Raw genomic sequence first — 57,671 nt, forward strand, 5'->3', positions numbered from 1 at the left:
GAGTATTTTGCGTTTATTTTACTTTATTTTCTTAATGCTTTGATAACATACCTTTTACGGTTTGTTGTTTTTTGTTGTTTACCATCTCTGCTTGGTTCTTTATGTGTGTTTGCTCGGTTTTACCCTTGTTTTTCTAGGGTTTACTGGGTTTCTCGCTAAGGCGCAAAGTTGCATTTACCGTCTTTAATATGGTGTTTCTGTTGTCTTTTACCTCCCCTAGCCCTGATAGTAGCGGAAATCCTTGGCCTTTTTCCTTTAAAAAGGACAAGATTGAAGCAGATAGCAGGAAATAGCTCCTGAAAAAGCTTCTCCTATATAGTACAGCCAATATCGCTCCTATATATAAGGTCATAAAAAAAGCGGCTACTATATATAGTAGCCGCTTATAGATAACTTAATCTAGCAATGTGTTTATTCTATAATAAGTTTTTGAGTTGATGCATTACCATCTTGCTCTACTTTTATAATATAAACTCCTGTTGGTAGACTATTAACATTCAGTTCTTTGTTTTCTGTTTCTATTGTGAAAACAATTTTCCCTGACATATCTGATATTCTGATATTCTTTTTGCTCGTAGACGTTGTTTGTACATATACTTTACCGTCTTTAACTGGATTTGGATAAATTACAAATCCGTCGATTGCATTTGTAGGCACTCCCAGAGCACAAACTGTACTTGATACGTTTATTGTACGCGTAACAACAGTTTCATTTAGCAATGCATCTTTTACTGTATAGGTCAAGATATATTGTCCTGGTGTATTTACATCGACTGTTCCTGTAACTATTACTCCTGGAGTAATATCTACATTTAGATTGTCTAATGCTGTAAAACCAGCTTCTACATAAGGACATCCTTTATCTAGAGAAACTACTGTGTTTCCTAAAAGTGTAATTGTTGGTTTCGCTTTTTCGATTGTTACTATCCAATTCTCGATTACTCCGTTTTGAGCTGTTACATTATATATAACTGGTAAAACATAATTTAATGTTGTTACTCCGCTATTTTGGAAATAAGTTCCGATACGTAATGTAGCAAAATCGGATATTTGGAAAACTGGAACTAATGCGCTTAAATTGGCATTATTATTAACGAAAACTTTTACCGTTTTTAGTACTGGGTCTATTACACTTGTCCCTATTTGGTTTGCTACTGAATATGCAATAATATTTGCATCGGGATTGTTTGCATTTAAAGTAACTGTGTAGTTTGTTTTTGAAAGTTTATTCTCTGAAACTACTGAAACCAAAAAGCTATTTGTATAGTCTGAAACAACTGCTTTTGAATTTAATTGTTTTACTCCGTCTATATATAACTCTGCTCCTGTTGAAACTGAAAAATCTGCAATTAAATTAGACACATCTGTTCCAAAAGACAACGTTTTTGTTGCATTACTTCCTACGATATCTGTATTTATTTCTTGAGCTAATCCTAGATTGGATGCTGTTTTGAAATCATATGAAAGCAATTTGCTTTCGTTGCTTAAACCTGTAAGTACTTTTATAATATAAGTTTCGGTGATTCCTGTATTAAAACCTACTCCTTCGACAGTTAAAGTAACTGGGTTTGTATAATCATTTGGGGTAATACCACTTACTTGTGTGACTCCGTTTACTTTTGCAATACTTTTCATTCCTATAGAAAGATTAGCAACTGCAGCTGTTATATCTGCCCCATCATTTAATAAAATAGTATAGGTTTTATTTCCTTCATCATAAGAAGAGGATAATTGATTTACAAAATCTAATTTTTGTAATAAAACCGGAACATTCCAGAATTTACCTTCTCCTAGCCCATTTGTATCGGCATTTGTTACTACTGCTGTATTATCAGCTGAGGCAACATCGAAAACAAACTGCTTGTCTCCCTCTGTAAATGAATAATATGCTAGTAGTCCTGGTTCATCAACTCCATATTTTGTCATCGTATTTGCACTGATTGTTGCCTGATTACGAACTCCTGACCAAATACGTATTTCGTCAATATTTCCGTTTAGTCCACGAGCTAAGCCTGCATTATTACCAAAGTAAGCCGCAGCAGTTGCATTCGAAGAAGCGGCATTTGCTGTACCCGTACTTGTATAAGGAACTGAAACCCCATCTATATAAACTGTATAAACATTGCCAGCGCTTACTGTAAAAGCGATATGATGCCAAGTTTTTTGTTTTATAGAATTTAAGCCTGTGTTTATAACATACGAACCAGTTGGCGTAGTAATAGAAAGCACTAAACTATTTTCTTTGTAAATAGACAAACTACTATTATTATGTATAAAAGCCAACACTGTACTCTTATCTATAACTCTTCCGAAAACTGATGGTTGTTTCTGATTAATCCAAGCCTCGAATGTATAATTGTTAGTAAGATTTAAAGCTGGGGTAATATCTGTTTTTACAAAATCATTTACTCCATCAAAAGTCCCCGTAACATTTGTAATAAAATTTGCAACATGCGAAAGTGTTACTGATTTTGAATCATTTGTAACATCTGTATCTCCTGCTAATTTTGTATACACCTCGATTGTATAATCTCCAGGAGCTCCTAAATTAGCTTTTGTTGCAAATGAAAAATTAACAGTTCCTCCTGCAGCAATAGGCCCTACTACATTTTCAACCACTTCGTTTGCCCCATTTATCTTGTACGCTACTGGGAAGTTTGAAATTGGAGCTGTCGAATAATTACGAAGTGAAGCCGTAACTGAAACTGGTGCATTACCTGGTTTAGTTGGAGCAACAACTCTTTCGACACTTGCATCGGCAGCTGTAAATGGTAATACGTTAATCGTATATTCTTCTACCTCAAAATCTGATCTTGAACTTGTAAGTCCATCAAATGTTGGCCCAAGATTTACATTAAAATATTCGTTAGGCGAACGATACATGTGTACAATACGCATTAGTTTTTCGCCTGCTGTTGTACCTACTGGAATGGTCAAACCTCCTGTTAAAGTAGAAAAGTTTCTGAAATAATGTGTACTTGTTGTAGATGGAATCGCTGGCGATGTAGACGAAACCTCTGTATTTACCCAAAAATTACCTGCATAAAACTCATCTGTTAAATTACCATCTCCATTTAAATCTATTACCATCATAGTAAATACTCCTACCGAACTGGTTTGATTACGAGTTATAGGGGTTTCAGTTTTAGTAATTGTTACTTCTGGCTGATAAGTAAACCCTGTATATACTGGGATTTTTATGTTCTTGAAATCCGAGTATGCTGTGGTACCTGAAGTATTAATAACGTCATTCCATTTTAGTTTAGATATTGCATATCCATCTGTATTAGTATGAACTGGTAAGTCATTTTTATTAGATACAATTTTTTCGATTACATCATTAGCACTATTATCATCTGCAAGATCGACACCACTTTTAATTTTATATTCAGCATCAACAATAGACAAATCTGCTTTGGTAACAAATGTGAAGCTTACAGTTGCATATGGTGCAATAGCAGGAACTGTCTCCGTAACTTTTGCTCCTCCATTTACCTGGTAAAACACAGGATAGTTTGTTAATGCAACAGGTCCTAAATTATTAACTCTAATAGTTATATCATGCGTGTTTGATTTTTTACCAATTAGTTCTGGCGATACTATAGAAACTATACCTGCATCATTTACAAGTGGTTTAGCAACACAGGAGATATTTGCAACCCATCCTGCTTCTGTTACTCCTCCATCTGAAATAAACCTAAAAGTTAATTCTCCGCCTACTGCTGTAGATGTTAATGATGGTGGTAAAGTATTCCCTGTAAATGTCCCTATTAATGTACCTGCATTGACTACTGTTCCATTATAAACATATAAATAATCGTAATCAGCCTCAACATCAAAAGCTTCAAAATCTACTTTAATACTGCTACCCAATGTAGCTGGTCTAAAAATGATTGTTTGAGTAAGGTTATCTGCATAATTTCCGTAGCGTGTCCCGCTATCTGTAAATGCCGCTGAACAGGTCGTTACACTAGCAGCTGACCCCATTGCTATATCAGAACCTGTATTATTAACATTTTTTGTTATTGTATTATTATCTAGAACCGCATCACCTGGATAATTTACATTAGCTACTACTGTATACACTCCTGGTACAGAAAAATTTGCTTTTTGAGTAAAATCATATGTCACCTCACTCAATGGACCAACTGGACCTGCAATTGTCTCTACAACTGCTGCTGCGTTATTAATTTTATACGAAACTGGAATGTTACTAACGGCTACTGGAGAGTTATTGAAAACCTTTACTTGTACTGTTTCTGTAGCAGTAAATCCTGTGTTTGGTGTAAATGAACTTAACGCCAGATCTGTTGCTGTAGCTTCAAAAATTTCAACATTATCTATATAGGTTGCACTATATACATTTCCACTATTTGTTGCTACAAAATCATTATCGCTTACTGTTTCAAAAGCTACACTAAATGTAGTTCCTGCATAAGCTGATAGGTCATAAGTTAATTCTTTATCACTATAAGAAGGAGATTCTCCATATACACCTTGATTTTCATGGCTCAATACTGGAATTCCATTTACCGTAACTCTAAAAAGATTTTTATCAACCCCAGCCAGAGTTACATTTGCCCATTCTAAAAAGAATTTCAGTCTTAATGCTTTTCCTGCTAAACTGGTTGCATCGATATCGCAAAAGGTAACTTTTTTGATATAATCTGGATTATTAGTAAATGCCACATTGTTTTTTGGGCTTGTTACCCAAGGAGCCAAAGCAGTACCTGCTGATCCAGCCATTTTTACTCCATCTAAAAACTGAGCATTTACATACTCATATTTTACCTCTCCTGTTCTTCCTTTAGAAAAAACATAATTTGTTGCTTTTCTATTATTAAAGTCTTCAGCGAATGGTAAACTAGCAGCGTTTAAAACTGGTTGAGAAACTGGTTCTACGTTTACTGCATGAACTCTTTCGGAAACAATTCCTGTTGCAATATCTACAGTACGAACTGAAAACCAGTTATCCTCTCCTACCGTAACATTTGCAAATGTATATGTAGGATCTGTAACTGTAGCTACAACATCAAACTTGTAACCATTCATTTTTAATACCTCATATTTTGCTCCTGCAATAGGGTCCCAATCCATTTTATAAGAAGAAGTACCACATACTGCTGGTGCAATAACTAGATTTTTAGGTTCGGCTATAATATTAAAAACCTCTTTGGAAGCATCGGTTTTTGTACCTGCACTAATTCTTATTTTAGAATTAGCAACTATTGCCGCTGGAACTTTCCATGCAAAATTTCTTGCTGCCGATGGAACATCTGCTGCAATTATAGAATAATTTGCTCCTCCATCAACAGAATATTCTATTGTAAAGTTTTTTGGTTCTCCTTCATAATCCCAACGAATATATTCTGTAGATTCTGTATTGAATTTTTCACCACCTATTGGGTAGGTAAGAATCAACTCTGGAGCTACATAATCATATACTACTGAAAACTGCTGACTAGCAAAAGGAACCATTTTACCAGTAACAATAATTTTATAGGTTCCTGGAGCTGGATTGTCCAAGGTTACTTGCTCAATATTATTCATATTATCAACTCCTCTTGTTGCATTTGTATTTGGCGTTGTTGGATTTAGTATCCATGGTAAAGTAGTTATACCATCTTTTACAATTTTAATATCTAAATCATTAATCTGAATAGAACTAGAACCTGGTGTAGTTCCTATATCTGAATAAGCTAACATCACTTTTAATTTAACTAATCCTGCTGGAACTACAATATCTTTTTCATAAGTTGCTCCGTTAGCGACAGATGCTGTATAGAACATATTTTTATCAATAACCTTAACTGCTCTTAATCCGTTAAGATTACCAAATCCATATTTATAGTCTGGACCTGGATTACCAACATCTTTAGCTGTGTTTGCAACCAAAGCTTTCATTAAGGATGCCAATGGTCTTGTACCATTAATGTTTTTATATCTCTCATAAAGTAAAGCTACTGTACCTGTTGTTCCTGGTGTTGCCATTGAGGTTCCGCTCATAACCTGATACGAATTGCTGTAATCTAACGAATACACATCGGTACCTACTGCAGCAATTTGTGGTACTAAACGTCCATCGATTGTAGGACCGAAACTACTATAACTACTAATTATATCATTAGGGTCATTTGCAGCTACATGTAATGCGTTTTTTGAATTTTTTGTAGATGTATTAAATCCTCCTGGATATGCTGTTTGCGCATTTCCGTTAGAATAAATATTTAAAAGATAAGGATATGTTACTGTAACGTCATCATCTCCACGATCTCCATTATTATATCTGTTCGTATTAAACCCCGAAGTAAGGTTTATACCATAAGAATTTGATGTAATCTCTATATCATCCTGCTGAACAGATAATGCTCTTTCTTGATAATTAGCTAACCCATTAGACTGGGTGTTAAAATTCCATCCATACATTTTTACCTCTGGAGCCATTCCTTTTGCTCTTGGATCTAATAAACCTGCTCCTCCAATAGTTCCCGAAACATGCTCACCGTGTGATGAATTGGATTCGTATTCCTTAATCGTTACTCTACCTGTATGATCTTTATGATTTTCAAGATTTCCATCCCAAACACCTACTTTAACTCCTTTCCCTGTTAATCCGTATCCTAATCCTGCAATACTTGAACCTAAAACATTTGCTTTATGCGAAGTTACACCTGGACGGTTATCACTCTCTACAGGAGCAGGAACTAATTCGATATTCTGAACCCAATTGAATTTTGCTATTTCTTCTAATTTGTCTTTGGTAACTTCCAAATAAACTTCATTAAAAGATGGATCATTTTTAACGCTTTTTACAAACTGACTTGCTAAATCTTGCGAAATTATCTTGCTATCAACTCCTTTAAAATAACTCACCACTACTTTTATATTATTGCCCTCTTGAGCATAATCCGGTATAGCATTATCAACAATCATCGGATCTAATTTATATTTTGGATCAACTGTAATCACTGTTCTTATATTATCCGAAACATTACCTTTAGTATAAAATTCCGAATCGATTGCAGCATAATAAGCGTTATTCGATAAATAACGAAGTAACGTTATTCCTTGATTTTGTAACTTTTGCTGTTCTTCTATCGATGGTATTTGTTTAAATTGTAACAAAGAATACTCCGTTCGGGAACTTTGTTTACTAGTAGTTCTTTTAAGTTCTTTAACTTGTTGTTTAAAATTAGCAGTTGTAGATACCTTATTTCCATTTATAGAAATAGAGAAATCATCTTGAGGTATGCTTTGTGACCATGCAATAATCACAAGAAACATCATAATTAGGGTAAGTAATTTTTTCTTCATTAATTATAGGTTGTTGGTTAATAAACGGTTAATATGTACTCATTAAAGAGTAAACCTACAAATTAAACCTTAAATAACAAGTTACAACTACAAATATTTTGTTAAATAAAACACTTATCTGTAATTTAATTCAGAAAATTATAACAAAATAGCGGCTTTGCCCCATTAATAAATAAACCTAAAAAAAAGTAAACCTAAAAAATATGTAAGTAAAATCCTTTAAAATAACACAACCTACTAAAACACAATAAAAAGTAAAAAATTAACCACAAAAAAAGCCCCACCATATAAATCTGGTAGGGCTAATATAATTTGATGTTCAAAAAAAAATCTATTTTACCGCTTTTAATTCTCTCACCTTTTCTTCCCAGTGATTACTAAGGTCATCATAATTGACTGGATGGGCTGGTGGCTGATATTGCAATCTACCCGACTCAAAGGCACGAACAAGGATTGTTTCTATTAAATAATCTTCATTTACATCATATGGTGCATACTCTGTCTTTAAACTTATATCAAAAACATTGGCGGTAGTATTTGCCCAAAATGCTTTCCAGCCACTTTTTAATGTTTTAACCAACTCGTAAGTTGTCGTTCCTGTTTGACGATGAATGAGCTTAACTAATATTTGCCCCTGTTTTCGGGATAATTTCTTAAGCTTTCCTTCAAATTCATTATTAAGATAGTCCTCAACTATTTTAAAATATTTCTTTTTTTCTCTATTTGTAGATAAACGTGCCATTCCTTTATTAAGGGCAAGTAATCTATCTGATGCCAATCTTGCAAAAGGATATGTTTTATAAACTCTGTTTTGCAGAATAAGAAATTGTTTCTGAGCCTCGGGATCGAGTTTTTCCTTTGAAATAATAATCTCAGGTAATTGGATTGTATCACTTAAAATGGAATCTTTTTCAGTCAATACATACCCCATTTGTTGGTTATTATTTTTGTCGATTTGGGCATGACCAACAAAAGACACTAAAAGAAAGCAGAATAAATAGGTTTTAAACTTCATTGAGATATTAATTTAAATGTAAAATTATACATTATATATACAAGTGTAATACCAAATTTATAAATTAGCAAAAAAATATTTTTATGAGTACAAAATCAATCTTAAATGATACTTCGATTGCTTTTTTAGAAAGCTACCTAAATAACGCTTCACCTACTGGTTATGAAAGCAGCGGACAAAAAATTTGGATGGATTATTTAAAACCTTATGTTGATACATTTATCACTGATACCTATGGGACTGCAGTGGGAGTTATAAACCCTGATGCTCCATATAAAGTTGTTATAGAGGGTCATGCCGACGAAATTTCATGGTATGTAAATTATATTACTGATGACGGATTAATATATGTGATAAGAAATGGTGGTTCGGATCACCAGATTGCTCCATCAAAAAGAGTAAATATTCATACTAAAAACGGAATTGTAAAAGGTGTGTTTGGTTGGCCCGCAATTCATACCCGACTTAGAGACAAAGAAGAAACTCCTAAAATAAGTAATATTTTCATTGATTTAGGATGTGAGACCAAAGAACAAGTAGAAAAAATGGGCGTTCACGTAGGTTGTGTAATAACATATCCTGATGAGTTTATGATCTTAAACGAAAATAAATTTGTTTGCCGTGCGATCGATAACCGAATGGGAGGCTTTATGATTGCCGAAGTAGCTCGCTTGTTACATGAAAACAAAGTAAAATTACCTTTTGGATTGTATATTACAAACTCAGTTCAGGAAGAAGTAGGTTTACGTGGTGCCGAAATGATTACCAAAACAATCAAACCTAATGTTGCAATTGTAACAGATGTATGTCATGATTCGACAACACCAATGATTGAAAAGAAAATAGAAGGAGATACAAAAATAGGTTTAGGGCCAGTTATTACTTATGCTCCAGCTGTACAAAATAATTTACGTGAATTGATTATTGATGCTGCCGAGGCAAATAAAATTCCGTTTCAGCGTTTAGCGTCATCTCGTGTTACTGGTACAGATACCGATGCATTTGCTTATAGCAATGGCGGTGTGGCATCGGCATTAATTTCTCTTCCTTTGCGATACATGCATACTACAGTAGAAATGGTTCATCGTGATGATGTCGAAAATGTCATAAAACTGATTTATGAATCATTATTAAAAATTGAAAACGAAGAAACTTTTTCTTATTTCAAATAAAAAATGTTTAAAACGTTAATTCGGTTGTTATGTTTGCCAAATTAAACGAACAACCGAATTAACAAATAAACAATTCAATGAAAATTTTATTACTCGAAGACGATTTTACTTTATCCAAAGAAATCATTACTTTTTTTTCTTCAAAATCATTCGAATGCATCCCCTATTACGATGGTTTGTTTTTATTAAAAAAATACATCCCCAATGAATATGATTTAATTATACTTGATATTAATGTTCCTGGGAAAAACGGAATAGAAGTTTGCAAAGCCATTCGCGAAATGGATAAAAAAACGCCTATAATAATGCTTACTGCTTTTAGCGAGATCGATGATAAATTGATTTCTTTTGAAAACGGAGCCAATGATTATTTGGTGAAACCATTTCATTTTGAGGAATTGTTTGCTCGAATTGCTGCACTTTTGCGAAGAAAAGAAATCCCTCAGCAAACAACAGAAAAAATAGAAATACAAGATTTGGTTATTTTAGAGTCTGAAATGAAGGTGTTACGTTCGGGAGAAGAAATTAAATTAACTCCTAAAGAATTTAAACTTATGCTAATGCTGGCTAATGCCAAAGGCAAAGTTCTATCTAAACAACATATTGCCGAAAGACTCTGGGATTATCATATCGAAACCAATCAGAATACTATTGAGGTTTACATTAATTTTATAAGAAACAAAATCGATAAAAACCACGAAATAAAACTTATTAGAACTAAAATAGGATATGGATATTATTTAAGTGATCAGGAATGACATTAAAGAATAGGATATCTCTTTTAGTAAGTTTGCTATTTACAATCTTGTTTGGTCTTGCATCAACATTGATATTTGTTTTATACGCCAATTTTAGAAAAGAAGAATTTCAAGATCGGCTTGAAATAAAAGCGTTATCTAATATTAAACTTCTGGTCAATGTAAAAGAAATCGACCATCGCCTATTAAAAATGATTGATAGAAACTCTATTAATCAACTCTACGATGAAAAAACATTAATTTTTGACTCTAACTATAAATTAATATATAGCAGTATTGACGACGCCAAAATAAATTGGTCAATAGCAGATTTAAAATACCTTAAAAAAAACAAAACTTTTTTTAAACAACAAGGGGATTACGAGGTTTATGGTGTTTTTTATGATACTGGCTACAAGGATTTCTATGCCTTAATTTCAGCAACAGATCATTATGGCAAACGAAAACTACTTTATTTGCGCTATATATTGATACTTTCCTATGTTTTCTTTACAACAGCTTGTTGGCTACTTACTTCATTTACCATAAAAAAAGTAATGAATCCACTGGGTTTATTCCATCAGAAAATAAAAAAGATAAATGAAAATAACCTAGACACGCGTGTAGAAACTCAAAGCAATACCAATGAAATAGATTTGATTGCCAATGAGTTTAACTATATGATGGATAGAATCCAGATCTCTTATCAAAAACAAAAAGAATTTACGGCTCATGCTTCACATGAACTTCGAACTCCTTTATCCAGAATTACGTCTCAAATTGAGAATGCTATTGCAAACAATAAAACAGATAATGATAATAAGAAGTTCTTAAAAGTTATTTTATCAGATGTAAATCAATTGACCGAATTAATCCATTCTTTATTAATTCTGTCGAAGTTGGATAATAAAAAATATGAAAATAAAGAATCACATCGAATCGATGAAATCATATTCTCCTCTATTGAAAAAATAAACAGGACATTTCCCGATTTTATAATTTTATTCGACATTGAGGAAAATGAAAATCTAAATGATGCATTAGAAATAAAAGGCAATAAAAATTTATTGGAAATAGCCTTTAGTAATGTCTTAAAAAATGCATGTGTATATTCTGACAATAAACAAGCAGAAGTAAAAATTAATGTCGAAAATCACAATTTAATTATTTCTGTATCAAATACAGGAAATACACTGAATGAGGAGGAGAAAAAATCCCTCTTCCAACCTTTTATGCGTGGGAAAAACGCTATAGGAACTGCCGGATTTGGACTTGGATTAAGAATAGTTCAACGTATTTTAACACTTCATAAAGGAACTATAATCTATTCTGTTCCAGAAAATAACAAGAATTTATTTCAATTAATTTTTCATTTCTAATCTATTTTAAGGTATTTTTAAGGTAGATTTTAAGCTATCTTAAAGTCTGTAGATAGCATATTTGTGTAAAATAAAATTGATACAATGAAAAATTTATTTGCATTCGTGCTACTTGTACTGTTTAGTCAGGTGGCAATAGCTCAAAAAACAGTCACCCTACAGGACTGTGAAAGTCAATTTCTTAAAAACAACCTCTTCTTACTGGCATCGCACTACAATATCGATGCATCAAAGGCACTGACTATGCAGGCTAAAATTTGGGATAACCCCTCTATTACAGCCGATTTGAATGCTTATAATCCAGAGAATAAACAATATTTTGATATTGGTAAAAATGGACAAAAGGCATTCGGAATTGAACAACTAATTTACCTAGGAGGAAAAAAACGTAATGAGATAAAACTAGCAAAAACTAATGAGCAATTGTCTCAATTACAATTTGATGACTTACTGCGTACTTTAAAACTCCAATTGCGAAAAAGCTTTTATACCGTTTACTACAATACCAAGAATCTTGAAACAACCGATAAACAACTTGTTCATATAGAGGATTTAATTAACTCCTACTCTGTACAAACCCAAAAGGGAAATGTTCCGTTAAAAGATTTGGTACGTCTGCAATCGCTGTTCTTAAATTTTAAAAATGAAAGAATGGAAGTTGTCAATAACAATATTGAAGAACAAGGGAACTTAAAATTATTATTAAATGAAACCGAAAATGTAATTCCGATAGTTACTGAAGCTGATTTTAATAAATACACAAAAATAATCCCTTTCGATCCTGAAGCATTTAAAAAAGATGCCACAGCAAATCGCCCAGATTACTTATTAAAGCAAAAAACTATTGATGCCAATGAACTGAATGTAAAATGGCAAAAATCACTTTCGATTCCAGACATTACACTTGGAGTTAATTATGATCAAAGAAGTGGTGCTTTTGAAAAAGAATCTAATTTATCAATTGGAATTCCGCTACCACTTTGGAACACAAATAAAGGAAATATTAAATATGCCCAAACTATTTTAAGCCAGTCCAAAATTGAAAAACAAAACTTCGATCTTCAATTACAAACTGAGATTTCTATGATATGGAACAAATGGGAAGAATCAAGAAAAAATTACATACTATTAAAACCCTCTACCAATGCCGACTTTGAAGCGGTGTATAAAGGAATGCTTGATAATTTCCAGAAAAGAAATGTAAGCCTTCTTGAATTTACCGATTTTATGGAAAGTTATAATCAAGCAGCTGTTCAACTCAATGAGTTAAAAAAGAATGTAGTGCTTTCGGGTGAAGAACTAAATAGTACAATCAACAAAGATTTATTTTAAAAAACCAAAAAAAAATGATGAAATATAAACTAATTATAGGAATCGCAATCATTGGATTATCAATAACAAGTTGCAAGAAAGAAGTTGATAATCCCGAAACCACTACCACATTTGCTTTAAGCGATAAAATGCTTAAAACTACCAAAACAGCTGAAGCAAAAACAATACCCGTGAAAAATGAATTAAGTTTTTATGGAAAGATTGTAGCCGATAACAATAAACTAATCGACGTATACCCGCTTGTAGGTGGAAATGTGGTAAAAGTTAATGTAGAACTTGGTGATTATGTACACAAAGGTCAGGTTCTGGCAATTATAAGAAGTACTGATATTGCTGATATCGAAAAGCAAATGGTGGATGCCAAAAGTGATTTATTGGTAGCAAAAAACGGACTTAAAGTATCACAAGAATTATTTGAAGGAAAATTAAATGCCGAAAGAGATGTTTTACAAGCAAAAAGTGAAGTTGGTAAAGCACAATCTCAATTAAATCGAGTTCAGGAAATCTATAAAATTTACAATATAAAAGCAGGATCTATTTATCAGGTAACAGCTCCAATAAGCGGTTTTATAATTCAGAAAAGTATAAATCAGGATATGTTATTGAGAAATGACCGCTCTGAAAACATATTTGATATTGCCGAAATAAGTGAAGTTTGGGCTATAGCCAATATTAATGAAATTGATATCAATAAAGTAAAATTAGGCATAGATGCAGATGTAACAACATTAAGTTACCCTGATAAAATATTTAAAGGAAAAGTAGATAAAATTTTTAATATCATCGATCCGGAAACTAAAGCAATGAAAGCGCGTGTTAAACTACAAAACGCCAATTACTTGCTAAAACCCGATATGAATGCGAGTATTAAATTATCATATGATGAAGATAAATCGATGATTGCTGTCCCAAGCAAAGCTATTATATTCGATAAAAGTAAAAATTATGTAATGATTTTTAAAGACCGTAATAATATCGAAACCAGATTAGTAGATGTATATCGCCAGGTTGGAGATACTACATATATTTCCAGCGGATTAAAGGAGAATGAAAAGGTAATTACTAACAATCAATTATTTATTTACGATGCTTTAAACGATTAATTAAATGGAAAAATCAGCAATTATATTGAATTTCGTAGGGTTGCTTTTCTCAACTATGTCTTTTTCGCAAGAAACAGATTCGATACGAAAATACAGTCTAAAATTTCAAATGACCTCTATTTATCAATACCATCCTGCTTTTCATGCTCCATATTCTGGTGCTAATAGTATGCAACCAGAAGAAGAAAGTGCATTATCACTTACATCTACATTATATCTGGATGTACCACTTTGGAAAGGTGCTACTGTAACTTTTAACCCGGAAATGTCGGGAGGACAAGGTCTTTCTCAAGCTAGAGGATTAGGTGGTTTTCCTAATGGAGAAACATTTAGAATCGGAGATACCAAACCAGTAGTATATGTTGCAAGAATACTATTAGAACAAAATTTTCAATTCGAAAACAATCGTTCCTTACAATTGGTTGCAGGAAAATTTGGATTAGCTGATTATTTTGATGACAATGCCTATTCTCACGATCCCAGAACTCAGTTTTTAAACTGGTCATTAATGGCGCAAGGAGCTTGGGATTATGCAGCAAATACTAGAGGATACACCGATGGAATCTATGCAAATTATCAATTTGGAACATGGCAGTTAAGAGCCACTTTAGCAGCAGTACCAACGTATGCCAATGGTCCAAATGTAAAATTTAGTTTTAAAAACTGGAATTCGGTAAACGTAGAAATAGAAAAGCAAATAACATTTGATAATAAAGACACTAGCAACATTAAATTGTTAGGATATCGAAATCTAGCCGGAATGGGGAATTATGATGAAGCAAATGCAAATTTTATAACGGCTCCAGATATCACAAGTACAAGAAAAGATGGTCGTACAAAATATGGAATTGGTTTAAATATGGATTATACCCATGCCGAAAATTGGGGGCTTTTTACAAGGATTAGTTATAATGATGGCAAAAATGAAACCTGGGCATTTACCGAAATTGATAGGTCGGCACAATTGGGAGTTAGCTTAAAAGGCAAAATGTGGAACCGCCCGAATGATTTTGCAGGTCTTGCGGTTGTTGCCAATGGATTGTCAAACTCACATAAAGAATATCAAAAATTAGGAGGAAATGGGTTTATGATTGGTGACGGAACCTTAAACTATGGAATAGAACAAATAGTAGAAGTATTCTATTCTTTTTTAATTCCGAATACACATTTTACCATTTCTCCAGATTATCAATTTGCAGTAAATCCTGCTTATAATAAAGATAGAGGCCCGGTTCAATTCTTTGCATTGCGTTTTCATACTGAGTTCTAGTAAACTGAATCAGAAAATTATACTCAGAATAGAAAATACTAACAATTAAAAAATAAAATTCATCCTTTAAAATACTTTAAAAAATGAACAAATTCATAAGAAATATTATTGCTTTTTCACTTAAAAACAAAGCATTTACCTTTTTCTGGGTAGGGCTATTGGCTATTTTAGGATTTATTTCTTTCAAGAATATGCCTATCGATGCATTTCCAGATGTAACCAATACGCAAATTATTATAATCACCCAATGGAACGGTCGTAGTGCCGAAGAAGTTGAGCGTTTCGTGACATCTCCTGTCGAGATATCTATGAACTCGGTACAAAAGAAAACAAGTGTTCGAAGTATTACCATGTTTGGGCTATCTGTTATAAAAATTATTTTTGATGATGGAGTCGACGATACCTTTGCACGCCAGCAGGTAAATAATTTATTAAAAAACGTTTCGCTACCAGATGGTGTTGAGCCCGATGTACAACCTCCTTATGGCCCCACAGGCGAGATTTTTAGATATATAATAAGAAGTAAAAGTCGTGATAGCCGAGAGCTGTTAACTTACCAAAACTGGATAATCGACAGACAATTACGTGCTGTTCCTGGTGTTGCCGATTTAAATGCTTTTGGAGGACAGGAAAAAACATATGAAGTAGGTGTTGATCCTGTAAAATTATCTAAATACAATATTACACCACTACAGGTATATAATGCCGTAAATGCAAGTAACCTAAATGTAGGTGGTGATGTTATCGAGAAAAATGGTCAGGCATTTGTAGTTCGTGGTGTGGGTTTATTAACATCTATTACCGATATAGAAAATATCATAGTAGATGATGCCAATGGGAATCCTATATTAGTAAAAAACCTGGCAGATGTCTATGAAAGTGCCATGCCTAGAGTTGGACAAACCGGTATTGGTAAAGATGATGATGTTGTCGAGGGAATTGTTGTAATGCGAAAAGGTGAAAATGCCAAAGAAACATTAGCATTAATTAAAGACAAAGTAAAAGAGCTTAACGAAAAAATATTGCCTAAAGATATTAAGATTGAGACGTTTTATGATCGTGATAATTTAATGAATTATACGACCGAAACTGTAATGCATAATTTACTCGAAGGGATAATTTTGGTTACCTGTATCGTGTTCCTTTTTATGGCCGATTGGAGAACAACATTTATTGTATCGATAGTTATACCATTATCATTACTTTTTGCATTTCTGTGTCTTAAATTAATGGGAATGAGTGCCAATTTACTAAGTCTTGGTGCAGTCGATTTCGGAATTATTATTGATGGTGCCGTAGTTATGGTTGAAGGTTTATTTGTGGTTTTAGACCGCCGCGCACATCAATTAGGAATGCCTAAGTTTAATAAAATTGCCAAAGGTAGCTTGATTAAAAAAACTGGTGCCGAAATGGGTAAATCTATTTTCTTTTCAAAATTGATAATCATTACAGCATTATTACCAATTTTTGCATTCCAAAAAGTAGAAGGAAAAATGTTCTCTCCCCTAGCCTATACATTGGGATTTGCATTAATGGGAGCATTAATTTTTACATTAACACTAGTTCCTGTATTATCACATTTACTATTAAATAAAAATGTAAAAGAGAAACATAATCCGTTTGTAAATTTCTGGGATCGAATTGTAACCTCAGGGTTTGCTTGGACATTTAAGCACAAAGTAAAAACATTAACAACTGCAATAGCATTATTAGTTGTTGTGTTTTTCTCGGCTACATTTCTGGGAACAGAGTTTTTACCACAGCTTAATGAAGGTGCTTTATGGGTAACCGCAGAGTTGCCTATGAGTTCATCCTTACCCGAAAGTGTTAAGACAGCGGCAATAATAAGAAAAGAACTGCAAAGCTTCCCCGAAGTAAAAGGAGTTCTTTCTCAAACCGGTAGAACCAATGATGGTACCGACCCGAATGGTTTTGGTTTCTTGCAATTTCAAGTAGATTTAAAACCAAAAAATGAATGGACAAGAAAAATTTCATCTGACGAATTAGTCAATGAAATGGATAAAAAATTAAAGCAGTACCAAGGTATCACTTATAACTATTCTCAACCTGTAGTAGATAATGTCGCCGAAGCAGTTGCTGGTTTCAAAGCATCAAATGCTGTAAAAATCTATGGTGAAGATCTTAACAAGCTAGATGAATTGGCAAAAAAAGTGATGCTTCAAATTAAGGATATTCCGGGTATAAAAGATGTAGGTATATTAAAAAACATTGGACAACCGGAAATTAGTGTAGTACTTAACAGAGATAGAATGGCGGGTTATGGTGTATCTCTAGCCGATGCACAAGCTGTACTGGAATTGGCTTTTGGTGGAAAAATAGCTACACAAAAATATGAAGGGGAAAAGAAATTTGATGTACGTGTGCGCTACGCAAAAGAATACCGTAAAGACGAAGTCGATATTAGTAATTTAAAAGTGCCAACAATGAGCGGCGCCAAAATTCCGCTAAAAGAAATTTGTGAACTAAAAACGATAACCGGGCCTGCATATATCTACAGAGACAATACAAAAAGATTTATTGGAGTGAAATTTTCGGTACGTGATAGAGATTTAGGAAGTACAATTGCCGAGGCTCAAGCCAAAGTAAATAAACTTCAATTGCCTAATGGATATACAACAGGATGGACAGGTGAATTTGAAAATCAAGTGCGTGCCAGTGCTCGTTTAGGACAAGTAGTACCTATTAGTTTAATTGGAATATTTGTTTTATTATTCATAATGTTCGGTAACTTAAAAGATTCATTACTAGTCTTGGTCAATGTACCTTTTGCAATAATTGGTGGAATTATCGCGTTACATGTAACGGGAATTAATTTTGGAATCTCCGCTGGTGTAGGTTTCATTGCCTTACTAGGGATTTGTATTCAAAATGGGGTTATATTAATATCCGAATTCCATAATAATATAAAGTCCAAACACACCCTGGAAGAATCTATTTTTATGGGAGTTAAGGCAAGAACAAGAGCAGTTGTAATGACAGCATTAATGGCATCGATTGGGTTAATGCCTGCTGCAATTTCTACAGGAATTGGATCTGAATCGCAAAAACCATTGGCAATCGTAATTATTGGAGGTTTAATTACTGCTACCATATTAACATTGCTAGTTTTCCCAATTATATTTTGGGTATTCAATCGTAAAAAAGATGCTCCTATTGAATAATAAATTTCATCAACTATATTAAATCATATTAGGTTAATTCTAAAGAAGAAAGAGCATCATTATAAATTATAACGGTGCTCTTTTGATTTTACAAATAAGTGGAATCACAATTTTAAAACGCAAAAAAAACGCAAATCTAAAATTTAAATTTGCGTTTTCCTTATATAAAACTTAAACAACAGTTATTGTATTATGATTGTTTTAAAGCTGCTATAGCTTCTGTCGCTTTAGATAATTCAGCATATTTTAAAGCTGTATATCCATTCTCTGCTTTAGCATTTACGTTAGCTCCACTTGATAATAAAATTTTTATAATCTCAGCTTTATTATAACGTGCTGCAGTCATTAATGGTGACATTCCATTAGATGTTTCATTTACATCTGCACCATATTCAATAAATTTCTTTACTGTTTCTAAATCTCCCTTGCTAATTGCAACATTTAACGGTGTTGAATCATAAGCTAAAACAATTTGTTTGTCATTAACAAATGACTTAACAGAATTTGAAGCTAAAGAAACATTAACAAAAGCTACTAAAGCTACTCCTAAATAAACGATTGACTTTTTCATGGTAATTGATTTTTATATTGATGATTGATTTCTAATTTTTTCTTTTATTAATTCTTGTACAAATGTATATCAAAAAGCAGTATTATGTTTTACAAGGTATTATGTTTTAACTAATTCTTAACATTGTTTTAAAATTGTAATCCATTAGATCAAATTTTTACTCCAAAATATAAACTTGCTACTATAAAGACGCACAAACAATTTAAATGTTACACTATTTTTGTAAAAAATAAATATTTGGTAATCAATATTTTATAAACTACTAAAATTCAGAACACTAATTTTTCACTTTTCTCTAAAAAAAATAAATTTTAATAGTCCTAAAAAAGACATTCGAGATTATTTTTAATAAAAAAGACCGCGAATCAAAACTATGATTCGCGGTCTTTTCTAAAGTTAAATGTCAATTATTTCTTTAGCAACGTTTTTAAAAGAGCTTCTGCGTCTTTAGCCTTAGATACTTCGGCATAAGTTAAAGCAGTGTATCCGTTTTCGGCTTCAATACGAAGTTTGGCACCACTAGAAATTAATAATTTAATGATCTCTACTTTATTATAACGTGCAGCAGTCATTAATGGCGTTAATCCTCCAGAGAATTTATTTACATTGGCTCCGGATTCAATAAGTTGTTTTACAGTTTCTATATCCCCCTTACAAATTGCATCATTTAAGGGACTAACCTCATAATTGAGGTGTTTATCATTGATAAATGATTTGTAATCTAAACTTGAAGCTAATGTAACATTTGCAAAGGCAACTAAAGCTACTCCTAAATAAACGATTGACTTTTTCATAATGATTGTTTTGATTGATTTTTTGATTGATGATTTCGAATTATTAATAATTCTTTAACAAATATACTTAAAACAGTATTATGTTTTACAAGGTATTATGTTTTAACATTATTTTAACAATTAAATAAAGCAAACCGTCTACTAAATGACAAATAAAAAAACTAAATGTTATGAAATTATCTTATATATCGATTTAATAAAAAAGACCGCAAATTTTAATTTTGCGGTCTTTATCATAAAACTTAAACAACAATTATGACTTTAAAATAGATTTTAAAAAAGTAGCAGCTTCTTTGGCTTTCGATACTTCGGCATATTTTAAGGCTGTATATCCATTTTCGGCCTCAGTATCAAGATCAGCGCCCTTTGCTATTAAAAGCTTTATTATTTCGACTTTATTATAGCGTGCAGCAGTCATTAATGGAGACATCTTTCCAGATATTTTGTTTACATTTTCTCCATATTCAATAAATTTCTTCACCGTATCTATATCTCCCCTACTTATAGCTACATTCAAAGCACCTCTGTCATATCCTTGTAGGACAAAACATTTGTCAATATTAAATAATTTATGATCTAAACCTGAGGCTAAAGAAATATTGGTAAAAGCTACTAAAGCAATACCTAAATAAACGATTGACTTTTTCATAATGATTGTTTTTTGATTAATTTAATGATGATTTTAATTGAATTAATAATCTACTCAGGCATAATGCATTGCAAAAAGTTTAATCCATTTATTATTAAGACGAGTAAAAAAGTTAAAAGGTTGCATAAAAAACAAAAAAAAATAAAAGTTGATGCATTTATTTTATAAACAATTCAAATTCAAACCACTAAATTTTATTTAACTTTACATTAAAAACAAAAATGCAATCATCTGCCAAAACAATCGAGGAATATTTAACATCGCTTCCGGAAGAAAGAAAAATCCCATTTCTTAAACTTCGCGAAACGCTACTTAATACTATTCCGAAGGGACTCACAGAAGAATTGAGCTATGGGATGCTGGGATATCTCGTACCACATTCTGTTTATCCTGCAGGTTATCATTGTAATCCCAAATTACCATTGCCATTTATAAATATAGCATCACAAAAAAACTTTATTGCATTATACCACATGGGAATTTATGCTAAACCTGAATTATTAGAATGGTTTGTTGCTGAATATCCCAAATACAGCAAGCAAAAATTAGATATGGGAAAAAGTTGTATTCGATTTAAAAAAATGGATGATATCCCTTTTGACCTAATCGCACTGCTTGTACAAAAAATGTCTGTTACCGATTGGATTAATTGTTATGAAACAAAATTTAAGCACTCAAAATCATTACAAACCACTTAATTATAAAAACTATGAATGTTATTAAAAAAATTATTCTCGGACTTTTAAGTATCATTATTCTAGCGTTAATATTCGCTTTGTTTTTACCAAATGAATATCATGTTGAGAGAGAGGTCACTATTGATAAACCAAATGATAGTGTCTTTAATTACGTGAAATATTTAAAAAACCAAAATAAATTTAGTGTTTGGGCCAAAATTGATCCCGACATGAAAACAACTTTCAAAGGTACAGATGGCACTGTGGGAGCTACATTTGGTTGGGAAAGTAAAAACAAAAAAGTAGGCGTAGGCGAACAGGAAATAACAAAAATTGTTCCTGGTGAGCGATTGGAATTTGAATTGCGTTTTAAAGTTCCTTTTGAATCCACAGATGCAGCCTATATGACAACTGAGGCTGTTTCTCCAACACAAACCAAAGTAAAATGGGGATTTGATGGGCAATCACCATATCCTATGAATTTAATGTTGGCATTCATGAATATGGATCAAATGCTTGGAGAACAACTAGAAACCGGACTTCAAAATTTAAAGGTTATTCAAGAAGGCGCACAGTAATATAAAAAATAACCCCGCAACTTTAAATTGCGGGGTCAATTTTAATCTATTGAATATAATATTATTTACTCAAATAAGTTATTACATTATTCTCAATACGCTGGTCGATATTATCAATATCGGCTTTAACGAATTTTTCTCCAAGAATATTTTCATATAATTCGATATAACGCTCCGATACCGATTCGATATAAGCATCAGTCATATCAGGAATTTGTTGTCCTTCTTGTCCTTGAAATCCATTTTCGATTAACCAACGACGAACAAACTCCTTTGATAATTGTTTTTGTTCTTCGCCTTTATCTTGTCTTTCTTGGTATCCATCGGCATAGAAATAACGAGAAGAATCCGGAGTATGAATTTCATCTATTAAAACAATTACGCCTTCTTTGGTTTTACCAAACTCATATTTAGTATCTACCAAAATTAATCCGCGACTTGCTGCAATTTCAGTGCCTCTTTGGAATAAAGCTCTTGTATATTTTTCTAAAACTAAGTAATCCTCTTCTGTAACTATTCCTCTGGAAAGAATCGCTTCACGCGAAATATCCGCATCATGCTCACCATTATCTGCCTTTGTAGTAGGTGTGATAATAGGAGTTGGAAATTTATCATTTTCTTTTAAACCTTCGGCCATCGTTACTCCACAGATTTGTCTTTTTCCAGCAGCATACTCACGAGCAGCATGACCAGAAACATAACCACGAATAACCATTTCTACCTTAAACGGATCACATAAATGACCTACAGCTACGTTTGGATCCGGTGTTGCAATTAACCAATTAGGAACAATATCTTTAGTAAGTTCCATAAATTTAGTTGCAATCTGGTTTAAGATTTGTCCTTTATAAGGAATACCTTTTGGTAAAACTACATCAAAAGCCGAAAGCCTGTCTGTAGCAACCATAACCAAAAGTTCATCATTGATATTATAAACTTCTCTAACTTTTCCGCGATAAACCGATTTCTGATTTGGAAAATTAAAATTAGTAGTTGTAATTGTATTGCTCATTATTATTTGTTGTGTTGTGTTGTTTCGTGTTTTATGAATGCAAATTTAAAACTAATTAAAAGAGCAAGCAAGAAAGTATTCAGTTTTCAGTATCAGTATTCAGTTGCAGTTTGTATACTGATACTGAATACTGATACTAAATAATTACTTCTTCAAAAGTGTTGTATTAAATAAATTCAGGATTCTATCGTATTCATCAATCCAAGAATAGGTTTCTTTAAATCCATGTGCTTCTACCGGAAATGACGAAAGACTCCAATTCTTTTTACCTAATTCGATAAAACGTTGAGACATCCGTACAATATCCTTGTATTCTACATTATCATCGACCATACCGTGAAGCATCAATAAATTTCCTTTTAGATTATTTGCAAAATAAATCGGTGAGCTTTTTTTGTAAGCATCAGGATCAGTCTCAGGAAAATTAAGAATATTACCTGTATAGCCATGATTATAATGAGCCCAATCGGTAACAGAACGTAATGCAGCACCCGAAGCAAATTCACCCGGAGTTGTAAGCATTCCCATCAAAGTAATAAAACCACCGTAAGAACCTCCATATATTCCTACTCTATTGGCATCAATTCCATAATTATCAACTAGATATTTTTTTCCGTCTATTTGATCCGACAAATCTTTTCCGCCCATAAAACGATATATCCCAGTTCTTACATCACGACCGTAACCATCACTACCTCTATAATCAATATCCAAAACAGTATAACCTAAATCTGTTAGCATATTATGAAACATATATTCCCTGTGGTAATTACTCCAATAATTATGTGCATTTTGCAAATAACCAGCTCCATGAACAAATAAAACCGCTGCTTTATTAGACGTTTCGGCTTTTGGAGTATATAACCTCGCATAAACAGTAGTTCCATCCTGCGCCTTAAACGTAATAACTTCTGGTTCTCTCCATTGGTATTTTTTAAATTCTTCTGTAGTCGAAGACGTTATTTGCTGTAACATTGTATTCTTTTTATTCTCTGCAATATATAAATCCCAAGGTTTGTTTTTATAAGAATAACGTACTAATAACGTTTTTTCATCTGGAGATAAACTTACTTCATGTGCACCATCTTTGGTTAAAATAGGTTCAAGAACCCCATTGGCAACAGCCAGTTTATAGAAGTTTCTATTACCAGGATGTGTTGTATTTGTTGTTAAATAGAAAGTCTTTTTATCTTTTGATAAAGCCACATTCCTTACTTCCCAATTACCGCTAGTAAGTTGTGTTTTCTTTTTAGTTTTTAAATTATAAGTATATAAATGAGAATATCCCGTAACTTCCGATTGAAAGTAAATAGTTTCATTATCCGAAAGGAATCCAAGAGTTCCCGAATCAAAAGCGTAAGATGGAATTCCGGGACCACCTATCCAAGCTTCGTCATGCTGATGTTCTATTTCCTGAAAAGTCCCTTTGTCCAAATCAAGACTTATCAACCATCTGTCTTTATTATCCTGACTTCTTATTTCGGCTATAGCCAATGAACCACTTGCATTATAAACAGGAGCCTGAACAGTAATTAGCTTATCTGCTTTTTCTTTATTCTTAAGTTTTTCGTACGAATCATAATATTTAGGAACGTCCTGAATATGACTTAAGGTAGAAAAATTGACAAAATAAACAGAATCTCTAGCAACAGAATATATTCCGAATTTAGTCTTTACAAAATTATTTACAGAAACTTTTTCTTTCGTTTCGGGCGATTGATTATACCCGTCGGCAGTAATAAAAACTTCCATTGTTTCTTTCTTAACATCTACTTTCTCGATTAAACTAAATGTTGCAAAATTTCCGTTTGGATTCACTTTAAGACTTGCAAAATCATCTTTCTTTCCATAATAATATCCCTTAGGAAAATCAGATTTAACACTATTCTTTTTAGTTTTATTCCATTCTTTTTTAGCTGCTGCATCTCTAATAAACTGGAATAATTCTTTCTGTTGCGTTTTCAAAAAAGAATCTTTGTTTGACTCCTTCACGTCATTATCTTCACTATTAAAATTTGATATTTGTACAATCGTTCCTTCTTTGGCATTGTACTTAAACAAATTGTTCTTTTGCTGAAAAAACAAAATCCCAACTTCAAAGCCTAATTCTAAATTAGAAATCGGATTCGATTGCTGGAATATTTTTTTTGAAACTTTATTATTTATAGAGTAAGAATATAAACCGCCGTTATCGATGTAATAAACAATATCCGATGTTAGATTTCTTTTAAAATCCAATTGCGAAAAAGCTGCTTCTTTTGGCTGAGCCAATACAGGTTTGGTCATTCCTTTTTCCCAATAGTAAGTACTTAAACCTAATTCATTATTTGGATTCCAATCGAAGTAAACCTTTTTTCCATCCAAACTCCAATGTTGGTTGGTTGGTTGAACTCCAACAAAAGAATCCCCTTTCATGATTTCTTCCAGCTTCAGGTTTTGACTTTTGCCTGATATTGAAAAAACCAATAAAGCAATTGCAAAGATATTTTTAGTCATTTTTATATTATTTGATTAACACAAAAATACACTTTGAAAGCAATTAAAAAAATCTTTCTTTAAGTCGTAGGAGAGAATTTAACCGCAAAGGGCACAAAGGAATACGCAATGTTCGCAAAGATTTAAAACCTAAACCAATTTGTGTAAATTAGTGTAATTCGTGGCAGAAAAAAGGCTTACGCAGATTTAGCAGATTTATTTAAAAATCTATTTAATCCTTATTAATCAGTGGCAAGAAAATATTCAAAATAATTTGTGTGAATTCGTGTAATTTGTGGCAGAAAAACAATAAAAAATAGAGACATGCTTTTTTGCAGAAAAAACCATGTCTCTATATTATATCCTAAATTGTAGCCGAAACTTTTCCCAAAACATTCTCAGATAAATATTTCGCTACACCATCTTCTCTATTTGTTGCTATAACTTCGATATGTGACAACTCATTTTTTAAATTTTGAGGTGCATTACCCATAATCAAAGCTTTTCCTGTAGATGACAACATTTTTAAATCATTAAAACCATCACCGAAAGAAATAGCTTCATCAAAAGTCGCATTTTCTTTTTCTAAAACTTTGGCAATTGCAACACTTTTATCTACAGATTTGTCCATAAACTCCAAACAATTAGGCAAACTAAAAGCATGGTGTAAAACATCTGAATTTTTACTTAAAATAACATCTTTTAATGCAACCAATTTTTCATGGTTATCATGAGTAAAGAATATTTTTATGGCTTTGTAGTCTTCTATTTTTGAGTAATCGACCAATTCCGGATGATAAATTAAATCGGCTTGAAAAGCATTTAGTTTTTCGCTCATTCTATTTGTTAACCAAACGTTTTCTTTAAATAAAACGGTAGTTATTTCCGGGTCTATATCTACGCTCAAAGCCGATTTTACAACGTCACTTTCTATATCAAAAGCAAAAAGTTCTTTTTTCTCTGGCGAATGAATACGTGCTCCATTAGAACTTACCAGATAAACCGGAATTCCCAAACTATCAATAATTGCCATTGCATCAAGATGGTGACGTCCTGTAGCGACAATTATAAGATATTTTTGATCGTAAAGTTCTTGAAAAACTGATTTTGTATAAGGAGAAATTTTATGGTCTGGATTAAGTAATGTACCATCTAAATCGGTAATTATTACTTTTATTTTTTTAGATTCTGAATTCATATTGAGTGTCAAATATTTATTATTTACAAATTTATCGCTTTGTTAATTGGCAAGCAAAGAAAACTGAGAAATCTGAATCAAATAAGTTAAACTTTACTGTTTATTTAACATAAATTAACTAAGCCAACAAAAAAATATTCGTTTTATGCATTTCTATAAAAGACATGTATAAAACGAATATCATTAAATATCAAAACACACTTCACGATTTACATTTGACATTTCTTAAAATAGTTCACAATCCTAATCGTTATTTTCAATTTGCTTGTAAGCATCAATTACTTTTTTCACAAGCCTGTGGCGTACAATATCTTTATCATCAAGATAAATAATTCCAATTCCATCTACATCTTTAAGAACCAATATAGCTTCTTTAAGACCTGAAATAGTTCTTCGAGGTAAATCGACCTGACCTGGATCTCCTGTAATCATAAATTTGGCATTTTTCCCCATACGGGTCAGGAACATTTTCATTTGAGAATGTGTCGTGTTTTGTGCTTCATCCAGAATTACAAAAGCATTATCGAGAGTACGACCACGCATGAAAGCAAGTGGTGCAATCTGAATAATTCCTTTTAAAATGTAATCTTCGAGCTTTTCATTTGGTAACATATCGCGCAAAGCATCATAAAGAGGTTGCATGTATGGATCTAGTTTTTCTTTCATATCACCAGGTAAAAAGCCAAGGTTCTCCCCCGCCTCTACTGCTGGTCGTGTAAGTATGATCCTTTTTACTTCTTTATCTTTAAGTGCTTTAACCGCCATTGCAACACCTGTATAGGTTTTTCCTGTTCCGGCTGGACCAACAGCAAATACCATATCATTTTTTTTAATGGTATCTACCAATAATTGTTGGTTAGGCGTCATGGCTTTTATAATTTTACCCCCCACACCATGAACTAATATTTTATCATGATCGTATGATTTTTTTTCATCATGACCGTCCATAATAACGCGTTCAATTACATTGTCATCAATGTTGTTGTATCGGGTAAAATGCAACATGAGCCTTTGAAATCTTTTTTCGAATTCATCTAAAACTTCTTTTTCGCCGAATGCTTTTAAAGTAGTCCCTCTTGCTACTATTTTAAGCTTTGGGTAATACTTTTTAATTATTTCAAGATGAGTGTCTTGAGCGCCCCAAAAGTCTTTTGGAGCGATGTCTATGAGCTCGATTATTCTTTCGTTCAAATGAGGTAGTTTTAAATTAAAATTAATTTTTTTTATAAATCAAATGGCTGTCGGGTTCTTTTTTTAGTTTTCAGTCCCAGTGTTCAGTTTCAGCCACCATTTATGTTTTCAACGAAATCTCACTTCTTAAAAAAAAAGCTATTTCGTTTATAAACTGAATGCTGTAACTCTGAACCGAGACTACTATAATTTTACTTATTTTTAAAAATACAATTTGTCTTTTCTTTCCTTCTTTTTTGCGTTTACTATTATTAGCTTTGCATTTCTCAAATTTAATAAAAATTAGATTTAAATACTATCAATAGTTATAAACAAAATGATGTCAATAATTACCCTTACTACCGATTACGGCTTGAAAGACCACTTTGTAGGTGCGCTGAAGGGGAAAATTTTATCCGAGTACTCCGAGGCTACAATTATAGACATTTCGCATGACGTCGATCCCTTTAATACTTCCGAAGCGAGCTATATTATTGGTGCATCGTATTTTAGTTTCCCAAAAGGTACCGTACATCTTATTGGTGTCGATATAGAACGCAATAAAGAGAACCAACATATTGCTATGCAATGGAACGACCACTACTTTATTTGCGCCGATAATGGTATTTTAAGCATGCTTACGCAAAAGATAGTTCCGCAAAAAATAGTTTTCATTAATATACACGACAGATTACCTGGTGATGCCAGTGATCTAGATGTTTTTATAAAAGTTGCCTGCCATATTGCCAAAGGTGGTTTACTGAATGTTATCGGGAAAGAAACCCAAAGCATCAAGCAAATAACCGAATTACAATCGATAGTTTCAAACGACGGAAATTCTCTAAAAGGATATGTATCCTATATTGATCATTTCGGTAATGTAGTAACCAATATTTCCAAAAAGCAATTTCTGGAAGTAGCGCGAGGTCGTCAGTATGAAATTGTTATGAAGCCAAAAAGCATTAAAACTATTTTACCAAACTACTCTGCAATAGCCAGTTCCGAAAAATATCCAATTAAAACCTATGAAGGAGAAAAACTAGCCATATTTAATGAAGCAGGTTTTCTTGAGATTGCCATTTTCAGGAGTAATCCATCAAAAGTTGGTTCGGCAAATAGTTTACTAGGACTTAATTATCGGGATACAATCTTAATCCAGTTCAAGAATTAAGAAACGAAATTTAGAGTTTAATCCTAATAACATTTAGATTCTTAAAATAGTTTCTCATAACTAGAAAAAATAGTATAGAAAAGAACAATCTATTTTGGTATTTTTGCGCGCATATAAGCCATTTCCTGAATTAAGATAATCCAAAATTATAAAAATGCTTGTTCGAATAGTAAAGATGAGTTTTCACGAGGATAAAATCCCAGCTTTCATGGAAAATTTCGATAATGTGAAAAGCAAAATACGAAATGCTCCTGGAAATAGTTTTTTAGAATTGTATCAAGACAAAGACAATAAAAATATATTTTTCACTTACAGTTATTGGGAAACCGAAGCCGACTTGGAAAATTACCGACAATCGGAACTTTTTAATACGGTTTGGTCATTCACCAAAACCTTATTCAATGCCAAACCAGAAGCTTGGAGTGTAGACAAATTAGTTTCTTTAGTTTAAACGAAAATAAAAAATTGAACCATTAAGAGATTAAGATAAATAAAGACTTTAAAACTTTGCGAGCTTTGCGTATCCCGAGGCTTCGGGACTGCGAACTTTGCGGTTAATTTTCCTGCCACTGATTGGACATCTTTAAACCTTAAACAAAATAAACGCATAACAGAATAAACAAATTAACGTTAAAATATGAAATCAATCGTTTTACGAGAAATAAAATCTTTTTTTGGATCTCCCATTGGCTACTTAGTCATTGCCATTTTCCTTATTAGTAATGGCTTATTTTTATGGGTATTTCAGGGAGAATACAACATCCTTAATACTGGTTTTGCCGATCTTACTCCTTTCTTTACATTAGCTCCTTGGATTTTAGTATTCCTGATTCCGGCTGTAACCATGCGTAGTTTTTCTGATGAGAAAAAACAAGGTACAATCGAATTATTGCTTACAAAGCCTTTGAGCATTTGGCAAATTGTAAACGGAAAATTTATTGGATCATTGCTTTTAATCATAATGGCAATTATTCCAACTTTCATATATGTAAAAGTAATTTCGAGTTTAGGAATGCCCGAAGGTAACATCGACATGGGAAGCACAATTGGTTCTTATTTTGGATTATTATTCTTGATTGCAGCATACTCTGCTATCGGAATTTTCACTTCTACTTTATCCGAAAATCAGATTGTAGCTTTTATTATAGCCGTGTTTTTATGCTTCTTTTTATATTTTGGTTTCGAAGGTTTATCAACTTTAGTTCCTGGTTATATGAATTTGATTTCATCATTAGGAATGCAAAATCATTTTAAAAGTATGAGCCGAGGCGTTATCGACACACGCGATGTAATTTATTTTTTAAGTATAACGGTGCTTTTTCTTTCGTTTACTGTATATCAACTAAAATCTTTTAAATCGTAATGAAAATTTCTTCTCAAAAAAATATAAAAACTTTACTGATTACAATTGCGATTTTAATTGTACTAAATATTGCTGGTACTTTTGTATTTCATCGTTTTGACTTAACCAAGGACAAAAGATATACTTTATCGCCAACTTCGTTAAATATCATCAAACAGGTTCATAATCCGTTGTCTATAAAAATTTATATGCAAGGCGATTTACCTGCCGAATTTAAACGTTTGCAACAAGAAACGCAGCAATTACTGGAAGAGTTTCAAGCCTATAATAAAAATATTGTTTTTGAATTCGTAAACCCTTTAGAGAACGAAGACGAAAGCATGGATATGGTTAAAGAACTATATCGAAAAGGACTTACGCCGGTAAATATAACTGTCGACGACAAAGGAAAACAGTCTCAGGCTATGGTTTTTCCTTGGGCTATTGCCGTGTATAATAATAAGGAGGTTAATATTCCTTTGCTAAAAAATCAAATGGGAGCTTCGACTACCCAAAAAGTAATTAGCTCGGTACAACATTTGGAATATTCTATTGCCGATGCATTGAATAAAATTACCAAAGAGAAACAAAAAAAGGTTGCGATTATAAAAGGAAATGGCGAATTGAAAGAGATTTTCATAGCGAAGTTCCTAATGCAAATTCGCGAAAGCTACCACATTGGACCATTTACTTTAGACTCTGTAGCCAAAAATCCAATTGGAACTCTAGAGGCATTACAAAAATATGACTTGGCTATTATCGCTAAGCCTACTGAAGCATTTACAGACGGCGAAAAACAAGTTCTGGATCAGTTTATCATTAACGGAGGAAAAACATTGTGGCTTGTAGATCAGGTAAATGCCGAAATGGATAGTTTATACAATCAATCCGGTGCTACGCTGGCTTTCCCGAGAGATTTGAATCTTAATGATATGTTCTTTAAATACGGATTTAGAATCAATCCTGATCTGGTAAAAGATGAACTAGGAAGTCCAATTAAACTGGCTTCGGGAGAACAAGGAAGCGCAACGCAATACCAACAATTCAATTGGAAATATGCACCACAGGTTTATCCAGAAAGCAAACATCCAATTGTAAAAAACTTAGGTGGAATTAAATTTGATTTTGCAAACCCAATCGATACCTTGAAAAACGGTATTAAAAAAACGGTTCTATTGCAATCATCTCCTTATTCGAAAAAGATCGGAACTCCAGCCGAAATCAACTTAAATATTGTAACGGAACAAACATCTCCAAAAGATTATGTAAACACTGGGAATTTCCCTTTATCGGTTTTATTAGAAGGAGATTTTCATTCGATGTACGAAAATCGCATATTACCTTTTGAACAAAAAACATTTCAGACAAAAGGAAAAGCAACCAAAATGATTGTGATTTCCGATGGTGATTTAGTCCGAAACCAATTGGATAAAAACCTTTCGCCTGTAGAATTAGGTTACGATCAGCGCTCTGGAAATTTATATGACAACAAGGATTTCTTAATGAATTGCGTTAATTATTTACTGGATGATACCGGACTTATTAACATTAGAAGTAAAGATTTAAATTTACCTTTATTGGATAAAGAAAAAGTTTATCGAGACTATACCATTACACAATTCATAACTATCGGACTACCAATTCTTATTTTATTACTCTTTGGTATTGTGTTTACTTTCCTCCGAAGAAGGAAATACAGTAAATAGATGTTAATAAAAAATTTGCAATACTAGGATTGTTTACGATATATTTGTAAAATGTATACTAGTTTTTAATATAGCTAAAATATATCCCAAAAAATAAAACAAAAGAGATGAAATTTATAGTATCGAGTTCGTACTTATTAAAGCAATTACAAGTTTTAGGTAGTGTAATCAATAGTAACAATACGTTACCTATTTTAGACAACTTTCTATTTGAATTAGACAATAATGAATTAACAGTTTCTTCATCGGATCTTGAAACGACGATGTCTGCAACTTTAGCGATTGATTCTACAAGCAAAGGAAGTGTTGCAATACCTGCAAAATTATTACTTGAAATCCTTAAAACATTTCCAGAACAACCTTTAACATTTACTGTTGAAGATAATAATACTGTAGAAATTAGTTCAAATTCAGGAAAATATGCTTTGGCATATGCAGCTGGAGAAGAATTTCCAAAATCTGTAAATCTAGAAGAGCCTTCGGTTACTTTAGTTCCTTCAGATGTTTTGGCAACAGCTATTAGCAAAACGATATTTGCTGCTGGTAACGATGATTTACGTCCTGTAATGTCTGGAGTATTCTTTCAGTTTTCACCAGAAGGATTAATATTTGTTGCTACAGATGCTCATAAATTAGTAAAATACGCTCGTACAGATGTTAAAGCATCTCAAGTTGCCGATTTTATCATGCCAAAGAAACCTTTGAATATTTTAAAAAGTATCCTTGGATCTTCTGACGCTGAAGTAAAAATCGAATACAACGATTCTAATGCTACATTCTCATTCGACAACTACATCTTGATGTGTCGTTTAATCGATGGGAAATATCCAAACTACGAAGCTGTAATTCCAAAAGAGAATCCAAATAAATTAATGATAGATCGTTCTTTATTTTTAAGTTCAGTACGTCGTGTGGCTATTTTCTCTAATAAAACTACACACCAAATTCGTTTAAAAATCGCTGGAGCCGAATTAAATGTTTCTGCCGAAGATATCGATTACTCAAACAAAGCCGAAGAAAGATTAACATGTGATTACCAAGGTGATGACTTGCAAATAGGATTTAACTCACGTTTCCTTACCGAAATGTTGACCAACTTACAATCGGATATGATTATGCTGGAAATGTCTTTACCAAACAGAGCAGGAATCCTGACTCCTGTTGATGGTTTAGAAGATGGGGAAACCGTGACTATGTTGGTTATGCCAGTAATGCTAAACAGTTAACATTTAATTATGTTTTTGTTATATTTGATTTTTGATATTCAAATATAATACTTATCATTGCATAACAATTACGCTATTAACCAACCATTTTTATACTTAAAAACCCGCAGCTTCTTTATAGAAATTGCGGGTTTTTTACTTTATCTGTTATTTCGCTAAGCTTCCAAAGGGTTAATAAAGTAGCACTAAGCTTTTCTGCAATATTGTCTTTCTGAAGTGGAGTCGAAGAATTCTCATTGTAGCTCTACAAAGATTATAGAGTTCTTATGCAATTCTCTCCTATGTCGGGATGATATAAGTTTGTGTATAGATTGAGCACCTTTCTCCGAAACTTCGGTACGCTCAGGGTGACTGCAGTAACCACAATCATAAACAAATATAGATTTACTCTACTCCCAACAATCTATTATCATCTTTCTTCTTGGCTCTATTCTCTCACATCTATAAGTCTTTCATCTCACACCTCTAAATCACACCCATTTTTTGCATTAAGAAAGTAGCGCTTTTATTTTTACAAATCCCTTCTCTAAGTTTATAGTCAAAATGCAATTCGTTATTTTTTATTTCAACCTCAAAACATTGGTTCGTTAAGGTTTCAGGAAATTCGTTTGTCGTTAAGCAAACTTCGATATCATGGGTTGCGATTGCTCCGATTGCTTTTTTGGCAATAATCTTTTTCACGACCTCAATAGTTCCATTACGTTTATCATCTGAGTTTGTACCTCTTAAAATCTCATCTAAGAGCACAAAAGCAGGTTTGTCCTCCAGTGCATCCATAATTTGTTTTAAACGCTTAATTTCGGCAAAAAAGTACGATTCACTATCTGATAAAGAATCTGATAGTCGCATCGAAACCAAAACGGGTAACGGATGCATTGTAGCTTTATTTGCGCACACTACAGAACCTATTCCTCCCAAAACCATATTAATACCCAAACTACGCAAAAAAGTGCTTTTTCCGGACATATTAGACCCAGTTAAGATCATAAACGATTCCGGGAAAAACTTAACTTCATTCCCAACTCTTGTTTCAGGATTTAACAGTGGATGACTTAGATTAGAAAAACCTATTTTAAAATCGGTATTTAACTCCGGAAATACAAAATCTTCATTGTTATAAGCAAAGTTGGCTAAGCTGTTAAGCATTTCAAATTCACCAATTACATTCATCCATTCTTCTAGAACAGCTGCATGACTCGTTTTCCAATTCAACAGATTTTTTAAAACATGAAGATTAAATAAAAAGATACCATTAAACAATAAAGCGGTTACAAAATTATTGATCGTGTCCATGTTCGAAAACAACTCAGATAATTGTTTTAAATGAGCACTTGCCTTGGCATTCTTATAAACCAATTTATTTTGTAGCGCAATTAATTTATCCGACTTAAATGTTTCGTTTTCGATCTCCTTTACCAATAAACCATATTGCTTGATAATTTTATCAATATTCTCGGCTTTAGCAATTTCAGTTTGAATTCTTTTAAAGAACATCCCTAAAATAGTCGTATTCAGAATAAACGCAAAAGTTATGTAGGATAAAAATAACACATTCGATGTAACAAAATATGCAATTACGAGCGCTCCGAAAATAGCGGGTAAAACATACATTAATACATACATTATTTTTGAGAAAGGAGCACTTTTACTATCCTTCCAATTCAATAATGCCTGATAAGCTTCTTTAGTATCCTGCCCAATTGTTGCAAGTGCTAAAAATTCCTGACGCCAATCTAATTTTGACTCAAGTTCATAAATAGCATCTTGATTTTGGGTAATTTCGTCATTAGGTAAGGTATATTGCAACTGATCTGCCAGTGTCTTTTTTCCAACAAAAGTTCCTGTTCTGTTAAGACTTTGAAATAAAGAATGATCTCCAAAAATATCCAAATCATAAACATATGGATGATGGAAGTCGATGAACTCTTGTCCGTTTTCAAAAGGTAATTTTTCCCTTTTTAAAAAAGTAATTTCATTTTTATTAATTCTCAAAAGTGCCTCTGTAAGCTTCTTTTTAAAAGACAACTTCGAATGAATACGCATTAAAACAATAAAACCAATAAATAATAAAACCGCGGAAACGAGGTATCCTGAAGTATCTGTTTTAAGATAATAATAACCTAAAACTAAGCAAAAAACAATACTCAAAAGTCGTAATAAACTAATGCTATTATATTTTTTATTGATAGCACTTAAAGCATCTGAATAACTGCTGACCTTTTTTTGATATTGTTCCATTGATTTAAAGTAATTATTCCTTTTTAGAAATTATATTGAAATACAAATATAAGTTTACAGTGACGAAATAACTACTTTAAATACTAGGAATATTACTTATTATTTTAGCTACTGAATAAAAGTCACTATAGCTAAAGTTTAAACTTATAAACACATAGTTTTTTGTCATATTGAAAGTTCAGTAATTGTACATTCTCGAAAAGACGCAAAAAAATAGTATAGCTGTCTTTGATTTGTACCATTTTAAAATGAGTGAGGATAATCTTTTAAATTTTACGGATATACCGTAAAACAAAAATAAAATTTAGTTTTTATTTTACATAAACAACAACAAATCAAACACATAAGCAAAGCTCACTTTTTTAATAAATATGCTAGCATTAAAAATTGTTTAGCTAAAATAAGAAAGAAAATAACTGTTTTTTTTAAGATATTTAATTATTAATAATGGCAAGATTACGATATTAAAAGTAAAAACGATATTGGATTAAGCATTATGAAAAAACGAATCGATTCTTTTAAATGGATTGTTCCATATTGAATCAAAAAAATCAATATAGGCTCAATAATACAAATTACTATTAATCTTTAGATTACAATCTAAATAAGACATCATATGGTAAATTCATTTACCAAAACAAGACTCGAGTGAAGTTCAACATCTTAAAACTTCTAAAAAAAATTAAGATGAATTAATTAAAAAATTTTATTTATTATGAAAAAACAAAATCAAATTATTGAAAAAAGTAAGCTTTCTGATTTAAGAAAAATGCATGGGGTAGCGTTATTAGCAAACCTTAAAGTTATTCAAGGTGGAGCAAAAATTATACTGGGTGGAGCATTGTTACAAACCCCTCCAGATAGACTAGATTCAAACGAATAAATTTATTAATAAAAAGTAAGGTTTTATTTTAAAATAAAACCTTACTAAATAAGAAAAAATATGGATAAACTATTCTTTAATTTTGAAGTTGACCTTGGATTAGATTTATTAAAAATAATTATTGACGATTCCTTAATAAGCGATAATTATAGTAACTATGATAAACTCCAAGATGACCAAGAGTTATATTTAGAGCCGTTTTTAATAGCTCATTATAACTTAACTAATCTAGATAAATATCCTTTAGACCAAATCTTATATGGTTATTTTGATAATCAGAAAGATGCAAAGAACATAGAGGTTATTTCAGATCAAAAAGGTATTATTTATCTACCAAAAATTGGATATTTCTTAACAAGTTTGCCAAATAACATTTTTGTTATTAGTATGAATAGTAAGAAGCAATTTATACTCAAGGATAAAACTTCAAACAGAATAATTGATTTCATATTTGAAAAATTAATCTATGTAGGCAACACTTCTATAGAGATACTAAAATACAATCATCAATATATTTATAATAAATTTGAAAACGATCAAAACCTAAAAAAGATAAACACTAATAATATCTCTACAGATAAGATAATAAAATACAGCGAAGTCTTGAATGAAGGTTATGAACTAATAAAAAGTGTTGATAAGGCTCAATATAATGAAATTCAAAAACTTGTAAAAAGAATAATGTTTTTTGATTGTGGTTATTTTATGAATTTCACCTCTATGGATTTTCAGGGCAATATTTTCATAAGCACATATAATGCAGCAAAACCTTTAACTTTTATTGATACTTTAATTCATGAAACATCTCACTTAGCACTTAATTTAATTTTAATGAATCATCAAGATTACTTTGTAATAGATCCATTTGAATTAAAATTCAATTCACCATTTTTCAAGAAGTCTATAAAAAGAGGGCTGTATCATTCAATACATGCAACATATGTTTTGGCTAAATTGGTTAGATTTTATGATAAATTATATGATTCAGGAAAATTAACCGGAATTAAAAAGTATGAATTATTAGGTTTATTTTTATTAGATATTAGATTACTGAAGGAAGCTTTGTCTTATATAAGTGATCAAAATCTATATACAGAAAAAGGTAAGGCTTTGTTTTATGAAATGAAATCAATATACGATACTGTATCTAATAATAAAAAAGATCTAATTAATAAATATAAAATTCCTGAGGAACATACAGATCATAATGCTGCAGTATTACCAAGATTCTTTGAAGCTGAAGATTTTCTTAAAGTTAATAATTTGACACTTTAATCTATTCTGGAAAAAATAATATACCTAAAGTTATGCAGAATTTACAGATACAGAGAATCTTCATGTTAATACTCATAGAAATGGGATTTTAGGTATCCCATAACAATGTGTTTCTATGTACCATAAATTGGTCAAAAAATATAATTTGTATGTCAAATTTCCGAGGTACAATTAAATGTATAAATTTAAACAAGACGTCTCATAAAACACTAAGCAAAGCATAAGCTAAAACAGTTAAAACGATAATTACAAGTGTTTAAACTCTTTTTTCTATTTATGCTGTTTTATCCTGCTACTTCCCGATGCAGAAATTAGCAAAAATATTCCCCAGTAATTCATCGTTAGAAACCTGTCCTGTAATCAATCCGAATTGGTATAAAGCCTCGCGGATATCGAGTGCCATTAAGTCACTCGAAAGATTAGTTTCAAGACCGTATTTTACTTTTTGAATTTCATCCAAAGCTTTCAATAAAGAATCGTAATGTCTTGTGTTCGTAACGATAGTTTCATTATTTCGTAATGCTCCAGTATTTACAAATGATAGTAATTGATTTTTTAATTCATCAACACCAATGTTTTCTTTAGCACTTAAAAATATTTGTTTAAGGTTTAAAGTTTCAAGTTGTTTATGAACATTTTGAAGTTCTTCTTCAGTAAGTTGATCTATTTTATTGCAGACAATTAAAATTTGTTTTAAAGGATATTTGTTTTTTATTTTCTCAATTTCAATGATGAATGAAGCACTTGAAACTTTAAACTTTAAACTATCCATTAAGTAGATAACAAGTTGCGCTTGTTCGATTTTTTCGAAAGTTTTCTTGATTCCGATGCTTTCTACATAATCGAGAGTTTCACGAATACCTGCCGTATCTATAAATCGAAAACCAATTCCGCCAATGACTAATTCATCTTCGATAGTATCACGCGTTGTTCCAGCAATTTCCGAAACGATTGCGCGTTCTTCATTTAATAAGGCATTTAATAAAGTCGATTTCCCTACATTTGGTTCTCCAACAATAGCTACAGGAATTCCGTTTTTAATTACATTTCCAACCGCAAATGAATCGATTAAACGTTTTAATACGAATTCGATACGATTAAGTAATTCATGAAATTGGGTTCTGTCGGCAAATTCTACATCTTCTTCGGCAAAGTCCAATTCGAGTTCTATAAGTGAAGCAAAATTTAGTAATTCCTCACGTAGTTTGGCTATTTCGTTACTAAAACCACCGCGCATTTGTTGCATAGCAATTTGGTGTGAAGCTTCATTATCAGACGAGATTAAATCGGCTACAGCTTCGGCTTGAGACAAATCCAGTTTTCCGTTTAAGAAAGCACGGAGTGTAAATTCTCCTGGGTTGGCCATACGGCATCCTTTACGAAGTAATAACTGAATTATTTGTTGTTGGATATAAGTAGAACCGTGACAAGAAATTTCGATAGTATTTTCGCCTGTATAAGAGTTTGGACCTTTAAATACTGAAACTAAAACTTCGTCAAGGGTTTTCGAATCATCTACAATATGACCTAGATGCAAGGTGTGCGTTTTCTGTTTTGTTAAATCTTTATTTTTAATAGATCGAAAAACACCGTTACCAATTGTAATGGCCTCGCTACCCGAGATACGAATTATGGCGATTGCTCCAGCTCCCGAAGGCGTTGCCAAAGCTACTATAGAATCTTGATTTATCATGGTGCAAAGGTATAAAAAAAGGCTAGAAGTTCCGAAAGGGAGAATTGTATAAAATAGATCCTTGTTTATGGAATATTATGCTTGCTTATGATGGGGTTCAAAAATAAAAGACACGCAGATTAAGCAGATTTTTTTAGAGAAAATTAACCGCGAAGATTTGCAAAGACCAACGCAAAGCTCGAAATCCCTTCTCGAAGCTCAATCTCATTAAGTTAAGAGATTTTAGATTCAAGATTGCTTCGCCTGTTATCACTTTCAGGCCTAGGTAACGATTGCTTATTTTTGATTTTTGATTTTTGATTTTGTGTTGGTTAATAATAAGATAGTTGATTTTACGAGGTTTTATACATCTGAAATCAAAAATCGTTAGTCAAAAATCTTAAATCATTTTAAAATCATTCCTTAACTTAATGACATTGCCTGAAGCTTCGGGACAGAATCCATTTAATCTTTTTAATTCTATCTAACTCTTTGCCAAAGGAACGCGGATTATGTGGATTTGCTAAGGCGAAAACACGGATTAAACGGATTTTATTTTTGGTTATTTTTAAATCGGTTTTTAATCCGCGGCTTTACTTTTGTAAATCCGTTGCATCCGCGTCCCATTATAGACAATTTAAGTTAGCAACTATTTACTTCGTCTGTTCGCTATCGCTCGGGTATCAAAGTCTCAAACCGATTTTTTTGAAATCTGTTGCAAAAAAATAACATCAAAAGACGCAAAGTTTAAAATTCAAGATTAAAATTAATTAGTGCAAATTTGTGTAATTCGTGACAAAAGGATAACTAAGTAAAGTAGTCTTATTTTAATAAATTATAAAATGTTAAATATCTGATAATTGTCATATCGAAGAGGCCGTTTTATGGCTAAATTTGAGAAACTAACATATAATCCAAACTGTACGATGAAAAAAATATTATTCCCAACCGATTTTTCCGATGTAGCTACAAATGCTTTTGTACATGCTTTAGAATTTGCAAAACAGGTTAAAGGTGAACTCGTTTTACTGCACACTTTTGAAATTCCGGTTTATGACAGCCAGTTTTTTCCAGAGAATTTTGCAATTATATATAATTCATTGGAATTGGCCAAATTTGAAATGTTTAAAGATGAGATTCCTAAGCTTCGAGAAATTGCCGAAGGACGTAATCTTGATGATATTGTAATGAATCACCGCTTAATGGATGGCGATTTGGTTTACAATATGAAAAAAGCGATAAAGGAAGATAATATAGATTTTGTGGTAATGGGAACTTCTGGTATTTCGGGTTGGGATACATTTTTCTTAGGAACAAATACCGATGCTGTGATTTCTGGAGTAGAAGTTCCTATTTTATGTGTTCCTGTAGAGTCCAAATTTAAAAAAGTAAAAACCATCGGATTCACAACTCGTTATCGTGAAAAAGATAAAAAAGAGCTTCGTAAAGTTTTGGCTATAGCCAAAAAAATGAATGCAAAAATTAAATGTTTGTATGTAAGAACTCAGAATACGGATGTGATAGATGCTACGATTAAAGAATGGGAAAATGATTTTAAAGATGAGCCTGTTCAATTTTTAGTACTTCCGTGTGAAGAAGTAAAAGAGACCATTCTGGATTTTGTTTTATATAAAGATATTGATGTATTGGCTATGATTGCTTATAAACGAAGTTTCTTCGAAAGTTTGTTCCATCCTAGTTTTACTAAGAAACTAACGAAGGATATAGCTATTCCTGTTTTGATTATGCATGAACTATAATTTTTGTATTGGTTTTAAAATTCTCACGAAAAGCATCAGGCTATTTATCTGATAAGAAAAAAATGGTTAAAGGAAATTATACCATTTATCCTGAAAAAGCAGCAGCGGGGCTTTGGACTAATCCAACTGCTCTTGAATAATTTTTAAAACTAGAAAATTCACAAAAAAATCGTGAATTTTCTAGTTCTTAAGGTAATAATTAAAGAGAAAGAATCTCCTATCAAAATATTAATTAAGAATTTCAAACACAATTGCTTCTACGGCTCCTGTTGCCGAATTAATAACCCCGACATCTGTTTTTACTTCCGACATTCTTACCCAAACACCTCCATAGAAATCTCCAAAACCAAATGCGCCCCAGATAAGTTTATGAGGAGTCCATTCGTTTTGCTCATTTGGTGCCATAAATCCAATGGAATCACTAAATTCCTGTGCAATAAAAAAACCATTTTCCAATGCTGTTTCCAATATTTCTTCCCATTCAATATCGCTCTGAAACTTGCCTATAAAAACATCTTTCCCTTGATACCCTCTTGCTGCTTTTATCACAAATCTATCTTTATTGGCTTTCAATAACTCCGAAAGATTATACTCTTTACCTTTAAAAATGGTTCTTTTATCTTCAACTGGAGAAGTCCAAGGGATATTTCTAAGCAGGAGTTCATTATCTTTCAGCGCAAATTTTCCTGCCTGAGCCAATTCGCGTAATATAGCTAAATTTCGTTTATCCCCCTGCATTCTAAGCCCTACATGGTCTGGAAAATATATTTTATCCATAATAAATGCTCTAAAAATTGCTGGAGTAATCTCAACATCTAAAGCTAAAATTATTACTCCGTGAATGATTTTATCTTCAAAGTATAAGTCCCCGTTTATTAGTTCCAATGTTTTTATATCTGCTGCATATGCACTGCCTGTAAGTCCCTTCTTCCTCAACGCCTGTCTGTAATAATTGTCAAAAAAACATAAATTTTTATTTCTTTCAGTATCTTCAACATCTCTCATATCTATAAATAGATTAAGAGTATCATTTTCTTTACCAACTTGTTTTATAATTTGTTCAATAAGGTATTCCATATATATTTCCAACGTATTCCTCGTTTTGTAATTATTGGATTTATCCTCATCCCACAATTCGGGGTGGTTTCTTCTAATCACAGATTCAAGGCTATGTATCTGCCATCCTCCTAGGGAAGACCCCATATTAACTTCTAAAATTTTAAAGCCTTCCTCAGTGTAAGTCAAATCTAGTCTACATCCAATCTGAACATTTTTATCATGGCACATCATTCCGAATTCTGCAAGTATTTCGTTGCCATCAAAATAAAATTCGGCAATTTTTTTAATGTCATTATTAAAATATAAAGATGGGATTTTCTGCAATAGTTTGGGCATTTTAAATGACAATTCTTTTAACTCATCCGTCATTTCTTTATTAATAAGTATAGGCCATGCGGTTACAGGATACTCATAGTTTTTAAATACTTCGGGAACCGATTCATCATCGGTATTAATCCTTGAAGGAAATTGAATGTTATTTCTAAATTCTGAAAATTTATCCGAAAGGATAGTATATTCTTCTGTTATATTTTCTATCATGATAAAATGTTTTTGGTTTTTTGTAATTATTCTTTGCTATTGAACTGAAATAGACAATACATGTCTGCAATTATTTTTTTATATGATTCCCCAATAAAATAAGTAGGTTGCCAGTAGTATGTTTGAAAAGATTACCGAAAAAATAGCCTCTCTTTGATTTGTTTTTTTTATGGTAAAAAGGAAGTATAAGAGTGTTAAGGCCAAACAGCCTAAAAATCCAAAAAGTAATGAGAAAACATAGCCGAAATCTTCCGGCAGACCAAAGGCCAAAATAAAAAAGTTTTGTTTCGAAACATTTAGTATTGCCATAATAAGACTTACAAAAAGTCCTAATCCTATTAGTGAAGTAATAATTAGGCAGGTTCTGATTATTTTATCCTGAATAGTAGTGTAATTTCTTTTTATTAATTTTATGAAATACATAAAAATAAAGATCAGCATGATACCCAAAGCAATTATCAGAGGAAACAAAAAGACAGGATTTAGTTCCCCGATACTGCTTCCGGCCCTGGAAACACCTTTATTAATAATAACCCCCGTAACAAGTTTTATTGTTTTGGCTTTCTTAAAGGCATCAAGATCCAATTTTTGTTCCGGATGATCGATAAACTTTTCTGCAACTTCACGCCCTATTCCTGTAAAACTAGGTACATGCCCGTAAGTATAGGCTTCAATATTGTGAGCATTACCAAATCTTGCAGCTACTTTTTTTCCATTTGTTTGAGGGGTAATCGGGTCAAACTCACCTGAGAAAACCAAAACCGGATATTTAGCCAAAGCAAGATTTGAAAGATTAAAACTTTTTATTGATCCTTCGTTTCTGTTTTTATTCCAGGCATCACATACTTTAAAATCGGACTTATAGAAGGAAATTCCTCCGCTTAATCCTTTAAATTCTGATGCCTTTTTTTGATATTCTGAAAAATCATTATTAGGAAGCGCTTCATTGCAACTTATGCAATAGTAAACTCCGTAATCCATTTCTAATAAACTTGAAAAAGCACTCACCAGATTCCCTAACGATTCTCCTTTTCTTTCGTGAAACTGATAAATTAATACTGGAATAACTTCTACTAGTTGTTTATTATATAAAGCTTGCTGAATCGCTACTTTAAAATCTTCTGCATTATAAGTGAATTTACCAGAAGGAACCAATGATTTATCTACAGATACCGTTAGAGGATTTTTCTCCAAATCGGCAATAACTTCGTAGTATGTTTTTTCTAAATTAGGATATTCTTTATTGTATTTTTTGTCATTTTTACAGATTTTAAATATTTTCTGCAAACTGTTCATATAATTAGCCGTATTATCAACGTAATAGGTTGACATATCGTAGATAGCAGAATCAAGTACTAATGATTCTATATCTTTTGGATAGGTACTTGCATATACCTGTGCAACATAAGTTCCATAGGATACACCATACACGTTCCATTCTTTATATTTTAGTATCGATTTTAATGCGTGAAGATCATTGGCAACAGCCAGACTGTTATATGAATCAATGTTTATACCTCTGTTTATAAGATCTTGCTTGCATAACATGGCTGCATTTGTCTTTTGTTTTTCATCTTCTTCCTCAGATTGGTTCTTTGCCAGAATTTCTAAAAACTTTTTGCCTAAATCCTCCGATAGTCTTGGTTTACTTAATCCCGTTCCGCGAATATCGAGCACAATAATATCATTATTTTCTCGAAGAGGATGATTCAGCCAGGACCAAATGTTGGCAATTCCATCTGCACCAGGACCACCTTGTATAAAAACTATTGCTTTAGAGCTTTTTACATTCGAAGTTTTCTTTAAAATCGTTACTGCGATTTTTATTGTCTTGCCATCATGTCCTCCCCATGTTTCAGGAACATTAAGGTAACCCCAAATCATTTTACCAGAATCATCATCTTTAAACTGAGGCAAAAGAGCAGAAGTTTTTTCAAAAGTTACTTTTTGTGCCTGTATATTTCCCAGAAAATTTATCAATAGGAAAATAATGATACTTGTTATTTTTAGTTTCATAATATATTTTTTGAATGTTATTTTATAATTTCGTCTTAAAAATTTAAACCTATTTCAACTTTTCTTTCTTTTTCAAAAGGCAGTTCAATATCTATTGATTTTAAAGAACTGTGCGAATACTTGATTATTTCCGTCAGTAATTTTTCGTATTTTAACTGAATTAATTCAATAGTTTCCATGCTGTAATTTTGAGCATTATAGCTGATATTTCCTCTCAAATTTTCCTCATTTGCAGTAAAAGTGATCAATAGCGGCAATCTGCTGTATGATTCTTCCACAGGTTTTATTTGCAAATACAATTCTTTATTTACAGTAATATTACTGTAGTCAAACGATGGATTTTGTAATACAAAAAGAACATCTAGCCATACTTTATTTTGAATTGCTTCGGGTATATCCTGATGCTCATCAATCGACAATAAATTTTGATGCGTTTGATGAAGAATTTCCTGAACAGTGTGTTTTGAATTTATTTGAGTTCTTAATGGCAGAGTCTTAACAAACATTCCCAATTGATTTTGTAGGGCTACATTTGTTCTTCCAGAATTAACAGTCCCTACACAAAAGTCATCCTTTTCGAACATTTTGTAAACCAACATATTAAAGGCACCAACTAGCAGGGTGTGTAGCGATATATTAAGTTCACGGGCAAAAGCATTTAATTGAGAAGTTTTTACTACCTCATAAAGAAAATGATGATGCGCTCCTGAGTTTTTTTCTTCTAAAGGTTCATGATCAAAAGGCACATTATTATCCCATAAAAATCCTCTTAAATAGGTATTCCAAAAGGCAAGGTTTTTTCCATTATTACTTTTTTGTTGCTTATGCTGCCAAGCGATATAATCTTTAAATTGGAGCTTTGATGAATCGTCATCTTCTATATTTTCTTTGACTATTGCTCTATATTTATCAACAAAATCTTTTATTAAAATTTCCAGAGACCATCCATCCATTATAATGTGATGGGTTGAGAAGACTAAGTAAGAATGTTCATTGTCCTGATGAAATAATGCAACTTTCAAAAGTGAGTGTTTTTCCAGATCAAAAGCTTTATTTACATACTCTTTCAGGGTTTTGTCTATTTCTTTTTCTTTATAAAAAAATTCATGAATTAAAATACCTGCTTCTTCCTGATACAGGATTGTCTGATAGGGAATTCCTCCTATTTCAATAAATTTTGTCCTTAGGCTTTCATGTTTCTTTTGTATTTCCAAAAATACCTGATCCAAAACAGCTTTATTTATTTGACCATGAATTTTAAATACAGCAGACATATTATAAGCAATTGATTTCTCTTTTTGTTGAGAGGCAAGCCAAATGCTATACTGCGAAGGAGTTAATGCATAATACAAGTTTTCTTCAGCCGGTTCAATGTCGGCATTTTCTTCAATTTCCTTATTTTCCAGATATTTAGAAAGTTCCTGAATGGTAGGATAGTCAAAAATATCTTTTAAAGTTGTTTTATAATACAGTTGTTCACTAACAAGATTTATCAATTTTACTGCATTTAATGAATGTCCTCCAAGTGCAAAAAAATTATCTGTAATACCTATTTTTCCTTTTATTCCTAATACGTCTTTATAAAAATCATGCAGGTAAATTTCTATTGCTGTTGTTGGTATCTCGTTAGAAGCTATTGCTTTTGTAATAGTTATTTCCCGTAATGAAAGTTCCTTTCTATCTATCTTTTTATTTGGTGTCAACGGAAATTCTTCTACTTGTATTATTGCATGTGGTACCATGTACTCCGGTAATTCCTGTCGTAATGAACTGATGATTTCAGCAGGACTAAACTCTTGAGTTTCCATAATTACATAAGCAAGTAGTAAAGCTTCCTGTTCTTTGTTTTTCTGAGCAACAACTACAGACGCTTTAATAGTACTTATCAGGTTTAGCTTGGTTTCGATATCTCCAAGTTCAATACGGTATCCTCTTATTTTTACCTGATTGTCATTACGACCCAAAAACTCAATTTCTCCTTTTTCGTTCCAACGTCCTAAATCTCCGGTATTGTATATTTTTTGATTATGATCAAACGGACTTTGAATAAATTTTTCATTAGTCAATTCCTCATTTTTAAAATATCCTTGTGCCAATCCGTCACCACCAATATAAATAGTTCCTGCACTTCCAATAGGAAGAAGCTGCATGCTTTGATCGAGAATATATAGTTTTGTGTTATTAATAGGTTTACCAATATTAGAGGCTTCGTTCACCTGCATTATTTTTTTACAACTGGACCAAATAGTTGTTTCTGTTGGACCATACATATTCCATAATTCAGCATTGGTTTCCAGTAATTTTTGTGATAATGTTTCGCTTAGCAAATCACCACCACATAAAATTTTGATCAACTTATTTCCTTTCCAACCAGCATTGTAAAGCATTTGGTAAAAACTTGGAGTTGCCTGGATTATGGTTGGTTTTAATTCCTCTAATACTCTTACAATCGCCAACGGATCGGCCAAGAGTACTTCACTAGCAATATAAAGCGTAGCACCACTAATTAACGGAGTAAAAAATTCAAGTATTGAAATATCAAAAGATTGTGTTGTAACAGAAAACAGATAATCATTCTCTTCGATTTTAGGTTCCTGTTGAATACTAATTAAAAAATTAAGCAATGATTTATGGCTAATTGCTACTCCTTTAGGATTACCGGTAGACCCAGAAGTATAAATAATATAGGCTGTGTTTACAGAAAGCGTCTTCTTTAATATACCCTGCTTTAGATCAATTACGCCATTAAATACCAAATCAATATCAATAATTTCCCTGTTTATACCTATACTCGTTTTTAGATCATGAGTGGAAATAATTTGCTCTACTTCGCTATGATCGATAATGTATTCCAAACGATCTTTAGGAAAGGACGGATCTAATGGAATATAAGCATTTCCTGATTTTAAAACTCCTAATAAAGTGGCCACAAGATTTGCAGAACGATTCATCAAGACTGCAACAGGAGTCGGTTTTTCTTTATTGACGTTTTTTTGCAAATGGAAGGCAATTGTATCCGAATACAAATCCAGTTCCAGATAAGTAAACGCTTTATCCTGATCTTTCAAGGCAATTTTATTCGGATTTTTACTCACTTGCTCTTTAAAAGAATCTAATAATGTCGCTTCTGCAGTATAATCAAATTGTGTGGTATTGAATTTCTCCAGTAACTGTTCTTTTTCAGTTGCTGTAATGTATTGGTAATCTGAAAGTATTTTTTTAGAATTATCAATTACCTCTGAAAGCAATGTTTCAAAATGTTCTGTAACCCTTATAATATCAGCCTGATTAAAATAATTTATATTATAGTCAAAGTCAATTTTTACATCTTCCAATTGGTCAAATTCACGAATATAAATCGCCAATGCAACGCGCTCAGAATGATGTGATAATGGAATTACTTTTGTCTCGGTATTAATAAAATGATCCGCATAATTCTGTTTTTCATAAGACAATGTAATATTAAATAACCTTTGACTTTCCTGAAATAAGCCTAATTCTTTAATCAATTTCCCCAAAGGAAATCTTTGATGACGGTAATCCTGACGTAATTGCTGCCTGATGTTTTTGAGAAGGTTTTCAAAATCATCTTCCATATTATATTGTATGCGCAGTGGCGAAACTCCCATAAACAACCCCACCGTTTTCTTGAATATAGATTTGCCTCTATTTAAGACTGGAAGTCCAATAGTAAAATCAGTATTTTGGTGTTTTCTTCCAAAATAAAGATATAAAATCCCTAGTATAACATGAAACGTAGTAGATCCCAAGTCTTTACTTACTTGTTCCAATTGATTGTAAACAGAACGCTTTATAGTAATTTCTCTTCTCTTGCTTTCATTAGGTTTACCAGTATTTTCTGTTTTCTCCAGTAACTGTTCCGGAAGCACTTTAAATCTGTCTTTCCAATAATTCTTGTCATTCTCATAATCATCAGATGAAAAATAAACCTCATCATCAATTGCAAAATCCCGATAAGTATAGGGATATTCAGACATTACCACTCCAGAAATCACAATTTCGTTGTAGTTTTTCACTAATCGTTGAAACATTAAAGAAGTTCCCCATCCATCTGTAATGATATGATGGTACACCGAAAATAAATAATGATGTGTATCGTTTACTTTTATCAAGATAAACTTGTGCAGCAACTCTTTAGTATCTAGTTTAACGGACACCTGAAATCTTTGTTGCATGAATTCATTTGCTTCGGCATCTGCATCCTCACCAAAAGAGAAATCCATATATTCTAAAAACGAATCATGCTCTTTTAGAGTCTGAATCTTAACCTGTTTTTCGGATTGATTTATAATGCTCCTGTAAGAATCATGCTGATTAATCAAGGCTATATAAGCCTGATTTAATACTTCATATGAAATATCTCCTTTTATAAAAATCTTTGCTCCTATGTTATAAATAGGATCATCAGGATACATAAGTTGTTCAAAATAAACATCTTGCTGAGGAAGTGTGAGTTTCATTTTAATAAAAATTAAGGAAAAGAATCCCCGCAAACTTCAAATAAATGAAGTTTGTAAGAATTGTTCGTCGGTTAAAAAATTTACTTAAATCAGGCCCAGATATTTTCGGCCAATTCTTCTTTGCTCGTAGTTTTCATCTCTTTGACAATAGTGCCATAATCGAATTTTATGATTCTGTCTGCCAGATGAAAATAGGCATCATCATGAGTAACTGCAATGATTGTCTTGCCTGCTTCCTTAAATTTTGGTAAAAGAAATTCATAAAAATACTTTCTGAAATGCGGATCCTGATCAGCAGCCCATTCATCCAAAACCATTATGGGTTTATTCTCCAATAAATTAAATATCAATGACATTCGCTTGCTTTGCCCTTTTGAGAATTTTCTTCTTATAGAAGCATCTTTATCATCTAAAATAATTTGATCCATCTCCATCGTTTTCAATAACTCGATGTATTCTTTATTGTTTTCTAAAGTATAATTGTCATAATTTTTAGAGAACAAATGATTATCTGTAAATACAGCTGCAATCAAATCCTGTATATTTTCTCCCTTACTACCATTTTGTTCATCTATGATTATCTCCCCCACAGTAGGTTTGTATAATCCGGTAAGTAAGTTTATAAAGGTACTTTTGCCTGAACCGTTCCCTCCTACTATAAAAATGGTTTCTCCTTTTTGAATGTTTAGGTTTATTGGCCCTAATTGAAACGCTGGATCTTCATCTTTACTTAAATAAGAGAAACCAACGTTATTAAAATTCAAAGATTCAAAATCATGTAGCATAACTTTTTTAGGTTCTGTTTCTTCTTCAGGAACTTCAAAATCTTTCATAAATTTTGAAATCCTTGAATTTGCAACAAAAAATCGGGTATAAAGCTGCTGTAGGTTAATGATATTATTGATTGGTCCGGATATAAATAAAATAATCACCACATAAGAAATAACATCTTCTCTAGAAAGCAGATTAAATGCCGGTAATACAAATAAAATTACTGATACCACAAAATATAATCCGTATTGGCTAATTAAATTTATGGACAGAAAGACATAATTTATATTAAAATCTAAATTCATTGCTTCATCCCTGTTTGGGACTATAAATTTGTTCATTAAATTATCTCTTCTTAGAAAATTAATTTTTAATTCTTTAAATCCTCTTATGACATCATCCACAGATTTATAATATCCATCATTATATTCTCTTAACTCATTAACTTTTTTTGACATGGTGTTCATTACAATAAAATAGCAGGCGCCTACCATAACAATAAGTGCTACCACTATTAGGGCCGACACTAATGAAAGTGTAAACATATAGATTAGACACAGAACGAGCATTAGGAGCGAATTGATGGTATGTGTTACTGTATAAGGCAATAATGAAAAAGTCCTTAAATCTTCGACAACTGTATAAAATCGCTGCGATCCGTACTGTTCCAGTTTTAACAATGGTACACTTAATATCTGTTTAAAAATTTTCTTCTCATTTTCATAAAGCATATTGAATGAAAACTTATTAAGTTTTTTCTGAAAGATGACATTCAGTAAATAAGTATACACAAGAATTGAAGTAAATACAATTCCCATATAATCATTGAGGAAAGCCTTGTTTCCTCCCATTACATTATTAATGATGTACACTATCGCAAATGTTAATAAGGTATTTGGAATGGCATATAACAGTAAATAAAGAATCTCTCTTTTTTTTATTTTTAGCATGATAACGTGCGATTTATGTTAATATTAATTTTAGTTCGACCCTTTCAGCGTCGATTTGGTGGATCCTTTCTTCAATATCTGTTGGCTCCATATTGCCTTCAAAAGTTTCAATTATCTTTAACAACAACTTCACTATTTTCACTGCTATGGACTGTTTTTTCTCAACATTGTGGCATGCTGACAGCGTTTCATTAAACATAAAATTCAGACTGCCTAAGATGTACCTGAACTTCATCGACAGGTTTTCTGAAATTAGAACATCATTAATGATGATAGGTTCCAAATCGTTTTTATTCTGGATTGTAGTCTTAATATCAAATATATAAACATACCCATCTGCAACACAATACACTTCTCTTATATTATTATCCATATCTTTTTAAAATTTTAATTACTAAAGTTTATATGTTAAGAAAGCAGAATCTGCTTTTTAAATTTCTAATAAATCCTTTTTTTTAACTGAAAAAGATTTTTTTAATACTGCAGCTAATTCTTCCGGATGACGATAGATAAAAAAATGATTCCCATCCAGAACACGATATTGAAAATCAGAATCTGTAAATTTTTCCCAGTTTTCAATTTCATGGCAGGTCTCTTCTTCAGTTCCCATCATGGCATAAATTGGAGTATTAATTACAATCCCTTTCTCTGAGAAGTAATCTTTTTCAAGGCATTCAAAATCAGCGCGTATTATGGGTGCAAAAAAATCATATAATTCATCATTTTTAAGCACTTCTTCCGGAATTCCTCCCAATTCCCTCAATTCGTCTTTAAATTCAGCATCACTTAATAAATACCGCATGAAATCTTTTTTCTTTTTTACCCCAGGACCAGCATTTCCGGAAACTATTAGTTGTTCTGGAAAATGACCCAATTTTTCTAACTTCGAAACCACACTTAATCCTAATGTAGCTCCCATACTATGTCCATATATAACAAACGGACTTCCGCTTCTCAACTTTACAATTTGATTGCAATAATCATCTATTGCCTTTTCTTTTGACCTGATGAGATTTTCATCCATTCTTTTGCCTCTTCCTGGTAATTCGAGAGCAATAGAGATGATACTATAATCAAGTTTCTTTTTAAGAAAATCAAACGAAAATGAACTGCCTCCTGCAAAATGCAAAAGAAATAACTGGTTTTTCATATCAAATTAATTAATTACTTCTGTTTCTTTCTTCTTCATTACCATAACTCCTTTTTTGAGAGGTAATCTTATCATTGCCAAACATATAATTGAGAGAAATCCTAAAATATCTATTACTAGGATAAGCAATATAATTTTGTTGTACATTATTAACTTCTGAAGACATTCTTCTGGAACTTGAGTTAAAAATATCAAACACGCCTGCAGATAAATTCAAATTCCTGTATAGTGATTTATAGGTAAAAGCAAGATCTATAGAAGATGCCTGTGAATACTTATACAGGTTGTCATTATAAGGCGAATCATACCAAAAATTGACTTCTGCAAGAACTTTTCCGGCCTTATCCAGTGTAAATACATTGTTGATAGATCCGTAAAATTCAAGACCGTTTCTAACTGGTGCATTAACGTCGGGATTTGTTTTCTTTGAAACGGAATAATTAAAAAATAAGGTATTATCTGTTTTCCACCAGGAGAAAAGTGCCAATTGATAGTTTTCTGTTAACGAATAAATATAATTATTATAAAAATTATCCTGAATAACTAATTGTTCCTGAGTAGCTTCATCTAAATCAAAAATAAGCCCAAAAGCATTTGTCTTTGCCGTGAATGATAATTTACTATTCAAATTATTTTTATAGGTATGGGAAAATTCAAAATTATCTATATAAGCGGGCTGCAAATTTGGATTTCCTTGTGATGATATTTTGCTGTTAACAAAATAACGCAGCGGATTTAATGATGAATAATTAGGACGCTCAATTCTTCTTCCATAATTAAATACATACATATTATCATCATTTTTTTGATAAGAAAAAAATACGGTTGGGAAAAATTTAAAATATTCATTGCGGTTCACTTGGTTTAATACCTTTGATTCTCCTTTCGTTAATGTATATTCAGTCCTTAAACCTAGTTGGATTTGTATTTTATCATTGATCTTTTTTGTTCCATTAGCATACAGAGCTTGTATGTTTTCCTGATAATTGAAGTTATCTGAAAGTCCAGGATTAAAAACCGGGCTTCCTGTTATTAGATCATAATTGATCGTGTTATATTCTGTATTTATAAAGCTTATTTTGGTACCGTATTGAAAATTTGCAAATTTGGTAGGATGATCAAAGTCTATTTTTGTATTATAGTTTATTATACTTTGGTTTGTATGTGTATCATTGGCAAAATCAATATTAGAAAAATTATAATTTGGATCGTATCTATTGGATAGTATATAATTTGACATATCCTGATTATATCTTAAAATATCAAAATTGAATACTAGCTTTTTCCCTAGTGTATCCAGCTTATTTTCAACAAAAAAATTCAACAAATGATTATTCTTGTTACTATTAAATTTCCCTTTACCTATTAAATATCCATTAATTTCATTATTGGAATTAAAAATTTGAGTCGTAGAGTTATCATCTGCATTTGTCTTTACAAAAGATCCTGTATACTGCATTCCTATTTTAGTATTTTTACTTGCATCATAATCAAATAGAAACCTTGGAGAAAAAACTTTATCCTTGAAATCTTGCAGAGTTCTTAATTTTAAAGGTTCATCTTTAAACGAAATTTCCAGACGCTGGTCTTTATTGGTCATCCCATCCTCATATCCCGCACTCAATGTTAAATTGACTTTATTTTTTCTATAACTGAAATTATTATTTAGTGTTTGTTTACCAAATTTAGCCTGAATGTGAGTGAGCGAAATATTATCACTCCATGAATCCTTTTTTGATTTTTTGAAAATAATATTTACAATTCCGCTATTTCCTTCTGCTTCATATTTAGAAGATGGGTTAGCAATTATTTCGATTTCTTTGATATCGGTTGCAGACAAAGTGGCAAGAAAATTTTTAAGGTCTTCGCCAGATAACTGAACCATCTTTCCTTCTACCATTACTTTTACACCGCTTTTGCCCAGCATAGTAATCTGATCGTTTTTTAAAATCAAACCAGGCGTTCTTTTTAAGGCATCGAACGCATTTCCGGTACTTGCAATTGGGCTGTTTTGGACAGAAAAGATAGTTTTATCCAGTTTTCTTTTTACCAGATTGCCTGAACTTTTAATCACTACTTCTCCTAATATAGTTGCTTTCTTTTCTAAAAAAATATAACTAAGTTGTAGGTTCTCATCTATCTTAAATTCTTTTATAAATGACTCATAATCTGAATGATTAATTATTAATGTGTAAGTACCTTTGGGAATTACAAACTCAAAAGAACCATCTTGACCTGTAGCCATTTTTTTGATAATCTGATTATTCTGATCAGACAAGACAACAGTTGCATTAGCCACCAAAATAGTCTCGTCCTTTAAGATTCCGTTAACCTTTACTTGCGAAAAAGAACAAAAGGGTATTAAGATTATAAATATTAATATTATGTTTTTCATTTTTTATTTAATTAAGCTTTTTCTAATTACTGGTAGATTATACCTTTTGAGTCTGTATTTAAGCTTTTACACTAATATTCGAGTATAAAAACCAATCCATGCCATTCTGTTAAGAAACAGCATGAATAGTATTTTATAATAAAAGTTTGTAGCATTAAAATGTATTAATTTCAGAATTCTGACTAACCTCAATTCTTTTTAATAAATCTTGTATAAGACTGTCAAGACAAATTAAATCGCGGTTTTTTTCATAAATATCTTTTGGACACATTAAACTGAAATAAACACCATCCTTGTATATTTCGCACTCAAGATTGATTCCATAAAAAACCAGTAAATCATCCTGATAAGCATTAAGTTTTTGATTAGATGCGTTCTTCGAACTTACAGAACCTTCCTTTAAATATAAATTAAGATAACCATTCATATTTTCATCAATATCATATCCTGTAGCTTCTAATGTATCTTTCCTAATTGTTTCATAAGGGACACTTTGATAAGTTCTATTTCTAAGATAACTGATATAAATTTCCAGAATAGATTCTAAATCCATATTAATATCTCCTTGTTTATATGAAAGAGGCAGAGCATTATCCGTTACGCCCAATATGTTATTGATATCCATACCTTCAACTTCTTGTTCTCTTCCATTTACCATAAAACTATAGAGCCCTCTTTTATCCAAGTTGAGGGTATTCAAAATCATTTCATAAAACCCAATGAAAAAAGCACTTACGGGGATATTATTCTCTTTCGCCATTTCTTTGATATTTATAAACCTTTCATCCGAAATAACTGTCTCCTGTATTACATTCACAGTTTCTGTACCTGGGTTAATTTCATTATCATACAAAGGCGTTTCTTTTAATGTGTCTGTCCAGTACTTTCTTTCTTTTAATCCTTGCTCAGACAATAAGAATTCTGCTTTCTTTACTATAAAATCAAATGGATGACAATAACTATTTTGTATTTTTCCTCCCTGAAAATAATTACAAAGCTCTTCGTAAATTCTGTTTACCGAATAGTAGTCTAATAGGGAATGATGTATCTTTATAGTGATCGTTGCAGTACTGCCAGAAGGGTCTTCTTGTAAAGCCAAACATCTAATAAGAGGTCCATTTACTAAATCATATGGTTTTTTTAAGAATTCATCTGTTATTTTTAAGACTTGTTCCTCATTCATAAGAGAAACATCTGTAATTAATATCTGTAATTCTACATCTGTAGGCTGTATATATTTCTGAAAAACTTTATCATCAATTGTTTCATATTTCAAGTTTAAAGCAGGGAAACCTGAAAGGAAAACTCTAAAATCTTGTTCGAAAGTATTTTTGTTAAAATTATTCATCTTATCCCTCATCGTCACACAAGAATATTCATATTTATAGAATCTTTTCTGATTAGGAGATAGCTCCATTAAATCACCATAAGACCATTCTACACCAGTCTTTATATATGGCAGTTCATTGAAGTCTGTAATTTCTTTTACTGACTTTAAAGCTAGCATTTCAATAAGGTTTTTCAACTGATTTTCATATGCTCGTGTTAGTTTCTCTATTGTTTCTTCTGAATATCTTTCTCCAGAATACCCTATAGACATACTCAAACCTCCAGCAACCATCATCCCTGAAACATCCAGTAAAATGGTACTTTGCATATTGGTAATATCTACTGAAGATCCTATGTTTTCTGAAGCAAACTCAAACATAACTTCATCTTGAGATCCTCCGGCATTAGATCCAAAATCTCCCAGATAATTAAATTGAATACTTGGAACTAAAGACGACTCAAAAGGGGCATCCAGATAATTTAAAATACCATAACCGATACCTTTATTTGGAATTTTACGCAAAGAATCCTTAACAGATATTAATGCCTTATCTCCTGAAACATCCAGAATAAAAGGATAAACACTGGTAAACCAACCAACAGTACGACCAATATCAACCCCGTCGATGATTTCCTCTCGACCGTGACCTTCCATCTTAACGGCGCTTTTGCTAACCCCGAAAACTTCTTCAATAGCCAAGCCTAAGCCTGTTAAAAGCAAATCATTAATCTCGGTTTTATAAACATGATGAACCTGTGTCTGTAATTTTTCGGTCTGTAAATTATCAAGCACAAAACCATTTCTTTTATCAATATTAGAAAACTTTACAGCATTTATGTAATCTGAAGGTAGCTGCGAAATGCCTGCCTTAGAAATGCCATCCCAATATGGTCTTTCCTGCTGCATTTCATATCCTTTGGCGAAGTTCTGTTGTAACGAAGCCCAACGCTGGAAAGAATCTGTTTTTAACGGAAGATTTGCTGAATTTCCTGATTGGTACGCAAGGTATAATGTAGACAAATCTTCTAACAAAATACGCCATGAAATACCATCAATAACCAAATGATGAATGATAAGTGCTACGCGATCACCATCTGAAAGCCTAAAATGACCTATATTAAATAAAATGCCAGAACTAATATCAAAATTGCTTTGCAATTCGTCGCCGATATCATTGAGCGATAACAATTCATCTGATTCTGATCTTAAATCATAAAAATCAATTTTATAATGAAGCTCGTTAGAATTTTCATTATACTGAACCCAGCCCTCTGATTCTTCTTTATAAACCATACGCAAGGCATCATGATGCGATACAAGCATGCTTATACAAGCTGCTAAAACTCTTGTATCAAGTTCTTCTTTACTTTTTAATAATACAGACTGATTATAATGATTCTTATTCGGTAAAGTCTCATTATCAAAAAAGTAATGCTGAATTGGTGTTAATACCGATGCTCCTGTAACCTCGGATTGATCTACAACTGTAGTGCTAACTTCTATTAAAAGTGCCAAATCTTCTAATACCGGATTTCGTAATATTTGATCCACTTTTATCAGAAATCCTCGTTGCTTCAATCGCGAAACTATTAATATAGATTTAATCGAATCACCACCCAAATTATAGAAACTGTCTTTTATACCAATCTCCTCATATTTTAAAACTTCTGACCATACTCCAGCAAGAACTTTCTCCTCTGCAGTACACGGTGCTATATATTCGGTCTTAATCAAATCTTCTGCTCTAACTTCAGGAAGTGATTTTCTGTCTGCTTTTCCATTTGATGTCAACGGAATCGAATCGATTTGAATATAGTAACTAGGCAACATATAATCAGGTAGTTTTTTTAATAAAGATTCCTGAATTTCTTTCTTGCCTGTTTTCTTATCCGAAACATAATAAGCTACAATATATTTATCACTATCCTTTTCATTTATAACTACAACAGATTGGCTTATTCCTTCAATATTAGCAATATTTCTTTCGATTTCGCCCAACTCTATTCTATGCCCTCTTATTTTTACCTGATCATCATTTCTTCCCAAATAAATTACATCTCCATTAGGCAGCCATTTTG

General features: G+C 32.0%; 37 protein-coding genes (1 of these 37 running past the window's edge). 18 read left to right on the top strand and 19 right to left on the bottom strand.

Annotation, left to right across the window (positions count from 1 at the left end):
- Positions 1 to 411: 411 nt before the first annotated feature.
- Both OIU83_RS09060 and OIU83_RS09065 read right to left on the bottom strand, forming a co-directional pair.
- Positions 412 to 7,314 (bottom strand): S8 family serine peptidase, encoded by a 6,903-nt coding sequence (locus tag OIU83_RS09060; RefSeq protein WP_264205933.1) that lies wholly within the window; start codon positions 7,312 to 7,314, stop codon positions 412 to 414.
- 331 nt (positions 7,315 to 7,645) lie between these two features.
- A complete protein-coding gene (locus OIU83_RS09065) occupies positions 7,646 to 8,329 on the bottom strand; it encodes a DUF4294 domain-containing protein (protein ID WP_264205934.1) in 684 nt (227 codons plus the stop codon).
- A gap of 83 nt (positions 8,330 to 8,412) precedes the next feature.
- Here OIU83_RS09065 and OIU83_RS09070 point away from each other — a divergent pair, with 83 nt between their 5' ends.
- From OIU83_RS09070 to OIU83_RS09100, 7 genes are all read left to right on the top strand, one after another.
- Positions 8,413 to 9,501: a M42 family metallopeptidase gene (locus OIU83_RS09070; RefSeq protein ID WP_264205935.1), complete on the top strand. Its 1,089-nt coding sequence runs from the start codon at positions 8,413 to 8,415 to the stop codon at positions 9,499 to 9,501.
- A 77-nt stretch (positions 9,502 to 9,578) separates the two neighbouring features.
- The gene (locus OIU83_RS09075; protein ID WP_264205936.1) at positions 9,579 to 10,259 is read left to right on the top strand and encodes a response regulator transcription factor; all 681 of its coding nucleotides are present in this window, start codon (positions 9,579 to 9,581) and stop codon (positions 10,257 to 10,259) included.
- On the top strand, positions 10,256 to 11,617 hold the full coding sequence (locus tag OIU83_RS09080) for a sensor histidine kinase (protein ID WP_264205937.1): 1,362 nt from the start codon (positions 10,256 to 10,258) through the stop codon (positions 11,615 to 11,617). Before OIU83_RS09075 ends, OIU83_RS09080 begins: the two co-directional genes overlap by 4 nt.
- A gap of 84 nt (positions 11,618 to 11,701) precedes the next feature.
- Positions 11,702 to 12,949: a TolC family protein gene (locus OIU83_RS09085; RefSeq protein ID WP_264205938.1), complete on the top strand. Its 1,248-nt coding sequence runs from the start codon at positions 11,702 to 11,704 to the stop codon at positions 12,947 to 12,949.
- 17 nt (positions 12,950 to 12,966) lie between these two features.
- Positions 12,967 to 14,052 (top strand): efflux RND transporter periplasmic adaptor subunit, encoded by a 1,086-nt coding sequence (locus OIU83_RS09090; RefSeq protein ID WP_264206044.1) that lies wholly within the window; start codon positions 12,967 to 12,969, stop codon positions 14,050 to 14,052.
- A 4-nt stretch (positions 14,053 to 14,056) separates the two neighbouring features.
- Positions 14,057 to 15,322, top strand: coding sequence for a carbohydrate porin (locus OIU83_RS09095; protein WP_264205939.1), 1,266 nt, complete (start codon positions 14,057 to 14,059; stop codon positions 15,320 to 15,322).
- Positions 15,323 to 15,405: 83 nt separating this feature from the next.
- Positions 15,406 to 18,504 (top strand): efflux RND transporter permease subunit, encoded by a 3,099-nt coding sequence (locus OIU83_RS09100; RefSeq protein WP_264205940.1) that lies wholly within the window; start codon positions 15,406 to 15,408, stop codon positions 18,502 to 18,504.
- Between the two features lie 190 nt (positions 18,505 to 18,694).
- Here OIU83_RS09100 and OIU83_RS09105 read toward each other — a convergent pair whose 3' ends face one another.
- The 3 genes from OIU83_RS09105 to OIU83_RS09115 form a co-directional block, all read right to left on the bottom strand.
- Positions 18,695 to 19,075 carry an ankyrin repeat domain-containing protein gene (locus tag OIU83_RS09105; protein WP_264205941.1) on the bottom strand — a complete coding sequence of 127 codons (381 nt, stop codon included), beginning with the start codon at positions 19,073 to 19,075 and terminating at the stop codon, positions 18,695 to 18,697.
- A 407-nt stretch (positions 19,076 to 19,482) separates the two neighbouring features.
- Positions 19,483 to 19,869 carry an ankyrin repeat domain-containing protein gene (locus OIU83_RS09110; RefSeq protein WP_264205942.1) on the bottom strand — a complete coding sequence of 129 codons (387 nt, stop codon included), beginning with the start codon at positions 19,867 to 19,869 and terminating at the stop codon, positions 19,483 to 19,485.
- A 253-nt stretch (positions 19,870 to 20,122) separates the two neighbouring features.
- A complete protein-coding gene (locus tag OIU83_RS09115) occupies positions 20,123 to 20,518 on the bottom strand; it encodes an ankyrin repeat domain-containing protein (RefSeq protein WP_264205943.1) in 396 nt (131 codons plus the stop codon).
- Positions 20,519 to 20,739: 221 nt separating this feature from the next.
- Between OIU83_RS09115 and OIU83_RS09120 the strand changes: the two genes are divergently transcribed.
- Entirely contained in the window at positions 20,740 to 21,216 is a 477-nt protein-coding gene (locus OIU83_RS09120; protein ID WP_264205944.1) for a DUF1801 domain-containing protein, read from the top strand.
- A gap of 11 nt (positions 21,217 to 21,227) precedes the next feature.
- A complete protein-coding gene (locus OIU83_RS09125) occupies positions 21,228 to 21,773 on the top strand; it encodes an SRPBCC family protein (protein WP_264205945.1) in 546 nt (181 codons plus the stop codon).
- Positions 21,774 to 21,834: 61 nt separating this feature from the next.
- Here OIU83_RS09125 and OIU83_RS09130 read toward each other — a convergent pair whose 3' ends face one another.
- From OIU83_RS09130 to OIU83_RS09145, 4 genes are all read right to left on the bottom strand, one after another.
- Positions 21,835 to 22,785, bottom strand: coding sequence for a phosphoribosylaminoimidazolesuccinocarboxamide synthase (locus OIU83_RS09130; protein WP_264205946.1), 951 nt, complete (start codon positions 22,783 to 22,785; stop codon positions 21,835 to 21,837).
- Positions 22,786 to 22,929: 144 nt separating this feature from the next.
- A complete protein-coding gene (locus tag OIU83_RS09135) occupies positions 22,930 to 25,281 on the bottom strand; it encodes a S9 family peptidase (protein ID WP_264205947.1) in 2,352 nt (783 codons plus the stop codon).
- Positions 25,282 to 25,624: 343 nt separating this feature from the next.
- Positions 25,625 to 26,458, bottom strand: a complete 834-nt coding sequence (locus OIU83_RS09140) for a Cof-type HAD-IIB family hydrolase (protein WP_264205948.1) — start codon at positions 26,456 to 26,458, stop codon at positions 25,625 to 25,627.
- Between the two features lie 243 nt (positions 26,459 to 26,701).
- Positions 26,702 to 27,649, bottom strand: coding sequence for a PhoH family protein (locus OIU83_RS09145; protein ID WP_264205949.1), 948 nt, complete (start codon positions 27,647 to 27,649; stop codon positions 26,702 to 26,704).
- Positions 27,650 to 27,968: 319 nt separating this feature from the next.
- Here OIU83_RS09145 and OIU83_RS09150 point away from each other — a divergent pair, with 319 nt between their 5' ends.
- From OIU83_RS09150 to dnaN, 5 genes are all read left to right on the top strand, one after another.
- Positions 27,969 to 28,799 carry an SAM hydrolase/SAM-dependent halogenase family protein gene (locus OIU83_RS09150; RefSeq protein WP_264206045.1) on the top strand — a complete coding sequence of 277 codons (831 nt, stop codon included), beginning with the start codon at positions 27,969 to 27,971 and terminating at the stop codon, positions 28,797 to 28,799.
- Between the two features lie 154 nt (positions 28,800 to 28,953).
- A complete protein-coding gene (locus OIU83_RS09155) occupies positions 28,954 to 29,250 on the top strand; it encodes a putative quinol monooxygenase (protein ID WP_264205950.1) in 297 nt (98 codons plus the stop codon).
- Between the two features lie 186 nt (positions 29,251 to 29,436).
- On the top strand, positions 29,437 to 30,162 hold the full coding sequence (gene gldF, locus OIU83_RS09160; RefSeq protein WP_264205951.1) for a gliding motility-associated ABC transporter permease subunit GldF: 726 nt from the start codon (positions 29,437 to 29,439) through the stop codon (positions 30,160 to 30,162).
- Positions 30,162 to 31,847 (top strand): gliding motility-associated ABC transporter substrate-binding protein GldG, encoded by a 1,686-nt coding sequence (gene gldG, locus OIU83_RS09165; RefSeq protein WP_264205952.1) that lies wholly within the window; start codon positions 30,162 to 30,164, stop codon positions 31,845 to 31,847. The genes gldF and gldG overlap by 1 nt, the downstream gene beginning before the upstream one ends.
- Positions 31,848 to 31,954: 107 nt before the next feature.
- A complete protein-coding gene (dnaN, locus tag OIU83_RS09170) occupies positions 31,955 to 33,073 on the top strand; it encodes a DNA polymerase III subunit beta (protein ID WP_035627362.1) in 1,119 nt (372 codons plus the stop codon).
- A 465-nt stretch (positions 33,074 to 33,538) separates the two neighbouring features.
- Here the strand turns inward: dnaN and OIU83_RS09175 are convergent, their stop codons facing one another.
- Positions 33,539 to 35,311 carry a MutS-related protein gene (locus tag OIU83_RS09175; RefSeq protein ID WP_264205953.1) on the bottom strand — a complete coding sequence of 591 codons (1,773 nt, stop codon included), beginning with the start codon at positions 35,309 to 35,311 and terminating at the stop codon, positions 33,539 to 33,541.
- 715 nt (positions 35,312 to 36,026) lie between these two features.
- Here OIU83_RS09175 and OIU83_RS09180 point away from each other — a divergent pair.
- Complete coding sequence (locus tag OIU83_RS09180) at positions 36,027 to 36,194, top strand: hypothetical protein (RefSeq protein WP_264205954.1); 168 nt, start codon at positions 36,027 to 36,029, stop codon at positions 36,192 to 36,194.
- A 60-nt stretch (positions 36,195 to 36,254) separates the two neighbouring features.
- Positions 36,255 to 37,469 (top strand): hypothetical protein, encoded by a 1,215-nt coding sequence (locus OIU83_RS09185; RefSeq protein WP_264205955.1) that lies wholly within the window; start codon positions 36,255 to 36,257, stop codon positions 37,467 to 37,469.
- Positions 37,470 to 37,761: 292 nt separating this feature from the next.
- Here OIU83_RS09185 and mnmE read toward each other — a convergent pair whose 3' ends face one another.
- A complete protein-coding gene (gene mnmE / locus OIU83_RS09190) occupies positions 37,762 to 39,162 on the bottom strand; it encodes a tRNA uridine-5-carboxymethylaminomethyl(34) synthesis GTPase MnmE (RefSeq protein ID WP_264205956.1) in 1,401 nt (466 codons plus the stop codon).
- 905 nt (positions 39,163 to 40,067) lie between these two features.
- Here mnmE and OIU83_RS09195 point away from each other — a divergent pair.
- On the top strand, positions 40,068 to 40,901 hold the full coding sequence (locus OIU83_RS09195) for a universal stress protein (protein ID WP_264205957.1): 834 nt from the start codon (positions 40,068 to 40,070) through the stop codon (positions 40,899 to 40,901).
- Between the two features lie 8 nt (positions 40,902 to 40,909).
- A complete protein-coding gene (locus OIU83_RS09200) occupies positions 40,910 to 41,041 on the top strand; it encodes a hypothetical protein (protein WP_264205958.1) in 132 nt (43 codons plus the stop codon).
- A gap of 88 nt (positions 41,042 to 41,129) precedes the next feature.
- Here the strand turns inward: OIU83_RS09200 and OIU83_RS09205 are convergent, their stop codons facing one another.
- From OIU83_RS09205 to OIU83_RS09240, 8 genes are all read right to left on the bottom strand, one after another.
- Positions 41,130 to 42,500, bottom strand: a complete 1,371-nt coding sequence (locus OIU83_RS09205) for an ATP-grasp domain-containing protein (RefSeq protein WP_264205959.1) — start codon at positions 42,498 to 42,500, stop codon at positions 41,130 to 41,132.
- 78 nt (positions 42,501 to 42,578) lie between these two features.
- Positions 42,579 to 44,516, bottom strand: coding sequence for an alpha/beta fold hydrolase (locus tag OIU83_RS09210; protein ID WP_264205960.1), 1,938 nt, complete (start codon positions 44,514 to 44,516; stop codon positions 42,579 to 42,581).
- 35 nt (positions 44,517 to 44,551) lie between these two features.
- Entirely contained in the window at positions 44,552 to 48,997 is a 4,446-nt protein-coding gene (locus OIU83_RS09215) for an amino acid adenylation domain-containing protein (RefSeq protein WP_264205961.1), read from the bottom strand.
- 89 nt (positions 48,998 to 49,086) lie between these two features.
- Entirely contained in the window at positions 49,087 to 50,718 is a 1,632-nt protein-coding gene (locus OIU83_RS09220) for a cyclic peptide export ABC transporter (RefSeq protein ID WP_264205962.1), read from the bottom strand.
- 13 nt (positions 50,719 to 50,731) lie between these two features.
- Entirely contained in the window at positions 50,732 to 51,091 is a 360-nt protein-coding gene (locus OIU83_RS09225; protein WP_264205963.1) for a hypothetical protein, read from the bottom strand.
- 57 nt (positions 51,092 to 51,148) lie between these two features.
- Positions 51,149 to 51,868: a thioesterase II family protein gene (locus OIU83_RS09230; protein ID WP_264205964.1), complete on the bottom strand. Its 720-nt coding sequence runs from the start codon at positions 51,866 to 51,868 to the stop codon at positions 51,149 to 51,151.
- A gap of 10 nt (positions 51,869 to 51,878) precedes the next feature.
- A complete protein-coding gene (locus OIU83_RS09235; RefSeq protein ID WP_264205965.1) occupies positions 51,879 to 54,263 on the bottom strand; it encodes a TonB-dependent receptor domain-containing protein in 2,385 nt (794 codons plus the stop codon).
- Positions 54,264 to 54,417: 154 nt separating this feature from the next.
- On the bottom strand, positions 54,418 to 57,671 hold the 3' portion of the coding sequence (locus OIU83_RS09240; protein ID WP_264205966.1) for a non-ribosomal peptide synthetase. Its footprint extends 12,688 nt past the window's final position; the window shows 3,254 of its 15,942 coding nt (coding positions 12,689-15,942); its start codon lies off the right edge, out of view; its stop codon occupies positions 54,418 to 54,420.

It is taken from the genome of Flavobacterium shii, assembly GCF_025847235.1.
GTDB lineage: Bacteria > Bacteroidota > Bacteroidia > Flavobacteriales > Flavobacteriaceae > Flavobacterium > Flavobacterium shii.

What these genes read in the sequence shown, in the direction of transcription:
- OIU83_RS09155 (WP_264205950.1), top strand. Translation starts at nt 28,954, where the DNA reads ATGCTTGTTCGAATAGTAAAGATGAGTTTTCACGAGGATAAAATCCCA.
- OIU83_RS09085 (WP_264205938.1), top strand. Translation starts at nt 11,702, where the DNA reads ATGAAAAATTTATTTGCATTCGTGCTACTTGTACTGTTTAGTCAGGTG.
- OIU83_RS09140 (WP_264205948.1), bottom strand. Translation starts at nt 26,458, where the DNA reads ATGAATTCAGAATCTAAAAAAATAAAAGTAATAATTACCGATTTAGAT.
- OIU83_RS09065 (WP_264205934.1), bottom strand. Translation starts at nt 8,329, where the DNA reads ATGAAGTTTAAAACCTATTTATTCTGCTTTCTTTTAGTGTCTTTTGTT.
- dnaN (WP_035627362.1), top strand. Translation starts at nt 31,955, where the DNA reads ATGAAATTTATAGTATCGAGTTCGTACTTATTAAAGCAATTACAAGTT.
- OIU83_RS09210 (WP_264205960.1), bottom strand. Translation starts at nt 44,516, where the DNA reads ATGAAACTAAAAATAACAAGTATCATTATTTTCCTATTGATAAATTTT.
- OIU83_RS09135 (WP_264205947.1), bottom strand. Translation starts at nt 25,281, where the DNA reads ATGACTAAAAATATCTTTGCAATTGCTTTATTGGTTTTTTCAATATCA.
- OIU83_RS09075 (WP_264205936.1), top strand. Translation starts at nt 9,579, where the DNA reads ATGAAAATTTTATTACTCGAAGACGATTTTACTTTATCCAAAGAAATC.
- OIU83_RS09220 (WP_264205962.1), bottom strand. Translation starts at nt 50,718, where the DNA reads ATGCTAAAAATAAAAAAAAGAGAGATTCTTTATTTACTGTTATATGCC.
- OIU83_RS09130 (WP_264205946.1), bottom strand. Translation starts at nt 22,785, where the DNA reads ATGAGCAATACAATTACAACTACTAATTTTAATTTTCCAAATCAGAAA.
- OIU83_RS09095 (WP_264205939.1), top strand. Translation starts at nt 14,057, where the DNA reads ATGGAAAAATCAGCAATTATATTGAATTTCGTAGGGTTGCTTTTCTCA.
- OIU83_RS09195 (WP_264205957.1), top strand. Translation starts at nt 40,068, where the DNA reads ATGAAAAAAATATTATTCCCAACCGATTTTTCCGATGTAGCTACAAAT.
- OIU83_RS09150 (WP_264206045.1), top strand. Translation starts at nt 27,969, where the DNA reads ATGTCAATAATTACCCTTACTACCGATTACGGCTTGAAAGACCACTTT.
- gldF (WP_264205951.1), top strand. Translation starts at nt 29,437, where the DNA reads ATGAAATCAATCGTTTTACGAGAAATAAAATCTTTTTTTGGATCTCCC.
- OIU83_RS09060 (WP_264205933.1), bottom strand. Translation starts at nt 7,314, where the DNA reads ATGAAGAAAAAATTACTTACCCTAATTATGATGTTTCTTGTGATTATT.
- OIU83_RS09125 (WP_264205945.1), top strand. Translation starts at nt 21,228, where the DNA reads ATGAATGTTATTAAAAAAATTATTCTCGGACTTTTAAGTATCATTATT.
- OIU83_RS09205 (WP_264205959.1), bottom strand. Translation starts at nt 42,500, where the DNA reads ATGATAGAAAATATAACAGAAGAATATACTATCCTTTCGGATAAATTT.
- OIU83_RS09115 (WP_264205943.1), bottom strand. Translation starts at nt 20,518, where the DNA reads ATGAAAAAGTCAATCGTTTATTTAGGTATTGCTTTAGTAGCTTTTACC.
- gldG (WP_264205952.1), top strand. Translation starts at nt 30,162, where the DNA reads ATGAAAATTTCTTCTCAAAAAAATATAAAAACTTTACTGATTACAATT.
- OIU83_RS09080 (WP_264205937.1), top strand. Translation starts at nt 10,256, where the DNA reads ATGACATTAAAGAATAGGATATCTCTTTTAGTAAGTTTGCTATTTACA.
- OIU83_RS09215 (WP_264205961.1), bottom strand. Translation starts at nt 48,997, where the DNA reads ATGAAACTCACACTTCCTCAGCAAGATGTTTATTTTGAACAACTTATG.
- OIU83_RS09235 (WP_264205965.1), bottom strand. Translation starts at nt 54,263, where the DNA reads ATGAAAAACATAATATTAATATTTATAATCTTAATACCCTTTTGTTCT.
- OIU83_RS09110 (WP_264205942.1), bottom strand. Translation starts at nt 19,869, where the DNA reads ATGAAAAAGTCAATCGTTTATTTAGGAGTAGCTTTAGTTGCCTTTGCA.
- OIU83_RS09180 (WP_264205954.1), top strand. Translation starts at nt 36,027, where the DNA reads ATGAAAAAACAAAATCAAATTATTGAAAAAAGTAAGCTTTCTGATTTA.
- mnmE (WP_264205956.1), bottom strand. Translation starts at nt 39,162, where the DNA reads ATGATAAATCAAGATTCTATAGTAGCTTTGGCAACGCCTTCGGGAGCT.
- OIU83_RS09100 (WP_264205940.1), top strand. Translation starts at nt 15,406, where the DNA reads ATGAACAAATTCATAAGAAATATTATTGCTTTTTCACTTAAAAACAAA.
- OIU83_RS09230 (WP_264205964.1), bottom strand. Translation starts at nt 51,868, where the DNA reads ATGAAAAACCAGTTATTTCTTTTGCATTTTGCAGGAGGCAGTTCATTT.
- OIU83_RS09120 (WP_264205944.1), top strand. Translation starts at nt 20,740, where the DNA reads ATGCAATCATCTGCCAAAACAATCGAGGAATATTTAACATCGCTTCCG.
- OIU83_RS09175 (WP_264205953.1), bottom strand. Translation starts at nt 35,311, where the DNA reads ATGGAACAATATCAAAAAAAGGTCAGCAGTTATTCAGATGCTTTAAGT.
- OIU83_RS09090 (WP_264206044.1), top strand. Translation starts at nt 12,967, where the DNA reads ATGAAATATAAACTAATTATAGGAATCGCAATCATTGGATTATCAATA.
- OIU83_RS09105 (WP_264205941.1), bottom strand. Translation starts at nt 19,075, where the DNA reads ATGAAAAAGTCAATCGTTTATTTAGGAGTAGCTTTAGTAGCTTTTGTT.
- OIU83_RS09070 (WP_264205935.1), top strand. Translation starts at nt 8,413, where the DNA reads ATGAGTACAAAATCAATCTTAAATGATACTTCGATTGCTTTTTTAGAA.
- OIU83_RS09225 (WP_264205963.1), bottom strand. Translation starts at nt 51,091, where the DNA reads ATGGATAATAATATAAGAGAAGTGTATTGTGTTGCAGATGGGTATGTT.
- OIU83_RS09185 (WP_264205955.1), top strand. Translation starts at nt 36,255, where the DNA reads ATGGATAAACTATTCTTTAATTTTGAAGTTGACCTTGGATTAGATTTA.